Here is a 42,022-nt window from a genome sequence, read left to right as displayed (position 1 = left end):
GTTCAGCACGATCACCACCGTGAACTGGTCATAGCTCGGCGTCCCCAGCGCAAACTTGATCCGCATGTCGATGATCGGAACAATGATCCCCCGCAGGTTCACCACCCCCTTGATGTACTCCGGCGCGTTCGCGATCCGCGTCACCGCGTCGTATCCCCGCAGCTCCTGTACCTTCTGGATGTCGATCCCGTACTCCTCGTCGCCCAGGGTGAAGGTGACCACCTCCAGGCGGTTTGCGTTCGCGTTCGCGAGGGCCGCTGCGGCAGCGCCGGCCGCACGGGATTGAAGGCTCGTGATCTCTGCCATGGGATTCCTTTGGATGGGGTGTGAGGGGTTGTTCAAAGAGTGGAAAAACGGCCGAACGACCGCCGGTCAGCCGAACTTCTGCATGATGCGAACCAGTTTCTGGCCGTACTGCGGGTCGGTCGCGTAGCCCGCTCGCTGCAGGCCATGCGCGGCTTCGGTCGGGTCGTCGGTCGCCAGCACGTTGGCATAGCGCGGATTGCGCGTCATGAAGCGTGCGTAGTCGGTGAAGGCCTCCTCGTAGGACCCGTAGGCCCTGAACTTGGCGCGGACGCGCTGCGGCTCCCCATCGACGTACTCGGTCGTGGTGGTCTCGACCACCGGCCCCTGCCAACCGCGGTCGGCCTTGATGCCGAACAGGTTGAAGCTCTGCGTGCCGTCGTCGGCGCGGATCTCGCGCTTTCCCCAGCCGGATTCGAGTGCGGCCTGCGCCAGGATCAGCGGCGCCGGCACGCCGCTGGCGGCGCTGGCGGCCTGGGCCGAAGCGCCCATGCGGTTGACGAAGCTGTCGACCTGGCCCTGCAGGGAAGCGACCGCGCCCGCAGCGCCGCCCGAGCGATCGTTGTTGACCTGGTAGGCGCTCAGGTCGACGCGGCCCGCCGATGCGGCCTGCGACGGCGCCGAGCCCAGCGGGATGCCGGCCTGCGGCGGCAGCGGCAGGCCGCCGCGCGGCGCCAGCGACGTGCGCGCAGGATTCGGCTCGCCGTCGTCCACGCCCGATGCCGCGGCCCTCTGCAGCTGCGCCAGCATGGCCTCGGCCAGCCCCAGGCCGCGACCCGAGAGGTTCTGCGACAGCTGCTGGTCCAGCATGGAGGTGTAGATCTTCTGGTTCTGGCCGTCGAGCAGGCCGCTGGAGGGCGTCGCCTCGCGCATGCTCTTGAGCACCATGTTCATGAACATCGCCTCGAACTGCCGCGAGACCTGCTTGAGGCCTTCCTCGGGCGAGGTGCGCACGGTGCGCCGCAATGCATCGACGCCCTGGACGTCGAGGGCGAAGCGCTGGTCGAGCGCACCGGCCCGGCTGGCCGCGTCGCCCCCTGTCCATGTGTTGGCTGCAGAAATCGCCATGCCCGGCCTCAGATGATCTCGAGCTCGGCGCGCAGTGCGCCGGCCGACTTCATGGCCTGCAGGATGGAGACCAGATCCTGCGGATTGGCGCCCAGGGTGTTGAGGCCCTTGACCACGTCGGCCAGCGAGGCGCCGCCGCGGATCATCTGCAGTGCGCCGCCAGGCTGGTTGATCGAGATCTCCGAGCTCGCCGAGGTCACCGTCCGGCCGTTCGAGAACGGGCCCGGCTGGCTCACCAGCGGCTCAGTATTGATGACCACCGACAGGCTGCCATGCGCCACCGCGCAGTCGTTCACGCGGACCGCCTGGTTCATCACCACCGAACCGGTGCGCGCATTGATCACGACCTTCGCCACCGCCTGGGTCGGCGTGACTTCCAGGCCCTCGAGCCGCGCCAGGAAGCCGACCCGGTCCTGCGGCGACACGGGGGCTCGCACCCGGATCACGCGGGCGTCTACGGCTTCGGCCATGCCGCTGCCGAACTGCCGGTTGATCGCCTCGACCGCCCGCTCGGCGGTGCCGAAATCCGAGCGCATGAGTTCGAGCGTGAAGGCGCCGTCGCCGCCGACCGAGGCCTCGACCACGCGCTCGACCGTGGCGCCGCCCGGGATGCGTCCCGCGTTGAGCTGGTTGATCTGCACCTTGCTGCCGTTGGCCGAGGCACCGACGCCGCCGACCACCATGTTGCCCTGCGCGATCGCATAGACCGCGCCGTCGACCCCCTTGAGCGGCGTCATCAGCAGCGTGCCGCCGCGCAGGCTCTTGGCGTTGCCCATCGACGACACGGTGACATCGATGATCTGTCCCGGCCGCGTGAACGACGGCAGCTGCGCCGTGACCATCACGGCCGCGACGTTCTTCAGCTGCATGTTGACGCCCTGCGGCACCGTGATGCCGAGCTGCTGCAGCATGTTGTTCAGGCTCTGCGTCGTGAACGGCGTCTGCATGGTCTGGTCGCCGGTGCCGTCCAGGCCCACCATCAGGCCATAGCCGATCAGCGAGTTGTCGCGCATGCCCTGGATGCTGGCGAGTTCCTTCAGGCGCTCGGCCTTGGCCGGCAGGCAGGCCGCGAACGCGCACAGCGCCAGGAGTACCAGGCCGGCATGGCGCATGCGCGCGGGGAGGAATTGAGCGAGGTGGGTCATGGTCAGAACGGCATCACATTCAGGAATATTCTTTGCATCCAGCCCATCGTCTGCGCTTCGTCGATGTAGCCCTTGGCCGTGTATTCGATGCGCGCGTCGGCCACCTGGGTCGACAGCACGCTGTTGTTGCCGCTGACGGTGCGCGGGTTGACCACGCCCGAGAAACGGATGAACTCGGTCCCCTGGTTGATCCCCATCTGCTTTTCGCCGCTGACCAGCAGGTTGCCGTTGCCGAGCACGTCGACCACCGTCACCGTGATCACGCCAGTGAAGGTGTTGGCGGCGTTGGCGCCGCCCTTGGCGGTCAGCGCGTTGGTGCCGTTCATCTTGGCGTCCTGGCCGGTCAGCAGGCCACTGAGAAACTTCGGGATGGCGGCGAAGGCGATGCTGGCGCTGCCGTCGCGGCTTGCGTTGGCCCCCGAGTTCTTGGTCGCGTTGAGCTTCTCGCTGATGACGATGGTCAGGATGTCGCCGACATTGCGCGGCCGGCGGTCCTCGAACAGCGCGACGCTGCGATTGGTCTCCTGGAAGATCGAGCCGCTGGCGGCACGCACCGGCGAGATCGGCTGCGGCTCGGCACGCGCCGTCATCGGCTGGTGCACCAGCGGGTCGCGCGGGATCTGCGCGCAGCCCGTGGCCAGCAGCACCGCACCCATCGCAAGCAGCGGTCCCCTTCCAGGAACACCGCGGAACCGGCTTTGCCGGGCCGCTGGTGTTGCCCCCGGCGAAGGGGTGGGCGGCCACACGAAGTGGGCAAGCCTGGGGGTGATCACAGCTGGGCCAGCCTTTGCAGCATCTGGTCGGAGCTCTGGACCGCCTTGCTGTTGATCTCGTAGGCGCGCTGCGTCGCGATCATGTTGACCAGTTCCTCGACCACGTTGACGTTCGAGGCCTCGGTGTAGCCCTGGCTCAGGATGCCGGCGCCGTCGAGGCCCGGGTTCACGAGATTCGGCGCACCGGACGAATCGGTTTCGTTGTAGAGGTTCTCGCCCTTGCTCTCGAGGCCGGCCGGATTCAGGAAGGTGGCCAATTGCAATTGACCGACCTGCACCGTGGCCGTGCTGCCGGCCTGGGTGACCGTGACGATACCGTCGCGGCCGACGGTCATGCTGGTTGCGTTCTGCGGGATCGTGATCGCCGGCTGGATCGTGAAGCCGCTGGCGGTCACCAGCTGGCCGTCGCGGTCGGTCTGGAACGAGCCGTCGCGGGTGTAGGAGGTGGTGCCGTCGGGCATCAGCACCTGGAAGAAGCCGGAGCCGTTGATCGCGACGTCCTTCGGGTTGTCGGTCTTGGTCATGTTGCCCTGCGCATGGATGCGTTCGGTCGCGACCACGTGCACGCCGGTGCCGACCTGCAGGCCGGAGGGCAGACGCGTCTGGTCGGAGGTCTGGCCGCCGACCTGGCGCAGGTTCTGGTACATCAGGTCCTCGAACACCGCGCGGCTGCGCTTGAAGCCGGTGGTGCCGACGTTGGCCAGGTTGTTGGACACGACATCGAGCTGCGTCTGCTGGGCTTCGAGGCCGGTCTTGGCCACGTAGAGGGAACGAATCATTGAATTACTCCTGCGAGGGGGTTTGCGGCTCAGCCGTAGGCCAGCAGCTTGTTGGCCGACTGCGCGTTGGTGTCGGCGGTCTGGATCGACTTCATCTGCATCTCGAAGCTGCGGCCGTTGGCGATCATGGCCACCATGGCCTCGACCGGATTGACGTTGCTGCCTTCGACCATGCCGGCGGCGACGACGACGCTGTCGTCGGCCTGGGCCGGCGGCAGCCCATCGCGCATGCGGAACAGGCCGTCGTCGCCGCGCACCAGGTCGGCGTTGCGCGGGTTGACCAGCTTCAGGCGGCCGACCTCGGGCACGCCCGTTGCGGGGTCGCCGGGGCCGCGGGCCGCGATCGAGCCGTCGGAGGCGATCGTCACGGTCGAGCCGGGCGGGATCACCAGCGGCCCGCCGTCGCCGACCACCGGCCGTGCGCCCATCGTCATCACCTGGCCATCGGCACCGACCTGCAGATTGCCGACCCGGGTGTAGGCCTCGCCGCCGCCCGGTGCCTGCACCACCAGCCAGCCCTCGCCGCGCACCGCGACGTCGAGGTCGCGGCCGGTCTCGGTCAAGGGGCCGTGGCTGAAGTCGGCGCCCGGCGTGGTCGCGGCGACGAAGGCGCGCGTCGGCGCCTCCTCGCCGACCACCGGCACCGCGCGGAAGGTGTTGATCTGCGCCCGGAAGCCCGGGGTCGAGACGTTCGCCATGTTGTTGGCGACCGAGGCCTGCTGCTCCATGGCCTGCTTGGCGCCGCTCAGGGCGACATACAACATTCGATCCACTGTGTGCTCCTGCTGTTGAGGGACTGCGACGGTTCGGAACTCCGCCTCAGCGGATGTTCATCAGCGTCTGCATGACCTGGTCCTGGGTCTTGACGGTCTGCGCATTGGCTTGGTAGTTGCGCTGCGCGACGATCAGGTTGACCAGCTCCGCGGTCAGGTCGACGTTGGAGGCTTCGAGCGCGCCCGCGGCCAGCGAGCCCTGCTTGGTGCCTTCGCCCGGCGTGCTGGTCAGGGCCGCGCCCGAGGCCTGCGTCTCGGCATACATGTTGTCGCCCTTCGGCTCGAGCCCGTTCGGGTTCGCGAAGGACGACAGCACGACCTGGCCCATCAGCTTGGACTGTTCGTTGGAGAACTTGCCGGTGATGGTGCCGTCCGGGTTGATCGAGAACGAGGTCAGCACGCCGGAGGTGTAGCCGTCCTGGCTCAGCTTGCTCATGCCGTTGGCGGTGCCGAACTGCGTCGTGCCGCTGAGGTCGACATTGATGTTGACCGGCGACGAGCCGTTGGCGAAATTCAGCGCCGGCAGCGTGATCGCGCCGCCCGCGGGCGCCGTGAGGTTGCCGTTGGTGTCGAAGGTCATGGCGGACAACGCGGCACCGCCGTTGATCGGCGCGCCGTCGGCCGTGCCGTAGACGCTCCAGGCATTGGCGCCGGTCTTCACGAAGTAGACCGACAGGTCATGCGCATTGCCCAGCGAGTCGTAGATCGGGCCGGCGGCGTTGGAATAGTTGAAGGTGGCCGAATCGGTGGGGTCGAACGGCGTCGTGGTCGGCACCGTGTTGCGCGCATCGAGATTGAACTCGGCGTCGACGCTGGTGGTCGCATTCGGCGTCATGGCCTGGGTCGGGATCTGGATCGCCGACGGCGTGCCGCCGTTGATGCCGCCGCTGGCATTCACGCCGTAGCCGGTCAGGCGCAGGCCGCCGGAATTGACGATGTAGCCGTCCTTGTCCTTGGTGAACTGGCCGTTGCGCGAGTACATGACTTCGCCGCTGGTGCTGGTCATGCGGAAGAAGCCGTCGCCGCTGAGGATCGCGACGTCCAAGGGTCGGCTGCTGGTCTGCGTCACGCCCTGCGTGAAGTTCTGCACCACGCCGGACACCGAGGCACCGAGCCCGATGCGCGAGCCCGCATAGATGTCCTGGAAGGTCGCGGCCGCCGACTTGAAGCCGATGGTGCCCGAATTGGCGATGTTGTTGCCGATCACATCGAGGTTCGCGGCGGCCACGCCGAGCCCGCTGACGCCCTGGGAGAAGCTCATGATGAATCCTTGGTTCGAAGCATTGAAGAGAAGGCCTGCAGCCGGAAAGCCGCCGCCGGATGAAAGCGCGCGACGCTCCTCAGAGGAACATCCGCACGTCGGACAGCGCGATGCTCTGGCCCGATGCCAGTTCGAGCGTGACGCCGCCGGTGCCCTGCTTGACCGCCGCGACCTGCGCGAAGGTCAGTGCCGTGGCTTCCACGGCGGTGCCGCTGTTGCTCGCAGCCACCGTGAACTTGTAGCTGCCCGCGGGCACCGCGTTGCCGGCGTCGTCCTTGCCGTCCCAGGTGACGGCGTTCACGCCTTCGGTCATGGCGCCGGCCTCGATCGTGCGCACGGTCTTGCCCGAGGCGTCGACGATCTTGATCTCGACGTCGGCGGCCGTGCCCGGCAGCTGCACGGCGAAGGCCTGCGCCGCGGGGTCCTTGCCCGCCTCCGGATCCTTGGTGGCCAGCGTGTTGCCGGGCGACAGCACGTTGTAGCCGATCAGCGAGGCCGCCTGCAGCACCTGGTTGGAGCCGGTCTGGCTCACCAGGCCCGACAGCGTGCTGTTGAGCTTCTCGATGCCGCTCACCGTGCTCATCTGTGCCAGCTGCGAAGTCAGCTCGGCGTTCTCCATCGGATTGAGCGGGTCCTGGTTGTTGAGCTGCGTCACCAGCAGCTTCAGGAAGCGCTGCTCGCTGTCGGCATTGGCGACGCTGGCGGTGCTGGCCGCTGCGCTGGCCGCGTTGGCGCCGGTAATGGAGGAGGTGTCGGTGATGGCCATATGCGCTTTCTCGGGTGTTGTTACTGGCCGATGGTCAGTGTCTTGACCATCAGCGTCTTGGCGGTGTTGAGGACCTCGACATTGGCCTGGTAGCTGCGCGAGGCCGAGATCATGTTGGTCATCTCCTCGACCACATTGACGTTGGGCATCGCGACATAGCCATCGGCATTGGCGTGCGGATTCTTGGGGTCGAAGACCAGCTTGGCGGGCGCGGAGTCCTCGATCACACCGGCGACCCTGACGCCGCCGATGTCCTGCTGGCCCGAGGCCGCGACCTCGAACACCACCTGCCTGGCGCGGTAGGGCTGGCCATCGGGGCCGGCCATGCTTTCGGCATTGGCGAGGTTGCTCGCGGTCACGTTCATGCGCTGGGACTGCGCGGCCATGGCGGAACCCGCCACGTTGAAGATGTTCATCGAAGCACTGGGAAGCGGCATGGCGTTCTTTCTTGTTCCTGCCGCTTACTGCTGGACAGCCGACAGCAGCGACTTGATCTTGGCGTTGATCACCGTCAGGTTCGACTCGTAGCGCAGCGCGTTGTCGGCGAAGTTGATGCGCTCGGCATCCATCTCGACCGTGTTGCCGTCGATGCTCGACTGGCTCGGCACGCGATAGAGCAGGTCCTGGTCGGGCATCGTCTTCGACTCGCCGGCCAGGTGGCGCGACGAGGTCGTCGCCAGCGCGAAGGACTGCGACTGCCGGCCCTGTTCCATCGCCTGAGTCAACCGGCTGGCGAAATCGAAGTCACGCGCCTTGTAGTTCGGCGTGTCGGCGTGGGCAATGTTGGCCGCCAGCACTTCCTGGCGCTGGGCCCGGAGATTGAGGGCTTCGCGGTTGAAGGCAAGTGCCGCATCGAGCTTGTCGATCATGGGGTTCCATCGGTTGGCGTCGCGTCCGCACAAGACGGCATGGCGACAGATGGAAAGCGAGTCTATGCATGCATCGCGTTTGCAATGGGCGGAACAAAGAGGGTTTTCGCCAGCACTTCGCCGCTTCGCGCCGAGGGGTCCGTTCCTAGAATGACCCGGCGCCGGTGCGTTTCCCCTTCTGTATCCCACCCGCGCTTCCCGAGGCACTCCCATGCAACACCGTCCCTCCCGGACCCGCTTCCTGCGCTTCGCGCTGCCCGGCCTGATGGCCCTGGCGGGCGCCTCCTCCATCGCGGCGGCGCCGCTGCCCGAGGGCGCACGGACGGCGATCGAAGACTTGCTGCAGAAGCAGACCGCCGGACTGCCCGGCAAGTTCAGCTTCAGCACCCAGGCCGCCGGCACGCTGCCGCCCTGCGACGACTTCGAGGCCTTCCTGCCTCACGGCACCGCACCGCGTGGCCGCATCTCCATCGGCCTGCGCTGCCGCGGCGACAAACCCTGGACCCGCTTCGTGCCGGCCCAGGTCGCGGTCGAAGGCCGCTATTTCGTCGCCGCGCGTGCGATCGAGGCCGGACAAGCCCTGGGCGCCGCCGACGTGACCGAGCGCAACGGCGACCTCGGCGACCTGCCGCGCTCGGTGGTCACCGAGGCCTCGGCGCTGCAGGGCGTGGTGGCCGCCCACCGGATCGCCGCCGGCGCCCCGTTGCGCAAGGAGTCGATGCGCGGCGTGGTCGTGATCCTGCAGGGCCAGACCGTGCAGTTGGTGGCCCAGGGCGCCGGATTCGCGATCAGCACCGAAGGCAAGGCGATGACCCGCGCGGAGGTCGGCGCCAGCGTGCAGGCCCGGACCCGCGACGGCCGATTGCTCACCGGCGTGGCGACCGAAGACGGCCAGGTCCGACTCGCCCAATAGATGGCCCCCACGCTCCGTCACTGCGTGTACTCGCTGCCCCCCGAGGGGGCCGCAGGCCGCCTTGGGGCGGCCCGGCGCCGGCCTGGATTGCCCCCACGCTCCGTCACTGCCTGTACTCGCTGCCCTCCGAGGGGGCCGCAGGCCGCCTTGGGGCGGCCCGGCGCCGGCCTGGCTGGCCTGGTTTTCCACCTTCGCCGCGCCTCGAAATTTGTGCAAACTTCGGCCTAAAGTTCTTGCTGCGTCCGCCGATATACGGGTCAGCCCTTTGAGGAATCATCTTGAAAATCGATCCACCCGGCCCCTCGGCCACGCCCCCCAGCCGCCCGACCAAGGCGGGAGCTGCCGCGACCCGCGGCGTCGATGGCGCTGCGGCGCCCGCCACGGACGGAGCGCAAGCCATGGGACAAGTGCGAACCATGCCCAGCGCGCCCGGTGGCAGCGACTTCGACGCTGCGCGCGTCGCGGCGATCCGCGAGGACATTCGCGCGGGTCGCTATCAGGTTCACCCCGAGCGCATCGCCAGCGGCCTGCTGGCCAGCGTGCGCGACCTGCTCGATACGGAACCGAAGCCATGAACACCATGCTGCTCTATCTGCACGCGGAAAAGACCTGCGTCGAGGAGTTCCTGTCGGTGCTCGACCAGGAAGAACAGGCCATGACGGATGCCCGCTTCGGCGAACTGGGGTCGATCACCGAACAGAAGGTCGCGCTGCTGGATCGCATGGCGACGCTCGACCGCCAGCGCGAGACGGCGCAGGTGGCGCTGGGATTCGAGCCCGGCCCGGCCGGCGCCGATGCCGCGGCGGCAGCCGCCGGCGAGGCGACGCGCCAGGCCTGGACGTCCCTGCTGGAACTGGCCGAAAAGGCCAAGGCGCGCAACTTGCGCAATGGCTCGATGGTCCACACGCACCTCGATTTCACGCAGCGCGCGCTGCACTTCCTGCAATCGAGCGTGCAGCTGTTCTACGGCCCGGACGGCACCCGCAGGACGGCGGGCGGCGGCAACCGCTTGGCCCTGGGCTGAATATTGCCCCCACGCTCCCCCACTKCGTGYGGGTCGCTGCCCCCCGAGGGGGCCGCAGGCCGCCTTGGGGCGGCCCGGCGCCGGCCTGGATTGCCCCCACGCTCCCCCACTKCGTGYGGGTCGCTGCCCCCCGAGGGGGCCGCAACTATTTGTTGGGGTTGAGCAGGGCTTTTTCGCCGGTCGCGTGGCGGGAATAGACCGCGATCCGGTCCAGGCTCAGCGCCTCGACCAGCGACAGCTCTGCGGTGTAGCGGCTCGCAAAGGTGGTCTTCAGCTCGGCCGCCACCCGTGCCTTGAGCTTCGCCGCACCTTCCGGCCCGATCTTCTGCAGAAACGGGAACAGCAGCCAGCCCCCCATGCCCCAGGTCATGCCGAAACCGCGCATGAACTCGGTCGGCCCGCGGTCGAGACCGCCGTAGATGTAGACCTGCTTGTGGGTGCTGGAGCCGTAGCGGCTGTATTCGGTGGCGGTCTTGTTCAGCGCCGCTTCCATGCAGGTCAGGATCTGGCCCGCCAGCTTGCCGCCGCCGATGGCGTCGAAGGCCAGGGTGGCGCCGGTGGCGACCAGCGCATCGGTGAGATCCTGCATGAAGGTGGGCGACTCCGTGTTGCAGACGTACCTCGCGCCGAGGCCGCGCAGCAGGTCTTCCTGCTCCTTCTTGCGCACGATGTTCACCAGATCGATGCCGTCCTTGAGGCAGATCCGGTTCAGCATCTGGCCCAGGTTCGACGCCGCGGCGGTGTGCACCAGCGCCTTGTGGCCCTCGCGCCGCATGGTTTCGACCATGCCGAGCGCGGTCAGCGGGTTGACGAAGGCCGAAGCGCCTTCGGCCGCCGTCGTGCCCTCGGGCAGCGCCATGCACTGGGCGGCGGCGATGCAGCGGTACTGCGTGTACATCGCGCCGCCGAGCGCCGCCACGGTCTTGCCGAGCAAGGCCTGCGCCTCGGGCCCGGCGCCGGCCGCCACGACCACGCCGGCACCTTCGTTGCCGACCTGCATCGACTGGTCCAGGCGCCCGGTCATGCTCTTCATCGCGGCTTCCGGAATGCCGGCGCTAACGACCGGCCTCGACGCCGTTCCCGATGCCTTGGCGGTGCGCAGGTCGGCGGCGCCGAACAGCAGACCGAGGTCCGACGGATTCATCGGCGCGGCCTCGACCCGCACGATCACTTCATGGGCGGCCGGCTGGGGGATCGCCTCCTCGGCCAGCGACAGGGTCAGTTCGCCCTTGCTGCTGACGAGCGAGCGAATTTGCAGGGTGGTGGCGGGCAGTGTCATGGGGGGTCTCCGGGTCTGGGCCGGCCAGTATAGGAGCTGCGATTCAGGCCTGCTCGGCACGCTGCTTCAGCAGCCGCCGAGAAGACTCTCGAACGATTCGAGGCTCAAGGCGCCAGGTCGGCGGCCCCCGCGTCCGGATAGGCCAGCACGCGATCGATCCGCTTGCCCTCGAGCGCCGCCACCTCGAAGCACCAGCCCGCGCAGTCGATGCGCTCGCCGACTTCGGTCAGGCGGCCCGAGACGAACATCAGCAGCCCGGCCACGGTGTTGTAGCGCCCACGCTCCTCGTCGGGCAGCTCGCGGATACCCAGGCGCGCGCGCAGTTCCGAGACCGGCATCAGGCCGTCGAGCTCCCAGACGCCATCGGGCCGCTCGCGCGCCCAGGCTTCGGCATGCGTCGCCACCTGCAGTTCGCCGGTGATCGCCTCCAGCAGGTCGCGCGGGGTCATCAGGCCCTGCACCACGCCGTATTCGTCGACCACGAAGACCAGCCGGCCGGCGTGCGAGCGGAACTGCTCGAGCAGTTCCATGCCGGTCAGCGTCTCGGGCACGAAGACCGCCGGCTGGGCCGACGGCTCGACGGGGCCTTCATGCGCGGGGCCGAGCCTCAGCAGGTGCGCCACGCTGATCACGCCGACCACGTCATCGAGCGAGTTCCGGCACACCGGGTACCAGGAATGCACCAGGTTGAGCGCACCGGCCGCGGACACCTTCTGCAGGCACTCGGCCACGGTCCACGAGGCCTCGAGCCACTCGATGTCGGCACGGGGGATCATCAGCGAAGACAGCCGCCGGTCGTCGAGGTGGAACACGTTGCGCACCATCTGGTGCTCGTGCATCTCGATCACACCCGCATCGACGCCCTCTTCGAGGCTGGCGGAGATTTCTTCTTCCGTCACGACCCGGGCCGCGTTCGAATCGATGCGCAGCAGTTTCAGCGTGGCGGCCGTGGCACCCGACAGCAGCAGCACGAAGGGCTTGGCCCCGGTGGCCAGGCCGCGCATCGGCCGGGCCACGAAGCGGGCCACCGGTTCGGGATAGAGCTGGCCGATCCGCTTGGGCACCAGCTCGCCGAAGAGGATCGTGAAGAAGGTGATGCAGCTCACCACCACCGCGGTCGAAGCGATGCTGGCCGTGCCGGCGCCCATCCCCAGCGCGCGCATCCACACCGCCAGCGGTTCGGCGAAGGCGGCCTCGCCCACGATGCCGCTGAGCATGCCGATCGAGGTGATGCCGATCTGCACGCTGGACAGGAACTGCGTCGGATCCGCCATCAGCTTGAGCGCCGCGGCGGCGCCCATATCACCGGCCTCGGCCAGCGCCGCGAGGCGGGCTCGGCGGCTGGTGGACAGGGCCATTTCGGACATCGCGAACAACGCATTGAGCGTGGTCAGCAAGGCCAGGAGAAGAACATCCATGAACGCGGGAGAGAATGGGGACCATGGCACTTTACTTGATCGGTGACGTGCAGGGCTGCGACGATCCCCTGCGGCGCCTGCTGGACGACATCGCTTTTTCTCCCAGCCGCGACACGCTGGTGCTGCTCGGCGACCTGGTCAATCGCGGGCCGTCATCGGTCGACGTGCTGCGGCGCGTACAGCGCTACGGCGCAGCGGCGCAGAGCCTGCTCGGCAACCACGACCTGCACCTGCTGGGCGTCGCCCATGGCGCGCGCAAGGCGGGCCGCAAGGACACGCTGCAAGGCGTGCTCGAGGCCCCCGACCGCGCCGCACTGCTCGACTGGCTGCGCCACCGGCCGCTGGCGCTGCATCGGCGCGTCGGCGACGGCGATCTGCTGATGGTGCATGCCGGCGTGCTGCCGCAATGGAGCGTCCAGGACACCCTGGCGGTCGCGGCCGAACTCGAATCGGTGCTCCGCGGGCCGTCGCTGGCCGACTTCCTGCAGACCATGTACGGCAACGAGCCCGTGCAATGGAGCGATGCCCTCTCGGGCAGTGCGCGGCTGCGCGTGATCGTCAACGCGCTGACGCGGATGCGCTTCTGCACGCCCGACGGCGAGATGGAGTTCGACAGCAAGGATGGCGCGGCGGCCGCACCGGCGGGCTTCATGCCCTGGTTCGAGGTGCCCGGCCGGCGGACGGCGACCGCGACCGTGGCCTTCGGCCACTGGTCGACACTGGGCTGGCTGTCGCAGCCCGACCTGCTGTCGACCGACACCGGCTGCGTCTGGGGCCGCTGCCTCAGCGCGGTGCGCATCGGCCCCACGCTGCAGGATCGGGAGCTGATCCAGGTCCGCTGCCCGCAAGCCCGGAAGCCGGCTGATCAGCGGATCAACTGGTTTCAGTAGCCTTGAACAGCGCAGGCACCTTGCGCTTGGTCTTGATGTTGGCCGAGATGCCGCGCGCGGGGGCGGCCTTGGCGGCGGCCTCCCAGGCCGGAGCGGCCTCGCGCTCGGCCGGCGCCTCGTAGGGCTGCTCGAAGAAGGGATCGCGCGGCGCCGAGGGTGCCCGGTGCGGACGCGTGCTGCGCACGGGCCGGCTGTCGCTGCGCTCGCGCGGACGCTCCAGGGTGTCGAGCACGTCGCGCGCGTCGCCGGCCTCGCCCTCTTCGCGCCAGTGGCGGCGGCCGTCGTTGATGCGGCCGCGCGGACGGTCTTCCTCGAACTCGACCGGCTCGAGCTCGATCTTCTTCTTGATCAGCTTCTCGATGTCGGCCACCAGCCGGACGTCGTTGCCGCCGCTGGCGAAGCTCACCGCCAGGCCCGAGGCGCCGGCGCGGCCGGTGCGACCGATGCGGTGCACGTAGTCTTCGGCGTTGAACGGGATGTCGAAGTTGAACACCGCCGGCACGTCCTTGATGTCCAGGCCGCGGGCGGCGACGTCGGTCGCCACCAGCAGGTCAACCTCGCCGGCCTTGAAGGCGGCCAGCGCCTTCAGGCGCTCGTCCTGGCTCTTGTCGCCGTGCAGGGCGGTGGTCTTGAGGCCCTCGCGCTCGAGCGAACGCGCCAGGCGCGCACAGCCCAGCTTGCTATTGACGAAGACGAAGGCCTGCGTCAGGCCGCGCTGGCGGATGATCTGCTTCAGGGCGCGGCGCTTGTCGTCGTCGCTGACGCTGTAGAAGCGCTGCTCGACGGTGGAGGCGGTCTCGTTCGGCCGCGCCACTTCGATCGTGACCGGGTTCTGCAGGTAGCTGCCGGCCAGGCGCTTGATTTCGGGCGAGAAAGTGGCCGAGAACAGCAGGGTCGTGCGCTGCTTGGGCAGGTACGACAGGATCCGCTGCAGATCGGGCAGGAAGCCGATGTCGAGCATGCGGTCGGCCTCGTCGAGCACCACGTACTCGACCTGGTTGAGTACCGCGTTCTTGGCTTCGATATGGTCGAGCAGCCGCCCGGGCGTGGCGACCAGCACCTCGACGCCCTTCTTGAGTTCGAGGGTCTGAGGCTTCATGTCGATGCCGCCGAACACCACGGTGCTGCGCAGGCTGGTGTACTTGGCATAGAGCTTGACCTGCTGCGCCACCTGGTCGGCCAGTTCCCGCGTCGGCAGCAGCACCAGCGCCCGCACCGGATGGCGGGCCGGCGAGGTCGAGCTGTTCTCGTGCTTGAGCATGCGCTGCAGCAGCGGCAGCGTGAAAGCCGCCGTCTTGCCGGTGCCGGTTTGCGCCGCACCCATCACGTCCTGACCCGACAGAACCACCGGAATGGCCTGTTCCTGGATCGGCGTCATGGTTTCGTAGCCCATATCGGCTACGGCGCGCGCGAGGGGTTCAGCCAGGGAAAGATTGGAGAAGGAGCTTGTCATGAAGCCTTCTATTGTCGCACTGCCGCAAAAAACAAGCTTGACAAGCCTCCGGAGGCTTCGTAACAGGTTGCAGAAAAGCCCCTTGCTAAAGGGATTTGGACGCGAAAGTGTCGCAATCCTGCATGTTTCCGGACTTGTAGCCGGCGCCGAACCAGCGCTGGCGCTGGGCGCTGGTGCCATGGGTGAAGCTGTCGGGCACGATGGCGCGGCCGGCCGAGCGCTGGAGGGCGTCGTCGCCGATCTTCTGGGCGGCGTTCATGGCGGCCTCGATGTCGCCCGGGTCGAGCCACTGCTTGGACTGCTGCGAGTGGTGGGCCCAGACGCCCGCCAGGCAGTCGGCCTGGAGCTCGACGCGCACGCTCAGGGCATTGTTCTGCGCCTGGCTGAGCCGTCCGCGCATCTGGTCGACCTTGCCGGTGATGCCGAGTTCGTCCTGCACGTGGTGGCCGATCTCGTGCGCGATCACGTAGGCCTTGGCGAACACGCCGGGCGCGCCGAGCTGGTTCTGCAGGGTGTCGAAGAAGCCCAGGTCGATGTAGACCTTCTGGTCGCCGGGGCAATAGAAGGGCCCCATGGCCGACTGGCCGGTGCCGCAGGCGGTCGGCGTCGCCCCACGGAACAGCACCAGCCGCGACGGCGTGTAGCTGCCGCCGTTGCGGCGGAAGATGTCGCTCCAGACCACCTCGGTGTTCTTCAGCACGGTCGAGACGAAGGCCGCTTCGCGGTCTCCGGGCGGCGGCTTGTGCGCCGGCCCCTGCTGCTGCACCTGCGGTGCCGGCTCGCCGCCCCCGGCCAGCATCCCGAGCATCGTCAGCGGGTTGATGCCGAAGATCCAGCCCGCGATCAACGCCACCGCCACGGTGCCGATGCCCACACTGCGTCCGCCGATGGGCAGGCCGCCGAAGCCGCCGCCACCGCCGTCGCGGCGATCCTCGATGTTGTCCGACTGCTCGTTGCCTTCCCATCTCATGACACGCTCCTCGCCGTCCCCGGGACGGCCGTCGCGGAATGGTACGCGCTCACCGCGACGCCACGTCGCCGACGTTCAGGACATACCGGAAAGGCGCCATGGAAGAAGCCGCCCTCTCAGGCTTTCGGCAGGGTGACGCCGCGCTGCCCCTGGTACTTGCCGCCGCGGTCCTTGTAGCTCACCTCGCAGACTTCGTCGCTTTCGAAGAACAGCACCTGGGCGCAGCCCTCGCCGGCGTAGATCTTCGCCGGCAGCGGCGTGGTGTTGCTGAACTCGAGCGTGACATAGCCCTCCCATTCGGGCTCGAAGGGCGTGACGTTGACGATGATGCCGCAGCGCGCATAGGTGCTCTTGCCCAGGCAGATGGTCAGCACGTTGCGCGGGATGCGGAAATATTCGACCGTGCGCGCCAGCGCGAAGCTGTTGGGCGGGATGATGCAGCTGTCGCCGTGGAAGTCGACGAAGCTCTTCTCGTCGAAATTCTTCGGGTCGACCACGGTGCTGTGGATGTTGGTGAAGACCTTGAACTCGGGCGCGCAGCGGATGTCGTAGCCGTAGCTCGAGGTGCCGTAGCTGATGATCTTGTGGCCGTCCTGCTCGCGGATCTGGCCCGGCTCGAAGGGCTCGATCATGCCGTTCTTCTCGGCCATGCGCCGGATCCACTTGTCGCTCTTGATGCTCATGTCGGGGTCCTTCCTCGGGGCCGCTATTCTAAGGAGGCGAAAGAGACGCCCAGGCCGGCGCCGGGCCGCCCCAAGGCGGCCTGCRGCCCCCTCGGGGGGCAGCGACCACACGAAGTGAGGGAGCGTGGGGGCCAGGCCGGCGCCGGGCCGCCCCAAGGCGGCCTGCRRCCCCCTCGGGGGGCAGCGACCACACGAAGTGAGGGAGCGTGGGGGCCAGGCCGCCGCCGGGCCGCCCCAAGGCGGCCTGCGACCCCCTCGGGGGGCAGCGACCACACGAAGTGAGGGAGCGTGGGGGCCTACTCCCCCGCCTGCGAGATCACGGTGCGCTCGATCAAGCGGTCGTCGCCCAGCACGATCAGCGAGAACAGCAGTTCCTCGAGGTTGTTCGCCAGCGCGGTCCTGCGCGCCAGCAGGGGCGTGGCCTTCGGGTCGATCACCAGGAAGTCGGCCTCGCAGCCCGGCTGCAGGTTGCCGATGACACCGTCGAGCCCGAGCGCCCTTGCTGCGCCGCCCGTGTGGCGCCACCACAGCTGCGACGGCGGAATGCTGACGCCGGGCTTGGTCTGGCCCTCGCGGCCGACGTAATAGGCCGCCATCATGGTCGCGAAGGGGCTGAAGCTGGTGCCGCCGCCGACGTCGCTGGCCAGCCCGTAGCGGTAGCCGATGCGGTCGGCGCCCTCGAAGTCGAAGAAGCCGCTGCCGAGGAACAGGTTGCTGGTGGGGCTGACGGCCGAAGCGGTGCCGGTGTCGCGCATCAGGCGCCGGTCGTCGTCGTCGAAATGGATGCAGTGGGCATAGACGGCCCGCTCGCGCATCAAGCCGAAGCCGGCATAGACGTCGAGGTAGGAACGGGCCCGCGGAAACAGCTCGCGCGCCCACTTCACCTCGTCCTTGTTCTCGGCGACGTGCGAGTGGATCCAGGTATCAGGGTACTGCGCCGCCAGTTCACCCGCGCCCCGCAGCTGCGCATCGGTGCTGGTGGGGGCGAAGCGCGGGGTGATGGCATAGCCCAGGCGATCCCGGTTGTGCCATTGCCGGATCAGCGCCTCGGTATCGATCAGGCTTTGTTCAGTTTCATCGCGTACACCCTCGGGCGAATGCCGATCCTGCAAGACCTTCCCCGTGATCATGCGCAGCTGCCGCCGTTGCGCCGCCTCGAAGAAGGCCTGCACCGACTGCGGATGGGAGGTGGCGAAGGTCAGGGAGGTGGTGACACCGTTGCGCAGCAGCTCGTCGAGGAACACCTGCGCCACCTCGGCCGCATGGGCCGGGTCGCAGAAGCGGCTCTCGGCCGGAAAGGTGTAGTTCTCGAGCCAGGGCAGCAATCCGTCGGACGGCGAGCCGATGATGTCGGTCTGCGGAAAGTGGATGTGCATGTCGACGAAGCCGGGCGCCAGGATCCGGCCCGGCCAGTGCGTGACCGCCGTGCCGGGATGTCGGGCCGCGACCTCGTCGAAAGCGCCCGCATCCTGCACCCGCTGCCGCCCCTGGGCATCGGGGCCCACCACCAGCAGGCCATCGGTGTCGAAAACCGGCTGGCCGGCGGCGTCGAATCGCAGAAGAGAGGCTCGGTAGGCGTACATGGCCCGGAGATTAAGCCAGCCGCGCCGGTATGCAATGTGCTTGCGCATATGAAGGCTATATGTCACGAACGAACCGACCGCCGCGCGAGTTCCTGTGTCGCCAGCGCCGCCGCTCGAACATAATCCGGCGCACCCCCCCACTTCCGTTGCACGATGACCTCTCGCGACCCCAGGTACGCCAGCCGCCGATGAAAGTGCTTCTCGTCGCGAACTACGAGCCCGACGCCCAGACCAGCATGCTCGCCTTCCGGCGGGTGCTCGAGCGCGAACTGCCGCGCCTCGGCTGCGAGGTCCGCGTGATCGCTCCGCTTCCGCGCATGCAGCGCTTCGCAAGCTCATGGCGCTGGCGCAAGTGGTTCGGCTACGTGGACAAGTTCGTCCTCTTCATCCCTTCGCTGATGCGCCACGCGCGCTGGGCCGACGTGGTGCATGTCACCGACCATTCCAACGCGATGTACATCCCGTGGGTCGACGGCAGGCCCAATGTGGTCGCCTGCCATGACGTGATCGCGGTGCAGGCGGCCCTGGGGATGGTCGAGGGCTGGAAGGTCGGCTGGAGCGGCCGCCTGTTCCAGCGCCTCATCGTGCGCGGGCTGGCGCGCGCCGACGTGATCGCCTGTGCCTCCGACCTGACCCGGCGCGAGCTGCAGGCCCTGGACGTCGCCGAGACCTCGAAGGTGACGATCGCGCGCCACGGGCTCAACGACGACTTCGCGCCCCTGTCGCCCGAGGAGGCGCAGGGCCTGCTGGCGAAACTCGGGCTCTCCGCGCAAGAACCCTACCTGCTGCATGTCGGCCTCGAGTTGCCGCGCAAGAACCGGCGACGGGTGCTCGAGACCTTCATCGCGCTGCGCGAACGGGCCGCCGCGGCCTCCCGGCCGGCCCTGGTCGACCGGCTGGTGTTCATCGGCCCCGGGCTCGGCCCGGAACTGGAGCAACTGGCGCAGAGCCACGGCCTCGCGGATCGCGTCACGACGCTGCAGGGGCTCTCTCACGCCGAGATCCGTGCGGCCTACGCCGGCGCGACGGCCCTGCTCTTCCCTTCGCTGCAGGAAGGCTTCGGCTGGCCGGTCATCGAGGCGCAGGCCTGCGGCTGCCCGGTCTTCGCCTCCGACCTGGCGCCGATGAACGAGATCGGCGGCGATGGCGCGGTCTATGTCGACCCCAAGGATCCCGTGGCGATGGCCGAGGCCATCGAGCGGGCGGCGCCGCACCTGGACGAACTCCGTCGCAAGGGGATCGCCAATGCCGCGCTCTACACGCCGGGCCAGATGGCGGCGGCGAACGTGGCGGCCTACCGGCTGGCGCTCGAGAAGCGGAAGGCGACCCCATGAAGCGGCTGGCGGCGCTCGCGGTCATGTTCCTCCCCTGGGCGCTGAAGCGCCGGGTGCTGCGCCGCTTCTGGGGCTACCAGCTCGCGGACGACGCCCGTATCGGCCTGTCCTACATCTTTCCGGGCCACCTGGTGATGGGGGAAGGCGCCGAAATCGGCCACCTGAACGTCGCCATCCACCTGGAACGGATGGAATGCGGCGCGCATTCGATCATCGGGCGCTCCAACTGGATCACCGGCCACGGCCTGGGGGGCGGGCACTTCGAGCATCGGAACGGGCGCGACCCGGCGCTGCTGCTCGGCGAGCACGCCTCGATCACCAAGTCGCACATCATCGACTGCACCGACAAGGTCGAGATCGGCGCCTTCACCACCATCGCGGGCTATCACTCGCAGTTGATCACGCACGGGATCAACGTGCTCGAAAATCGGCAGGACTGCAAGCCGATCCGCATCGGCGCCTACTGCCTCGTGGGCACGCGCGTCACGGTGCTGGGCGGCGCGGCGCTGCCGGACCGCTCGGTGCTCGGCGCGGGTTCGGTCCTCATCAAGGCCCATACCGAGGAGCACGCGGTGTACGCGGGGCAGCCCGCGGCCAAGGTGAAGAACCTCGACCCCGAGGCGGCCTACTTCCATCGCGAGAGCGGCTTCGTGCACTGAGCCTTTTCGGTCCTCTGGCAGCGACTCGAGGGGCCCCGACACGAAGTGCGGGGCAAGCTGGGGGCGAGCTACTTCCGCACGCCCTCGACCAGCCAGTTCATCTTGAGGATCTGCTCGTCGCTCAGGCTCTGGCCCTTGGCGATGACGACGCGGCCCTCGTTGTCGCGCACATCGGCGGCAACGGCCTGGAACGGCTTCAGCTTGCCGGCGGCGATGTCCTGCTGGCGGGCCATCACCTCGTCCTGCACGGCCCTGGGCACCTTCGAGCCGAAATCGCCGACGCGGACCATGCCTTCCTTGACGCCGCCCCAGACGTTGCCGCTCTTCCAGCTGCCGTCGAGCACGGCGCGGGCGCGCTGCGTGTAGTAGTCGCCCCACTGGTGCGTGACCGCGACGACCTGGGCGTCGGGCGCGACCTTGCGCATGTCGGAGTGATAGGCGATCGCCAGCTTGCCGCGCTCCTGCGCGGCGGCCATCACGGCGGTCGATCCGGTATGGAAGGCGATCACGTCGACGTCCTGGTTGAACAGGGCCATCGCCGCCTCGCGCTCCTTCGGCGGGTCGAACCAGACGTCGAGCCACACCACCAAGACCTGCGCCTTCGGGTTGACCGAACGCATGCCCAGCGCGAACGCGTTGATGCCCTGCAGCACCTCGGGAATCGGAAAGCCCGCCACGTAGCCGGCGACGTTGGTCTTCGTCATCCGGCCGGCCGCGATGCCCGCGAGGTAGCGGCCTTCGTAGTAGCGCGCGTTGGCGGTGGCGACGTTGGGCGTGGTCTTGTAGCCGGTGATCGATTCGAACTTCACGTCGGGAAAATCGCGCGCGACCTTCAGCGTCGGCTCCATGTAGCCGAAGCTCGACGTGAAGATCAGCTTGTTGCCCTGCTGCGCGAGGTCGCGGATCACGCGCTCGGCATCGGCGCCTTCGGCCACGTTCTCGACGTAGGTGGTCTTGACCTTGCTGCCCAGCACGGCCTCGACGGTCTTGCGTCCGTTTTCATGCTGGCGCACCCAGCCGGCATCGGTGACGGGCGCGACGTAGACAAAGCCGATCTTCAGCGGATCGGCCTTCGGCGCGGGTTGGGAGAAAGCTGGGAGAAAGCAACAAGCGGCCGCAAGTGCGGCTGCGAGGTTTTTGTACATGGTAGTCCTCTACATGGCCCCGGAACGAAAAAACGGCGCTGCGGGGCAGCAGCGCCGATGCGTGATTTTACCGGGGCTGCAGTGCCGCGCTGGTGGCGATGCCAATTTCAGGCAAAGGTGTCGAACACGGCGTTGAGCCGGTCGACATAGGCTCGCTTGGCCGCCGCGTCGACGAAACTGCCCTCGAAGCTGTTCGCCGCGAGCTGCCACGCATGCTGCGCCGTGAGGCCGGTGGCTGCGAAGGTCTCGACGAAGTTCTGGTTCATGTAGCCGCCGAAATACGCCGGGTCGTCCGAATTGACGGTGGCGACCAGGCCGGCATCGAGCAGTTCGCGCAGGTTGTGCTGGCGCAGGTCGGGGAACACGCAGAGCTTGAGGTTCGACAGCGGACACACGGTCAGCGGAATGCGGTCCTGCGCCAGCCGCTTCATCAGCGCGGCATCCTTGGTGCTTTGCACGCCGTGGTCGACGCGCTCGACCTTGAGCACGTCGAGCGCGCTCCAGACATAGGCCGGCGGACCTTCCTCGCCCGCATGCGCGACCCGATGGAAGCCCAGTTCGCGGCAGCGCGCGAACACGCGCGCGAACTTCTCGGGCGGATGGCCGAGTTCGCTCGAATCCAGGCCGACGCCGATGAAGCGGTCCCGGAAGGGCAAAGCCTGTTCGAGCGTGGCGAAGGCGGACTCCTCGCTCAGGTGGCGCAGGAAGCACAGGATCAGGGCCGCGTCGACGCCCAGCTTCGCCTTGGCATCGACGCAGGCGCGATGCAGGCCGTCGATCACCGTCTGCATCGCGACGCCGCGCTCGGTGTGCGTCTGCGGGTCGAAGAACATCTCGGTGCGCACGACGTTGTCGGCCGCCGCGCGTTCCAGGTAGGCCCAGGCCATGTCGTAGAAGTCCTGCTCCTTCAGCAACACGCTGGCGCCGGCGTAGTAGATGTCGAGAAAGCTCTGCAGGTTGGTGAAGGCGTAGGCGGCACGCAGTTCTTCCACGCTGGCATAGGGAATGGCGACGCCGTTGCGCTGCGCCAGCGCGAAGATCAGCTCGGGCTCGAGCGACCCTTCGATGTGGATGTGCAGTTCGGCCTTGGGCATGGCGCGCAGCAGCGCGGGCAGGCGGTCGGCGGGGACGTCGCGGACGGTGCGTGGGGGAATGGTCATCAGCAGACTCCGAAGGTGATGCCGCTCATTTTGAGGTGGCGGCGGTAGAGGGACGAGGCCTTGTCGGCCACGGTATGAAGCTCGGCCCGGAGATCGAGCGGCAGCCGCTTGGGGCTTTGCGATTCGAGCACCGGCTTGTCCTGCAGGAAGATTTGGTCCTGGAAGGCGCGCACCGACGCCTCGTCGCGCTCGAAGTCGGAGGTCGCGAAGCGGAACCAGACGCGGCAGCGCTCGGCGTCGATCGGGCAGATGTGGAGCGCGATCGACTCCCGGTAGCCGTCGATGCCGACGCTCGCGGCTTCGGGCACCTTGGTGAGCACCGCCGCATAGGGCGCCGTGACCTCGTAGCTGTATTCGACCTGCGCCGGCGCAGTCGAGTTGACCGTCGACTGCGGCTGCCATGCCTTGCAGCCGGTCGCGCGCAGGCCGTCGGGCGTGGCCTCGACGCGGTAGTCGTCGATCGCGGCCATGTCGCGCGCGCCCAGCCAGCCCTCGTGCACGAAGCCGAAATGCGCCATGTCGAGGAAGTTCTCGACCAGGCGGGGGGCGCTGGTCTCGACGTCGTAGGGGCCGCAGCTGATCTTGCGCATGCGCGGGTCATCCTCGGCCGCGAAGGCGGGCAAGGGCGCATCGCCCTCCCCGTCGAGCCGGACCCACACCAGCCCCTGGGCCTCGACGGCGGCATGCACCGCGGCCCGATGCGTGGCCGGCGGCACGAACCCAGGCAGCGCCGGCACCTGGGTGCAGCGGCCGCCGGCCTCGAAGCGCCAGCCGTGGTAGGGGCATGCCAGCGCCGTTCGGCCCTCGCAGCGGACCAGGCGTCCGAGCGAGAGCTGCGCGCCGCGATGCGGACAACGGTCGGCCCAGGCATGGACGGCGGCGGCATCGTCGCGCCACAACACCAGGTTCGCGCCGAGCAGGCGCACCGCCAGCGGCGCGGCTGCAAGGTCGGCGGCCAGCGCCACCGGATGCCAGAGTTGTCTTTCGATCATCATCGTCAGAGCCGAAATGAAAAAGGGTTGCCCGAGGACAACCCTTCGCACCGGAAATCCGGTTCGTTGCCTTACTTCTTGTCGCCGCCCGGCACCTTGCCTTCGACGCCCTTGACGTAGAAGTTGACGCCGCTCAGGAACTTGTCGTCGGCCACCGCGCCGGCGGCCACCAATTCCTTGCCGTCCTGGTCGACGATCGGGCCCTTCCAGATCGAGAAGCTGCCGTCCTTCAGGCCCTTCTTGACTTCATCGATCTTGGCCTTGGCCTCGGCCGGCACGTCCTCGGCGATCGACACCAGGTCGATGGCGCCTTCCTTCACGCCCCACCAGGTCTGGCCGGTGGTCCACTTGCCGTCCAGCATGTCCTGGGTGGCCTTGGTGTAGTACGGCGTCCAGTTGATGATGGCCGAGGCCAGGTGGGCCTTCGGGCCGTAGGCGGTCATGTCCGAATCCCAGCCGAAGGCGCGCTTGCCCTTTTCCTGGGCGGTCTTCAGCACCGCCGGCGAGTCGGTGTTCTGGAACAGAACGTCGGCGCCGCCGTTGATCAGCGCGGTGGCGGCCTCGGTTTCCTTAGGCGGGCTGAACCATTCGTTGACCCACACCACCTTGGTCGAGATCTTCGGGTTGACCGACTGTGCGCCCAGCGTGAAGCTGTTGATGTTGCGCAGCACTTCGGGGATCGGCACCGAGCCGACCACGCCCAGCGTGTTGCTCTTGGTCATCGAGCCCGCGATGACGCCGGCCATGTAGGCGCCTTCGTAGGTGCGGCTGTCGTAGGTGCGCATGTTCTCGGCCGTCTTGTAGCCGGTGGCATGCTCGAACTTGACGTCCTTGTTGTCGGCCGCGACCTTGAGCATCGGCTCCATGTAGCCGAAGGTGGTGCCGAAGATCAGCTTGTTGCCCTGGCTCACCATGTCGCGGAACACGCGCTCGGCGTCGGCGCTCTCGGGCACGCTCTCGACGAAGGTGGTCTTGATCTTGTCGCCGAATTCCTTCTCGATCGCCTTGCGGGCGTTGTCGTGCGCGAAGGTCCAGCCGCCGTCGCCGACCGGGCCGACATAGGCGAAGGCGATGTTCAGCGGTGCCGCGGGTGCGGGTGCAGCGGCGCTCGGGGCCGCGGGCGCGGCGGCCGGTGCAGCGGCTTCTTCCTTCTTGCCGCAGCCGATGAGGGCGGCCGAAGCGACCGCGGTCAGGGCAGCCAGCTTGAGCAGGGAACGCTTGTTCAGGTCATTCATTGTTCGAATCCTCGAAGGAAGGGTTGGCGGAGAAACAAAAGGAAACTCGATTATGAGCCGGGGTAGAAGGGTTTCCCAATCGAGGCCGGCATGTTGACACGGATAAACGCCGGGTTGCGCGAGATCAGGGCCAGCACCACGATCGGCGCGATGTAGGTCAGCATGCTCAGGAACTGGCTCGGGATGTTGACCCCCGTGCTCTGCAGGTGGAAGCCCAGCATCGAGACGCCGCCGAACAGGTAGGCGCCGAGCAGCACCCGCACCGGCCGCCAGGTCGCGAAGGTGGTCAGCGCGAGCGCGATCCAGCCCCGGCCGGCGACCATGCCCTCGACCCACAGCGGCGTGTAGACCGTCGACAGGTAGGCGCCCGCCAGCCCGCACAAGGCACCGCCGACGATCACCGCCAGGAAGCGGATGCGGCGCACCGGGTAGCCCAGCGCATGCGAGGACTCGGGCGATTCGCCGACCGAGCGCAGCACCAGCCCGGCGCGCGTGCGATAGAGGAACCAGATCAGGCCGATGGTCAGCAACACGGCGAAATACACCATCGGATGGTGGCGGAACAGGGCCGGGCCCACCAGCGGGATGTCGCCCAGTACCGGCAGCGCGTAGGACACGCTCTCGGGCAGCTTGGCCTGCACGAAGTTGATGCCCGCGAAGGCCGAGAAGCCGACCCCGAACAGGCTCAGCGCCAGCCCGGTCGCGTACTGGTTGGTGTTGAGCCAGATCACCAGCACGCCGAAGAAGGCCGACAGCAGCGCCCCGGCTGCCATTCCGGCCAGGAAGCCCAACCAGGTGTTGTGTGTGACCACCACCGTGGCGAAGCCGGCGATGGCGGCGCACAACATGATGCCCTCGGCGCCGAGGTTCACGATGCCGGCCTTCTCGTTGATCAGCAGGCCCAGCGCGGCGATGGCCAGGACCGTGCCCGCGCTGAGCGTGGAGCCGAGCAGGAGTGCGTAGCTTTCCATCATGCGGCTCCTTCGGTGGGGCGAGCCACCGGTGCGGTCAAGGGTGTGCTGGCTTGCAGCGATCCCGTCCCCTCGGTCGAGGCGACGGGCCTGACCGTCGACTTGCGCTTGATCCGGTAGGCGATCAGCGTGTCGCAGGCCAGCAGCGTGAACAGCAGCAGGCCCTGGAACACGCCGGTCAGCGATTTCGGCAGCCCGAGGCGCGACTGGGCGAGTTCGCCGCCGATGTAGAACATGCTCATGAGAATGGCGGAGAAGATCATGCCGACCGGATGCAGCCGGCCGACGAAGGCCACGATGATCGCCGCGAAGCCGTAGCCCGCCGGCACATAGGGCGTGAGTTGGCCGATCGGGCCGGCCACTTCGAGCGCGCCCGCCAGGCCGGCTGCGCCGCCCGAGGTGAGCAGCGCGATCCAGACCGCGCGCCGGGCCGAGAAGCCGGCATAGCGCGCCGCCGCCGGCGCCAGCCCGCCGACCTGCTGCGCGAAGCCAGCCCGGGTGCGGAACAGGAACACCCACAGCGCAGCCGAGCCGGCCAGCGCGATCAAGAGGCCGATGCTCACGCGCGAGCCCTTCATGAGGCGCGGGATCTGGGTCACCGCGTCGAAGGTCTTGGTCTGCGGGAAGTTGTAGCCCTGCGGGTCCTTCCAGGGCCCGTAGACCATGTAGCCCAGCAGCAGCACTGCCACGTAGACCAGCATCAGGCTCACGAGAATCTCGCTGGCGTTGAACTTGTCGCGCAGGAAGGCCACGATGGCGGCCCAGAACATGCCGCCCAGGATGCCCGCGACCAGGATCGGGACCACGATCCAGCCGCCGGTGGATTTGTCCGCCAGCAAGGCGACCCCGCCGGCCGCGAGAGCGCCGAACACGAATTGTCCTTCGGCGCCGATGTTCCAGACGTTGGAGCGGAAGCACACCGCGAGGCCGAGCGCGATGATCAGCAGCGGCGTCGCCTTGACCATCAGCTCGCCCAGCGCATAGCTGCTCTTGATCGGCTCCCAGAAGAAGACCGCCAGGCCCTTGACCGGGTCCTTGCCGAGCAGGGCGAACAGCACCATGCCGATCAGCACGGTGACCAGCAAGGCAAGGATCGGCGAGCCATAGCTCCAGAAGCGGGAGAGCTGCGGGCGGGGTTCGAGCTTAAGCATGGGCCACCTCCGAGGATGACTTCGCGGCGTGTTGCGGGGCGTCCCAGAGGCCGCTCATCCACTCGCCGATCTGCGGCACCGTGGCGGCGGCGCGATCGATCGAGGGCGACAGGCGGCCCTTGGCGATGACGTGCAGGCGGTCGCAGATCTCGAACAGTTCGTCGAGTTCCTCACTGACCACCAGCACGGCGCAACCGGCGTCGCGCAGCGCCAGGATCTCGCCGCGGATCAGGGCCGCGGCGCCGACGTCGACGCCCCAGGTCGGCTGCGAGACGATGAAGATCTTCGGGTCGGCGTCGATCTCGCGGCCGACGATGAACTTCTGCAGGTTGCCGCCCGAGAGCGAGCGCGCCGCCGCGTTCGGCCCGCCGGCCTTGACGTTGAAGCGGTTGATGATGGCGCTCGCGTGCTGCTGCAGCGCGCCGGTGCGGATCCAGCCGCCGCGGCCGACCGCGTTGCTGCGCGTCAGCAGCATGTTCTGCGCCAGTCCCAGCGTGGGCACCGCACCGCGGCCCAGCCGCTCCTCGGGCACGAAATGCAGCCCCAGCGCGCGCCGCCGGCGCGGCCTGAAATGGGCCGCGGGCTGGCCGAAGACCTCGATCATGCGGGCCTCGGCCCGGGTGTCCTCGCCCGACAAGGCGTAGAGCAGTTCCTTCTGGCCGTTGCCCGAGACACCGGCGATGCCGACCACCTCGCCGGCCCGCACGTCGAGCGAGATGCCGTCGAGGTCGACCCCGAACTGGTCCTCGCGCGCCAGGCTCAGGCCCTTGACCCGCAAGGCCACGCCGCCGACCTTCACCGGACGGTGCTGCAGCGGCGGCGGCTCGGCGCCGATCATCAGCCGCGACAGCGATTCGTTGGATTCATTCTGCGGGTTGCAGACACCCGTGACCTTGCCGCCGCGCAGCACGGTGCAGGCGGTGCACAGCTCGCGGATCTCATGCAGCTTGTGGCTGATGTAGAGGATGCTGCAGCCCTCGGATGCCAGCTTCTTGAGCACCACGAACAGCTTCTGGACCGCCTGCGGCGTCAGCACCGAGGTCGGTTCGTCGAGGATCAGCAGCTTGGGGTCGGTCAGCAGCGCGCGGATGATCTCGACCCGCTGCATCTCGCCGACCGACAGCGTGTGGACCGGCCGCGCGGGGTCGATGTCCAGCCCGTATTCGGCCGCCTTGGACTCGACCCGGCGCGCCACCTCGGCCAGCGCCAGGCTCTTTTCGAGCCCGAGCCAGACGTTCTCGGCCACGGTCAGGGTGTCGAACAGGCTGAAGTGCTGGAACACCATGCTGATGCCGAGCGCCCGCGCCTCCTGCGGGTTGCGCACGTTGGCAGGCTGGCCGTTGAACATGACGCTGCCTTCATCGGGCTTCACGGAGCCGTAGATGATCTTCATGAGCGTCGATTTACCGGCGCCGTTCTCGCCGAGGACCGCGTGGGTCTCGCCGGGTTCGACCGTCAGCGAGACGTCGCTGTTGGCGACCACCGCGGGATAGCGCTTCGTGATGTGCGCGAGCTGGAGTCTGTGGATCGTCATGCCTGTGCCTGGCCTTTGGGTTTTAGCGACGCATTGTCGTCAGTGTCCGCCGATATAGATGAACTTGAACAGGAAAACGCCGCCGATCAGCCACACCATCCAGTGCACCTGCCGTGCCTGGCCGGTGAACAGCTTCAGCACCGCGTAGGTGATGAAGCCGAAGGCCAGGCCGTTGGCGATCGAATAGGTGAAGGGCATGGCCAGCGCCGTGACCGCCGCCGGGATCACCTCGGTCGTCTCGTCCCAATCGAGTTCGGTCAGTTCCCTAAGCATCAAACAGGCCACGAAGAAGAGCGCGGGCGCCGTGGCATAGGCCGGCACCGCGCCGGCCAGCGGCGAGATCACCAGGGCCGCCAGGAACAGGACCGCCACCGTCAGCGCCGTGAGGCCGGTGCGCCCGCCCGCCTGCACCCCGGCCGCGCTTTCCACATAGGCGGTGGTGCTGGAGGTGCCGAGCAGCGAGCCCGCGAAGATCGCGCCGCTGTCGGCCAGCAGCGCCTTGTTGAGCCGGTCCATCTTGGCCGGTACCAGCAGGCCGGCGCGGCGCGCCACGCCCATGAGGGTGCCGGTGGCGTCGAACAGCTCGACCAGGAAGAACACCAGGATCACGTTGAGGATGCCGCCCGAGAGCGCGGACTTGATGTCCAGCTGCAGGAAGGTCGGCGCGATCGACGGCGGCGGCGCGAAGACGCCATGGAACACGTTGCCGCCGAAGAAGAAGGACAGCACGGTCACCGCGATGATGCCGATCAGGATCGCGCCCGGCACCTTCAGCCGGTCGAGCACCACGATCAGGAAGAAGCCCAGCGTCGCCAGCACCACCTGGGGCGTGTGCAGGTCGCCGAGCGTGATGTAGGTGGCCTTCGAGGGCGCCACGATGCCGGCGCTCTTGAGCGCGATGATCGCCAGGAACAGCCCGATGCCGACCGTGATCGCGATCCGGATCGAATGCGGGATGCCCCGGATGATCAGCTCGCGCAGCTTGAACACCGTGACCAGCAGGAACAGGCAGCCCGAGACGAACACCGCGCCCAGCGCCGCCTGCCAGGTGAAGCCCATCTGGCCGACCACCACGTAGGCGAAGTAGGCGTTCAGGCCCATGCCCGGCGCCAGCGCGATCGGGTAGTTGGCGTACAGCGCCATGATGCCGGTGCCCAGGGCGGCGATCAGGCACGTGGCGACGAACACGGCGTCCTTCGGCATGCCCGCGTCGCCGAGGATCGACGGGTTGACGAAGATGATGTAGGCCATCGTCAGGAAGGTGGTGAGGCCCGCCACCAGCTCGGTGCGCACCGTGGTGCCGTGCTCGCTGAGCTTGAATATCCGCTCGGCCCAGCCGCCCGCGGCAGGCCGCGGCATGAGGGCGCGCTCATCGAGCTCGAGCACTTGTTCTGTCCGGTTCATCGCTGTTGTCTCCATCTCGTTTCTTGGGGTCCGTGGCGTTCCTGTCCGTGTCGCGACGCCGGCGCGAAATCTCGAATCGGTCTATTCGGGCGCCGGCGCGCCGGGGGGCGGCCGCAGCGACGCCGCCACCGCCTTGGTCCGCTCGCGCAGCCAGCGCGCCGAGCTCGACGAATGGGTGCGCTCGTGCCACAGCTGGTAGTACATGAGGCGCGGCAGCGGCACCGGGCAGTCGAGGATCGCGACCGGCAGCCGGTTGACGAAGCGCTCGCAGTACTGGCGGCCCGTGGTGAGCACCAGCAGGCTCGACGCGACCATGTCGGGGATCAGCCCGAAGTGGGCGCAGCGCGCCATGATGTTGCGCTGCCGGCCCATCTCGTCGAGCATCTGGTCGATGATCCCGCGCGCGCCCGGATGCAGCGGCGTCGGCGCGATGTGCTCGGCCGCGAGCCAGCTCTCGAGGTCCCAGCCGCGGCGCACCGCCGGATGGTCCTTGCTGACCAGGGAGACGATCTCGTCGCCGAAGAGGCGTGCCATGTGCAGGTCTTCCGGCGGCTTGAGCCAGTTGCCGATCACCAGGTCGACCTGCCCGAGCGACAGGTGCGCGTGGTAGTCCGTGTCGGAGGACAGCGGATGGATCTCGATGTGGCACAGCGGCGCCTGGCTCTTGATCTGCGCCACCAGCATCGGCAGGAACTGCGGGTCCATGTAGTCGCTGGCGGCGATCCGGAAGGTGGTGGCCGCGGTCTGCGGATCGAAGCCGCGGGCGTCGCTGAACAGGACCTCGGCCGAGCGCAGGATGGCGGCCGCCGGCTCGATCATGCGCAGCCCGGCATCGGTCGGCACCATGCCCGAGCCCGAGCGCACCAGCAGCGGATCGCCCGAGAGCTCTCGCAGCCGCTTCAGGGCGGCCGAGACGGCGGGCTGGTACATCCCCAATCGGATGGCGGCTCGCGAGACGCTGCGGTCGGTCAGCACGGTGTGAAGAACCCTGATGAGATGAAGATCGATCTTGTCGAGAAGCGCCTGGTCTCTCATGTCTGCCCGCCATGGTCTGGAATGTGCGGGCAGTTATACAGCGCGGCAATCACATGAAAAGGCCCTCAGGCGCCGGCCTGCACCGCGGTGATCGCGTTCAGGATCGCCTCGCTGGTGGCCGGCGCCCGCAGCGGCGGGTCGACCTTGTGGTCGCCGGCCGCCGACACCGCGTCGCGGATCGCGAAGAAGACCGAGAACGGCAGCAAGAGCGGCGGCTCGCCGACCGCCTTGCTGCGGTGGATCGAGTCCTCGACGTTCTGGCCCTCGAACAGCCGCACGTTGAACACCGGCGGGCAGTCGTTGGCGGTCGGGATCTTGTAGGTGCTGGGCGCATGCGTGGTCAGCAGGCCGGTCTTGGGGTGCCAGACCAGCTCTTCGGTGGTGAGCCAGCCCATGCCCTGGATGAAGGCGCCCTCGACCTGGCCGATGTCGACCGCCGGGTTCAGCGACTTGCCGGCATCGTGCAGGATGTCGGCGCGCAGCAGCTTCCACTCGCCGGTCAGCGTGTCGACGACCACCTCGCTCACGGCCGCGCCGTAGGCGAAGTAATAGAACGGCCGGCCGAACATCCGGTCCTTGTCCCAGGAAAGGCCCGGCGTGGCATAGAAGCCGTCGGACCAGAGCTGCACGCGGTCGAGGTAGGCCTCGCCGACCACCGTGCCGAAGGGCAGCGTGCGGCCGTTGACCTCGACCTTGTCGTTGGCGAAGCGCACCTGCGAAGCGTCGCCGCCGTGGCGCGCCGCGGCGCAGGCGGCCAGCCGCTCGCGAATCTGGCGCGCCGCGTCCTGCGCCGCCTTGCCGTTGAGGTCGGCGCCGGTCGAGGCGGCGGTGGCCGAGGTGTTGGCCACCTTCTGGGTGTCGGTGGCCGTGACCCGCACGCTCTCGAAGCTGACGCCGAGCTCGTGCGCCACCACCTGCGCCACCTTGGTGTTGAGGCCCTGCCCCATCTCGGTGCCGCCGTGGTTCACGAGGATCGAGCCGTCGGTGTAGACATGGACCAGCGCGCCGGCCTGGTTGAAGTGCTTGACGTTGAACGAGATGCCGAACTTGAGCGGGGCCAGCGCGATGCCGCGCTTGAGCACCGGGCTCCTCGCATTGAAGGCCGCGATCTCCCCGCGCCGCGCGCGGTAGCCGCTGCTGGCCTCCAGATCGGCCACCAGCTCATGGATGATGTTGTCGCTGACCGTCTGGCCGTAGGGCGTGACGTTGTTCTCGCCCTTGCCGTAGAAGTTGATGCGCCGGACGTCGAGCGGGTCGCGGCCGAGTTCGCGCGCCACGCTGTCGAGGATGTTCTCGATCGCGATCGCGCCCTGGGGCCCGCCGAAGCCGCGGAAGGCGGTGTTGCTCTGCGTGTGGGTCTTGCCCGAGTAGCCGTGCATGGCGACGTCGGGCAGCCAGTAGGCATTGTCGAAATGGCACAGCGCGCGCGTCATCACGGGGCCGGACAGGTCGGCCGAGTGGCCGGCGCGCGAGACCATCGAGATCTCGGCGCCGAGGATGCGGCCCTCGTCGTCGTAGCCGACCTCGTATTCGTACCAGAAGCAGTGGCGCCGGCCGGTGATCATGAAGTCGTCGTCGCGGTCCAGCCGCAGCTTGACCGGGCGCTGCAGCCTCGCTGCAGCGATCGACGCCACGCAGGCGAACAGCGCCGACTGCGATTCCTTGCCGCCGAAGCCGCCGCCCATGCGCCGGCACTCGACGTGCACCTCGTTCGCCTGCAGGTGCAGGGCATGCGCCACCAGGTGCTGCATCTCGCTCGGATGCTGGGTCGAGCAATGGACATGCAGCGCGCCGCCCTCCTTCGGGATCGCGTAGCTGATCTGGCCTTCGAGGTAGAACTGCTCCTGGCCGCCGACATCCAGCTCCGCCTTCAGGCGATGCGGCGCCTTGGCGATCGCGGCCTGGGCGCCGCCCTCGTTCGTGCTGCGCACTAGGTGCATCGGCGGCACGACGTACTGGCCCCTGGCGTGCGCGTCCTGCGGGGTCAGCACCGGCGGCTCGGCCTCGATGTCGAGCGCGTCCCTGGCGCCGGCCGCGGCACGGCGGGCGGCGTCGCGCGTCTCGGCGATCACCGCGAACACCGGCTGGCCCAGGTAGCGGATGTCGCCGCTGCAGAGGATCGGGTCGTCGTGGACGATCGAGCCGCAGTCGTTGCTGCCCGGGATATCGGCCGCCGTGAGCACGGCGACCACGCCCGGCATCGCGCGGATCGCGTCCAGCCGGAGGCCCTTGAGCCGGCCATTGGCCACCGGCGACAGGCCCAGCGCGCAGTGCAGCGTGCCGGCGAGCTCGGGAATGTCGTCGATGTAGGTGGCTTCGCCGGCCACGTGCAACGCGGCCGACTCGTGCGGCCGGCTGATGCCGACGCGGGCGCCGCCGTCGTGCGCCTCGGCCTCGGCCTTGGCGTCGATGCGCGCGGCGGCATTGGTGAGGTAGTCGGCGAAGGCCTCGGCCGACTGGAACAGGCTGGGATCAAGAGGTTTGTTCATGTCAATGCTCCACTACGCGATCGCGTGACCCGCGACGCATGAAACCGGCGCAGCCGAATACCAGGGATACCGCGGAACCGGCTATGCCGGGCCGCCGGTATCGCCCCCCTTGAGGGGGGAGGCGCCGCAGGCGCTTCGGGGGGTGTTTCATTTCAGGCTCCTTGCACGGTGTCGAGGGCGGCATGGGGCATCACGCTCCAGACGCTGGTGGCTGCCACCGGCAGCGGGTCCTGGGTGCGTGTTTCCAGCCACAGGCGCTGCAACAGGTTCTGCGCCACCTGCAACCGATAGTCGGCGCTGGCGCGCATGTCGGTCAGCGGCGTGAAATCCTGCGCCAGCGCGCGCTTGGCGGCATTGACGCTGCCCTGGGTCCAGGGTTTGCCGGCCAGGGCGGCCTCGGCCTGGGCCGCGCGCTTCACGGTCGCGGCCATGCCGCCGAAGGCCAGGCGGATCTCTTTCACCACCTCGCCGTCGAGCGCGATCGAGAAGCAACCGCACAGGGCCGAGATATCGCAGTCGAAGCGCTTGCTGATCTTGTAGGCGCGCACCTGGCGCCGGAGCGCGGCGAGCGGCACCGCGAGGCCCTGCACGAACTCGCCGGGTTCGAGGCGGTTCTTCATGTAGTCGAGGTAGAACTCGGGCAGCGGCATGCGCCGCACGCGCTCGCCGCGGCGCAGTTCGATCTCGGCATCGAGCGCCATCAGCACCGGCGGCGAATCGCCGATCGGCGAGCCGTTGGCGACATTGCCGCCCATGGTGCCGGCATTGCGGATCGGCGGTGAGGCGAAACGCAGCCAGACATCGGTCAGGCTGGGCAGGCGTTGCGCCAGCGCTCGGAAGGCGTTCTCGAGCGAGGCGCCGGCACCGATGTAGAGCTCGGCCGTCGTGCCGCTGCCGCGCTCCTCGACCACCTTCATCCCGGCGACGTCGCCGACCGAGATGATGTCGCCGAGGTCGCGGAACTGCTTGTTGACCCACAGGCCGACGTCGGTCGAGCCGGCGAGCAGCTGGGCGGCCGGCTTGGCCTCGCGCAGCGCGGCGAGCTCGGCCAGCGTGGTCGGCGCGTGGAAGTGGTCGATGCGCTGGCCCAGGGGGGCGGCGTAGTCGAAGGTGCTGTCGTGCTTCAGGCTGGCGAGCGCCGCCACCACGGGGGCGGTGTCGAGCCGGACGCCGGGCAGGTCGAACATGCGCTGGCCGGCGTCGAGGATCGGCCGGTAGCCGGTGCAGCGGCAGAGGTTGCCCGACAGCTCGTCGGCCAGCTGCTGGCGGGTCGGCTGGGTGCCGCCTTCCTGGTGGTGCTCGTAGGTCGCCCACAGCGACATCACGAAGCCGGGGGTGCAGAAACCGCACTGCGAGCCATGGCAGTCGACCATCGCCTGCTGCACCGGATGCAGGCGCTGGACCGAATGCTTCTCGTGACGGGTGGCGTCGTGTCCGTGGCCGCACTGCGCCTTCAGGTCCTCGACCGTGAACAGGGCCTTGCCGTGCAGCGTCGGCAGGAACTGGATGCAGGCATTGACCGTCGCGAGGCGCAGGCCGCCGACCGCGCCCTGCTCGCCCGGCTCGGCCAGCTCGCCGATCACCACCGTGCATGCACCGCAATCGCCCTCGTTGCAGCCCTCTTTGGTGCCGGTGCAGCGGGCGTCCTCGCGCAGCCAGTCGAGCACCGAGCGGGTCGGGTGGACGCCGCTGACATCGACGATGCGGCCGCGATGGAAGAAACGGATCGGTTGGGTGCTCGGGGTCATGCTGGTTTCTCGTGGGGCTGCGCTGCTGACGATCAAAAAACGGGCCAACTGGAAGTTAGTCCCTGGCGACGCCGGATGCATACGGCCGGCACCATAGCGCCTATGTGGACGCTGGTATGTGACGCTGGGGAAAACCCTGGGGTCGGAGCCTATTGTGAGCCTGGGCGGTGCCGGTATCCAGGCCTGTATCCGTGGTCCGTTCGACGTTCCGGGGGCGTGCGCCCAACAAGCGAAGGCGCTGTTGGGGGTCAACAGGTGTTGACCTGAGCAGCTCACGGTTCACGCGCCATGCCTGAACGGGAGGCATGTGGCATTCTTGAGCCGGGCCGTTGTCGCACCAGTGGACCTCGCTCGTCGTGGAGATGGCACAGCCATCGTCCATGCCTCAGCGCCCAACCCTCGGAGTCGCCCCATGAGAAAGCTCATCGCATCCACCTTCGTCTCACTCGACGGCGTCATGCAGGCGCCGGGCGGCCCCGAGGAAGATCCTGGCGGCGGTTTCGCCTTCGGCGGCTGGACGTTCAACCACTGGGACGAGGCCATGGGCCGCTCCATGAACGGCTTCGACGGCAAGGACCGCGAGCTGGTGCTCGGCCGCAGGACCTACGAGATCTTCGAGGCGTACTGGCCGTATCAGCCGGCCGACAACCCGATCGCGCAGACGCTCAACGCGGCCAAGAAGCACGTGGCCTCGCGCACGCTGAAGAAGCTGCATTGGAACAACTCGACGCTCCTGCGCGGAAACGTCATCGCGGCGGTCGCGGCGCTCAAGTCAGAGGCGGGACAAGACCTGCAGATCATCGGCAGCGGCAACCTGATCCAGACGCTGCAGGCCGCATCGCTGATCGACGAGTACAACGTGTGGACCTTCCCCGTCGTGCTCGGACGCGGCAAGCGGCTGTTCGAAGCCGCAGCGAAGCCCGGCGCGCTGCGGCTCGTCGCTTCGCAAGCCTCGGCCACCGGTGTCGTGATGAGCACCTACGTGCCGGCCGGCGACGTCCCGCTCGGATCGTTTGTGCAGGCCGAGCCGAGCGCGAAGGAAGTCGAAAGGCGCGCGAAGCTGGCGCGCGAGGTGAGCTGAACGCTTCGGTGCCAGGCACTTCCCGACCGGCTGCTGTCGGGCCAGCCAGGAATTCAGACTTTTAACCCATGAAGCGGAGCCCGCCCCCTCACCGCTCCGTGAACAGCTCCCGGATCACCTGCCGCAGCCAGCGGTTCGCCGCATCGGCCTCGAAGCGCTTGCTCCAGTGCAACGACACACTGAAGTCGCGCAGCGGAAAGGCCGGCTCGACGATCGCGTAGCCGCCCTCTGCCGCAAAGCCGCGGGCGATGTTGCGCGGCATCACCACCGCCAGGTCGGTGGCCCGGACGATCGCCGGCAGCACCATGAAATGCTCGGTCGTCAGCCGGACCCGGTCCTCGAGGTTGAGCAACTGCAGGATCCGCAGCGTTTCGGCATGGGTGCGCACGGCGACGTACTCGAGGGTCTGCAGCGCATCGAGCAGCGCTCGGCCGCCGCGTCGCCGGCGCGTGAACGGATGCCCCTCCCGCAGCAGCACGATGTAGCGGTCCTTGAGCAGCAGGGCGCGCTGGGTGTCGCGCACCTTCGGCAGGAAGCCGAAGGCGAAGTCGACGCGGCCGTTGTCGAGCGCCGGTGCGATGTCGGCAGGCTGCAGGGGCAGCGTCTCCAGCCGCACCCCCGGCGCCAACTCGCCCAGCCTGGCCATCAGCACCGGCAGGAAGCGGCCCTCGCCGATGTCGCTCATGTGGATGCGGAAAGTCTTGTGCGAAGCCGAGGGCTCGAAGCGGTCGGGCTCGTTGAGCGCCTCCTCCAGCGTGCCGAGCGCCGCCTGCACCGCCACCGCCAGCCGGTCGGCGCGCGGCGTCGGCGCCACGCCGCCCGGCGCCCGCACGAAGAGCGCGTCCTTGAGCAGCAGCCGCAGCCGGCCCAGCCCATGGCTGGCGGCCGGCTGGGTCAGGCCCAGCGACTCGGCGGCCCGGCTCACGCTGCGCGCCCGGTAGACGGCGTCGAACAGCCGCAGCAGGTTCAGGTCGATCGAATCGATATGCATGGCGTTCATGTTGCTTAGTCCGAATATTTTATTGATCGCAGGTCGCCTCCCCGCGACACTGGCGGCCGGCCTCGCAGCCGACCCACAAAGAGAAGGAGACACACCATGCGCACGATCCGTCAACGAACGGCATTCGCCGTTCCGTCTTGCGCCGCACCATCCGGCCAATAGGAGCCCCTTCTCATGGAAGTCTCATTCAGCAAGGAAATCGAGGCGCTGCGCCTCGGTGCCGGCGACACCTTTCACGGCGAGGGCATCCTCGCGATCACCAAGGGGCTGCTGCAGTCCGGCGTGGCCTACGTCGGCGGCTACCAAGGCGCACCCGTGTCGCACCTGCTCGACGTCATGGTGCAGGCCAAGCCCTACATGGACGAGCTCGGCGTCCACGTCGAGGCCTGCTCGAACGAGGCGTCGGCGGCGGCGATGCTGGGCGCGTCGATCCACTACCCGCTGCGCGGCGCCGTCACCTGGAAATCGATAGTCGGCACCAACGTGGCGGCCGACGCACTGTCCAACCTGTCGTCGCCGGGCGTCAAGGGCGGCGTGCTGATCGTGGTCGGCGAAGACTACGGCGAAGGCGCCTCGGTGATCCAGGAGCGCACCCATGCCTACGCGCTGAAGTCCAGCATGTGCCTGCTCGACCCGCGGCCCGATCTCGGCGTGATGGTGAACATGGTCGAGCACGGCTTCCGCCTGTCCGAGTTCTCCAACATGCCCTGCATGATGGAGCTGCGCATCCGCACCTGCCATGTGCGCGGCAGCTTCGAATGCAAGGACAACCTGCCGCCGGCGATCTCGACACGCGCACTCATGGAAGAGCCGGCCGGCTTCGACTACATGCGGCTCGCACACCCGCCGGTCACCTTCCGGCACGAGAAGCTCAAGGGCGAGGAGCGGCTGCCGGCCGCCCGCCGCTACATCGCGCAACACAAGCTCAACGAGCTGATCCCGGGCACCCATGCCGACCTCGGCATCGTGGTGCAGGGCGGGCTGTACAACGCGCTGATCCGCAGCCTGCAGCAGCTCGGCCTGGCGGATGCCTTCGGCGCCACCGACATTCCGCTGCTCGTGCTCAACGTCGCCTACCCGCTGGTGCCCGAGGAAGTCGCGGATTTCTGCATCGGCAAACGCGCAGTGCTGGTGGTGGAAGAAGGCCAACCCGAGTACATCGAGCAGGAGATCGCGACGCTGCTGCGCAGGCGCGACATCCAGACGCCGCTGCACGGCTGCGACATGCTGCCGGCCGCGGGCGAATACGGCGTCGAGGTGCTGGCGACCGGCCTCGGCCGCTTCGCGCAACGCTACCTTCCCGACCATTCGCACGACTCGGCCAGGTCATGGCTGGCCGGCAACAACGACCGCCGCGCCGCGGTGGCGGCGAAGCTCGATGCGCCGCTGCCCAACCGGCCGCCGAGCTTCTGCATCGGCTGCCCCGAACGGCCGGTGTTCGCCGCGCTCAAGCTGGCGCAGCAGGACAGCGGCCCGGTGCACATCGCGGCCGACATCGGCTGCCACGCCTTCGGCACCTTCGAGCCCTTCTCGATGGGGCATTCGATCCTCGGCTACGGCATGAGCCTGGCGAGCCGCGCCGGCGTGTCGCCGATGATGCAGCGGCGCGCGTTGTCGATCATGGGCGACGGCGGCTTCTGGCACAACGGCCTGCTCACCGGCGTGCAGAGCGCGCTCTTCAACGGCGACGACGCGGTGCTTCTGATCTTCAAGAACGGCTACACCTCGGCCACCGGCACGCAGGACATCATCTCGACGCCCGACGAGGAGGTGAAGGCGCGCGCGGTCGACAAGCAGCAGAGCCTGGTCGACAAGAACCAGACCATCGAGGCGACGCTGAAGGGGCTGGGCGTGCAATGGCTGCGCACGGTCCACACCTACGACGTCGACAAGATGCGCAAGACGCTCAACGACGCCTTCACGAGCGACTTCAACGGCCTCAAGGTGATCATCGCCGAGGGCGAATGCCAGCTCGAGCGCCAACGCCGGATCAAGCCGTGGATCGCCAGCCTGCTTCAGCGCGGCGAGCGCGTGGTGCGCGTGAAGTACGGCGTCGACGAGGACGTCTGCAACGGCGACCACGCCTGCATCCGGCTGTCGGGCTGCCCCACGCTGACGATCAAGGACAACCCCGATCCGCTCAAGGTCGACCCGGTGGCCGTCGTGATCGACGGCTGCGTCGGCTGCGGCCTGTGCGGCGCCAATGCGCATGCGGCCACGCTGTGCCCGAGCTTCTACAGGGCCGAGGTGGTGCAGAACCCCAAGTGGCACGAAAGACTTCTGCACAGCCTGCGCGGTGCCGTGGTGCGCGCCCTCCAACCCGCATGACGACCCCATGAACCGAACCCAACCGATCACCCTCCTGATCTGCGCCCTCGGCGGCGAAGGCGGCGGCGTGCTGACCGAATGGCTGGTCGACACCGCGCGCCACGCCGGCTACGCCGCGCAGAGCACCTCGATCCCCGGCGTGGCGCAGCGCACCGGCGCCACCACCTACTACGTCGAGGTCTTCCCGGTGCCGCTGGCCGAGCTCGGCGGCCGGCGGCCGGTGTTCAGCCTGAGCCCGGTGCCGGGCGCGCTCGACGCCATCGTCTCGTCCGAGCTGCTCGAGACCACCCGCCAGATCGGCAACGGCATGAGCGCGCCGGAACGCACCGTCGTCATCAGCTCGTCGGCCCGCACGCTGACCACCGCCGAACGCATGCAGCCCGGCGACGGCCGCGCCGATGCCGGGCGCCTGCTCGAGGTCGTCAAGGCCTTCAGCCGCGAGCACCACGTGTTCGACATGGGCGCGGCGGCGCGCGAGGCCGGCACCGTGGTCAGCGCCGTGATGCTCGGCGCGATCGCCGGCAGCGCGCTGTTCCCGTTTCCGCGTGAAGCGTACGAGCGCGTGGTGCGCGGCGGCGACATCCGCGCACCGGAGAAGCTCGGCAAGATGGCTGCTGCCAGCCTGCGCGGCTTCGCGGCGGCCTTCGACGCCGTGAACACGCCGCGCGAGCAGGCCGCGATGGTCAGCCGCCTGCTGGACACCCCGCGTGGCGAGGGCGCGCTTGCGCAGACGTTGCCGTCGGCGGTGGCCGCCCAGTTTCCGACGCCGGTGCACGACCTGCTCGCGCTCGGCCATGCCCGCGTGCTCGACTACCAGGACGCCGGCTACGCCGCGCGCTATGTGGAACGGCTGGCCCGGGTGCTGGCGGCCGAACGGGCGGCCGACCCCGCGGCAGCCCACGGCTTCGCGACCACCCGCGAGATGGCGCGCTGGCTCGCGCTGTGGATGGCCTTCGACGACATCGTGCGGGTGGCCGAACTCAAGAGCCGGGCCAGCCGGGCCCAGCGGGTGCGCAGCGAGGTGAAGGCCGGCGAGGACGACATCCTCAAGGTCTACGACCACTTCAAGCCCGGCGCGCCGGAGTTCGCGGCGCTGCTGCCGGCCGCGCTCGCCCACCGCGTGACGGCCTGGGACCGGCGCCGCGCGACACCCTGGGCGATGCCGCTCAAGATCGGCAGCCATTCGGTGGCCGGCATGGCGGCGCTGCGCCTGCTGGCTTCGCTGCGCTGGCTGCGCAAGCGCGGCAGCCGCTTCGCCGAAGAACAGGTGCTGATCGATCGCTGGCTCGACGCCGTCGTCGCCGGCACCCGCAGCGACTGGCGGCTGGGCCACGAGATCGCGCTCTGCGGCCGCCTCATCAAGGGTTACGGCAGCACCAACGAGCGCGGCAAGAACAACCTGCTGCACGTGATCGGCCACCTGGCAACGGCCCCGCTGGCCGATGGCTCGCCGTCCGCGCGCGCCACGGCGATCGCCGCCGCCCGCGAGGCCGCGCTGGCCGACGACGCCGGCAACGCGCTCGATGCCGCGCTGGTGCGCCATGGCGCACCGCCGCGGCCGGTGAAGGCGCAGCCGATCCGCTGGATGAAGCGGCCGCCGCAGTCGGCGGCGGGCCATCGCCACTGAACGCCCGCGAACGCCGGCGCTGCCGGCGTCGGTCCTGAAATCAAGAAAGAGGAGACTCCCCATGGACGAACGAGCAACCCGCTTCCGCCGACGCACCCTGTCCGCCTGCACCGCCCTTGCCCTGGCGCTCGCGGCCTCCGGCACCGCGCTGGCGCAATCCTGGCCGAGCAAGCCGGTGAAGATCCTGGTCGGCTTTCCGCCCGGCGGCGTGGCCGACATCATGGCGCGCTCGATCGCGCCGCTGATGTCCGAGACGCTCGGCCAGCCGGTGGTGGTCGAGAGCCGTGCCGGCGCCAACGGCAACGTGGCCGCCGATGCGGTGGCCAAGGCCCCGGCCGACGGCTACACGCTGGCGCTGACCAGCACGGGCATCGAGTCGGTCAATCCCTTCCTGTTCGGCAAGATGCCCTTCGATCCCGACAAGGACCTGGTGCCGGTGGCCGCCACCGGCCGCATCCAGCTCTTCCTCACGACCCGGCCGGGGCTGGCCGCCAACGACGTCGACGCTTTCGTTCGCTACGCCAGGGCCAATCCGGGCAAGCTGTCCTTCGGCTCCGCCGGGTCCGGCAGCACGCCGCACCTGGTCGGCGAACTGTTCAAGCAGAGCGCCGGGATCTATGCCGTGCACGTGCCCTATCGCGGCGCCGCGCCGGCGCTGCAGGACCTGCTGGCGAGCCAGATCGACTTCTTCTTCGACCCGGGCATCTCGTTCGCGAACGTGCGCGCCGGCAAGCTGAAGATGCTGGCGGTCGCGAGCGGCCAGCGTTCAACGCTGTTCCCCGAGGTGCCCACCTTGGCCGAGCGCGGCTACAAGAACATGGACTACGACACCTGGTTCGGCCTGTTCGCGCCGGCCGCCACGCCGCCCGAGGTGCGGCTGCGGCTCAACGCCGCGGTGAACAAGGCGCTGGCCAACGAGGCCGTGCGCAACCGCTTGCGCGACGTCGGCGGCGAAGCGACGCCGATGACGCCCGAGGCCTTCAAGTCCGTGGCGCGCAAGGAGACCGTGGTGTTCAGCCAGCTCATCAAGGACCGCAACATCCAGGCGGACTGAGCCGCTCCCCAAGGTAAACGCGAATAGCCGGGTCCGGACGATTCTTATAGAAGATAACCGGTTCCGACGGCCTCTCGCCATCGATCACGCAAGGAGACATCCAATGAAGCCATCGCGCATCCAGA

39 protein-coding genes (1 of these 39 running past the window's edge) are annotated in these 42,022 nt (G+C 68.5%); 11 read left to right on the top strand and 28 right to left on the bottom strand.

Annotated features, from left to right (window positions below; translation table 11 throughout):
* From AC1DYD_RS22435 to flgB, 10 genes are all read right to left on the bottom strand, one after another.
* On the bottom strand, window positions 1–306 hold a 306-nt coding region (locus AC1DYD_RS22435; protein ID WP_478174958.1), incomplete at its 3' end, for a chemotaxis protein CheW.
* 66 nt (window positions 307–372) lie between these two features.
* Entirely contained in the window at window positions 373–1,371 is a 999-nt protein-coding gene (gene flgJ, locus AC1DYD_RS22430) for a flagellar assembly peptidoglycan hydrolase FlgJ (protein WP_478174957.1), read from the bottom strand.
* Between the two features lie 8 nt (window positions 1,372–1,379).
* Complete coding sequence (locus AC1DYD_RS22425) at window positions 1,380–2,516, bottom strand: flagellar basal body P-ring protein FlgI (protein ID WP_478174956.1); 1,137 nt, start codon at window positions 2,514–2,516, stop codon at window positions 1,380–1,382.
* A gap of 2 nt (window positions 2,517–2,518) precedes the next feature.
* Window positions 2,519–3,172, bottom strand: a complete 654-nt coding sequence (locus tag AC1DYD_RS22420) for a flagellar basal body L-ring protein FlgH (RefSeq protein WP_478174955.1) — start codon at window positions 3,170–3,172, stop codon at window positions 2,519–2,521.
* 113 nt (window positions 3,173–3,285) lie between these two features.
* A complete protein-coding gene (flgG, locus tag AC1DYD_RS22415) occupies window positions 3,286–4,068 on the bottom strand; it encodes a flagellar basal-body rod protein FlgG (protein WP_478113739.1) in 783 nt (260 codons plus the stop codon).
* A 29-nt stretch (window positions 4,069–4,097) separates the two neighbouring features.
* Window positions 4,098–4,841, bottom strand: coding sequence for a flagellar basal-body rod protein FlgF (gene flgF / locus AC1DYD_RS22410; protein ID WP_478174954.1), 744 nt, complete (start codon window positions 4,839–4,841; stop codon window positions 4,098–4,100).
* 46 nt (window positions 4,842–4,887) lie between these two features.
* Window positions 4,888–6,102, bottom strand: coding sequence for a flagellar hook protein FlgE (gene flgE, locus AC1DYD_RS22405; RefSeq protein WP_478174953.1), 1,215 nt, complete (start codon window positions 6,100–6,102; stop codon window positions 4,888–4,890).
* 79 nt (window positions 6,103–6,181) lie between these two features.
* On the bottom strand, window positions 6,182–6,868 hold the full coding sequence (locus AC1DYD_RS22400; protein WP_478174952.1) for a flagellar hook assembly protein FlgD: 687 nt from the start codon (window positions 6,866–6,868) through the stop codon (window positions 6,182–6,184).
* Window positions 6,869–6,888: 20 nt separating this feature from the next.
* Complete coding sequence (gene flgC, locus AC1DYD_RS22395) at window positions 6,889–7,284, bottom strand: flagellar basal body rod protein FlgC (RefSeq protein WP_478174962.1); 396 nt, start codon at window positions 7,282–7,284, stop codon at window positions 6,889–6,891.
* Between the two features lie 45 nt (window positions 7,285–7,329).
* On the bottom strand, window positions 7,330–7,737 hold the full coding sequence (gene flgB / locus AC1DYD_RS22390) for a flagellar basal body rod protein FlgB (protein ID WP_478174951.1): 408 nt from the start codon (window positions 7,735–7,737) through the stop codon (window positions 7,330–7,332).
* A gap of 211 nt (window positions 7,738–7,948) precedes the next feature.
* On the opposite strand from flgB, the gene flgA reads away from it, so the two are divergent.
* From flgA to AC1DYD_RS22375, 3 genes are all read left to right on the top strand, one after another.
* Complete coding sequence (gene flgA / locus AC1DYD_RS22385) at window positions 7,949–8,650, top strand: flagellar basal body P-ring formation chaperone FlgA (protein ID WP_478174950.1); 702 nt, start codon at window positions 7,949–7,951, stop codon at window positions 8,648–8,650.
* 278 nt (window positions 8,651–8,928) lie between these two features.
* Window positions 8,929–9,225 (top strand): flagellar biosynthesis anti-sigma factor FlgM, encoded by a 297-nt coding sequence (gene flgM, locus AC1DYD_RS22380; RefSeq protein WP_478174949.1) that lies wholly within the window; start codon window positions 8,929–8,931, stop codon window positions 9,223–9,225.
* Window positions 9,222–9,674, top strand: a complete 453-nt coding sequence (locus tag AC1DYD_RS22375) for a flagella synthesis protein FlgN (RefSeq protein ID WP_478174948.1) — start codon at window positions 9,222–9,224, stop codon at window positions 9,672–9,674. The genes flgM and AC1DYD_RS22375 overlap by 4 nt, the downstream gene beginning before the upstream one ends.
* 145 nt (window positions 9,675–9,819) lie before the next feature.
* On the opposite strand, the gene AC1DYD_RS22370 is transcribed toward AC1DYD_RS22375, so the two are convergent.
* Both AC1DYD_RS22370 and AC1DYD_RS22365 read right to left on the bottom strand, forming a co-directional pair.
* On the bottom strand, window positions 9,820–10,953 hold the full coding sequence (locus tag AC1DYD_RS22370; RefSeq protein WP_478174947.1) for a zinc-binding dehydrogenase: 1,134 nt from the start codon (window positions 10,951–10,953) through the stop codon (window positions 9,820–9,822).
* Window positions 10,954–11,057: 104 nt separating this feature from the next.
* Window positions 11,058–12,371, bottom strand: a complete 1,314-nt coding sequence (locus tag AC1DYD_RS22365; RefSeq protein WP_478174946.1) for a hemolysin family protein — start codon at window positions 12,369–12,371, stop codon at window positions 11,058–11,060.
* A gap of 23 nt (window positions 12,372–12,394) precedes the next feature.
* Here AC1DYD_RS22365 and AC1DYD_RS22360 point away from each other — a divergent pair, with 23 nt between their 5' ends.
* Window positions 12,395–13,261 (top strand): symmetrical bis(5'-nucleosyl)-tetraphosphatase, encoded by an 867-nt coding sequence (locus tag AC1DYD_RS22360; RefSeq protein WP_478174945.1) that lies wholly within the window; start codon window positions 12,395–12,397, stop codon window positions 13,259–13,261.
* Here the strand turns inward: AC1DYD_RS22360 and AC1DYD_RS22355 are convergent.
* The 4 genes from AC1DYD_RS22355 to guaD all read right to left on the bottom strand — a co-directional run bounded on the left by AC1DYD_RS22355 (window position 13,245) and on the right by guaD (window position 17,950).
* Window positions 13,245–14,714: a DEAD/DEAH box helicase gene (locus tag AC1DYD_RS22355; RefSeq protein WP_478174944.1), complete on the bottom strand. Its 1,470-nt coding sequence runs from the start codon at window positions 14,712–14,714 to the stop codon at window positions 13,245–13,247. The two genes, AC1DYD_RS22360 and AC1DYD_RS22355, sit on opposite strands and share 17 nt — an antisense overlap.
* An 85-nt stretch (window positions 14,715–14,799) precedes the next feature.
* Window positions 14,800–15,684, bottom strand: a complete 885-nt coding sequence (gene ypfJ / locus AC1DYD_RS22350; protein ID WP_478174943.1) for a KPN_02809 family neutral zinc metallopeptidase — start codon at window positions 15,682–15,684, stop codon at window positions 14,800–14,802.
* Between the two features lie 116 nt (window positions 15,685–15,800).
* Complete coding sequence (dcd, locus tag AC1DYD_RS22345) at window positions 15,801–16,367, bottom strand: dCTP deaminase (protein ID WP_286371529.1); 567 nt, start codon at window positions 16,365–16,367, stop codon at window positions 15,801–15,803.
* Window positions 16,368–16,663: 296 nt separating this feature from the next.
* Window positions 16,664–17,950: a guanine deaminase gene (gene guaD, locus AC1DYD_RS22340; RefSeq protein ID WP_478174942.1), complete on the bottom strand. Its 1,287-nt coding sequence runs from the start codon at window positions 17,948–17,950 to the stop codon at window positions 16,664–16,666.
* 188 nt (window positions 17,951–18,138) lie between these two features.
* Here guaD and AC1DYD_RS22335 point away from each other — a divergent pair, with 188 nt between their 5' ends.
* Both AC1DYD_RS22335 and AC1DYD_RS22330 read left to right on the top strand, forming a co-directional pair.
* Window positions 18,139–19,284 carry a glycosyltransferase family 4 protein gene (locus AC1DYD_RS22335; RefSeq protein WP_478174941.1) on the top strand — a complete coding sequence of 382 codons (1,146 nt, stop codon included), beginning with the start codon at window positions 18,139–18,141 and terminating at the stop codon, window positions 19,282–19,284.
* A complete protein-coding gene (locus AC1DYD_RS22330) occupies window positions 19,281–19,943 on the top strand; it encodes an acyltransferase (protein ID WP_478174940.1) in 663 nt (220 codons plus the stop codon). The genes AC1DYD_RS22335 and AC1DYD_RS22330 overlap by 4 nt, the downstream gene beginning before the upstream one ends.
* Before the next feature lie 68 nt (window positions 19,944–20,011).
* Here the strand turns inward: AC1DYD_RS22330 and AC1DYD_RS22325 are convergent, their stop codons facing one another.
* From AC1DYD_RS22325 to xdhA, 11 genes are all read right to left on the bottom strand, one after another.
* Window positions 20,012–21,088 carry a BMP family ABC transporter substrate-binding protein gene (locus AC1DYD_RS22325; protein WP_478174939.1) on the bottom strand — a complete coding sequence of 359 codons (1,077 nt, stop codon included), beginning with the start codon at window positions 21,086–21,088 and terminating at the stop codon, window positions 20,012–20,014.
* A gap of 107 nt (window positions 21,089–21,195) precedes the next feature.
* Window positions 21,196–22,248 carry an adenosine deaminase gene (locus AC1DYD_RS22320; protein WP_478174938.1) on the bottom strand — a complete coding sequence of 351 codons (1,053 nt, stop codon included), beginning with the start codon at window positions 22,246–22,248 and terminating at the stop codon, window positions 21,196–21,198.
* Window positions 22,248–23,240, bottom strand: a complete 993-nt coding sequence (locus AC1DYD_RS22315; protein WP_478174961.1) for a Rieske 2Fe-2S domain-containing protein — start codon at window positions 23,238–23,240, stop codon at window positions 22,248–22,250. The genes AC1DYD_RS22320 and AC1DYD_RS22315 overlap by 1 nt, the downstream gene beginning before the upstream one ends.
* A 71-nt stretch (window positions 23,241–23,311) precedes the next feature.
* Complete coding sequence (locus AC1DYD_RS22310) at window positions 23,312–24,475, bottom strand: BMP family ABC transporter substrate-binding protein (protein ID WP_478174937.1); 1,164 nt, start codon at window positions 24,473–24,475, stop codon at window positions 23,312–23,314.
* A gap of 50 nt (window positions 24,476–24,525) precedes the next feature.
* Window positions 24,526–25,446, bottom strand: coding sequence for an ABC transporter permease (locus tag AC1DYD_RS22305; protein WP_478174960.1), 921 nt, complete (start codon window positions 25,444–25,446; stop codon window positions 24,526–24,528).
* The gene (locus tag AC1DYD_RS22300) at window positions 25,446–26,597 is read right to left on the bottom strand and encodes an ABC transporter permease (RefSeq protein ID WP_478174936.1); all 1,152 of its coding nucleotides are present in this window, start codon (window positions 26,595–26,597) and stop codon (window positions 25,446–25,448) included. Before AC1DYD_RS22300 ends, AC1DYD_RS22305 begins: the two co-directional genes overlap by 1 nt.
* Window positions 26,590–28,131, bottom strand: coding sequence for an ABC transporter ATP-binding protein (locus tag AC1DYD_RS22295; protein ID WP_478174935.1), 1,542 nt, complete (start codon window positions 28,129–28,131; stop codon window positions 26,590–26,592). The genes AC1DYD_RS22300 and AC1DYD_RS22295 overlap by 8 nt, the downstream gene beginning before the upstream one ends.
* 39 nt (window positions 28,132–28,170) lie before the next feature.
* The gene (locus AC1DYD_RS22290) at window positions 28,171–29,490 is read right to left on the bottom strand and encodes an NCS2 family permease (RefSeq protein ID WP_478174959.1); all 1,320 of its coding nucleotides are present in this window, start codon (window positions 29,488–29,490) and stop codon (window positions 28,171–28,173) included.
* A 126-nt stretch (window positions 29,491–29,616) separates the two neighbouring features.
* The gene (locus tag AC1DYD_RS22285; RefSeq protein ID WP_478174934.1) at window positions 29,617–30,570 is read right to left on the bottom strand and encodes a LysR family transcriptional regulator; all 954 of its coding nucleotides are present in this window, start codon (window positions 30,568–30,570) and stop codon (window positions 29,617–29,619) included.
* A gap of 65 nt (window positions 30,571–30,635) precedes the next feature.
* Window positions 30,636–33,059: a xanthine dehydrogenase molybdopterin binding subunit gene (gene xdhB, locus AC1DYD_RS22280; RefSeq protein WP_478174933.1), complete on the bottom strand. Its 2,424-nt coding sequence runs from the start codon at window positions 33,057–33,059 to the stop codon at window positions 30,636–30,638.
* Between the two features lie 152 nt (window positions 33,060–33,211).
* Entirely contained in the window at window positions 33,212–34,807 is a 1,596-nt protein-coding gene (xdhA, locus tag AC1DYD_RS22275; RefSeq protein WP_478174932.1) for a xanthine dehydrogenase small subunit, read from the bottom strand.
* Window positions 34,808–35,219: 412 nt separating this feature from the next.
* On the opposite strand from xdhA, the gene AC1DYD_RS22270 reads away from it, so the two are divergent.
* Window positions 35,220–35,888: a dihydrofolate reductase family protein gene (locus AC1DYD_RS22270; RefSeq protein ID WP_478174931.1), complete on the top strand. Its 669-nt coding sequence runs from the start codon at window positions 35,220–35,222 to the stop codon at window positions 35,886–35,888.
* An 88-nt stretch (window positions 35,889–35,976) separates the two neighbouring features.
* On the opposite strand, the gene AC1DYD_RS22265 is transcribed toward AC1DYD_RS22270, so the two are convergent.
* Entirely contained in the window at window positions 35,977–36,888 is a 912-nt protein-coding gene (locus tag AC1DYD_RS22265) for a LysR substrate-binding domain-containing protein (protein ID WP_478174930.1), read from the bottom strand.
* A 174-nt stretch (window positions 36,889–37,062) separates the two neighbouring features.
* On the opposite strand from AC1DYD_RS22265, the gene AC1DYD_RS22260 reads away from it, so the two are divergent.
* The 4 genes from AC1DYD_RS22260 to AC1DYD_RS22245 form a co-directional block, all read left to right on the top strand.
* Window positions 37,063–39,216 (top strand): thiamine pyrophosphate-dependent enzyme, encoded by a 2,154-nt coding sequence (locus AC1DYD_RS22260; RefSeq protein ID WP_478174929.1) that lies wholly within the window; start codon window positions 37,063–37,065, stop codon window positions 39,214–39,216.
* Between the two features lie 7 nt (window positions 39,217–39,223).
* The gene (locus tag AC1DYD_RS22255; protein ID WP_478174928.1) at window positions 39,224–40,843 is read left to right on the top strand and encodes an indolepyruvate oxidoreductase subunit beta family protein; all 1,620 of its coding nucleotides are present in this window, start codon (window positions 39,224–39,226) and stop codon (window positions 40,841–40,843) included.
* A 61-nt stretch (window positions 40,844–40,904) separates the two neighbouring features.
* A complete protein-coding gene (locus AC1DYD_RS22250; protein ID WP_478174927.1) occupies window positions 40,905–41,897 on the top strand; it encodes a Bug family tripartite tricarboxylate transporter substrate binding protein in 993 nt (330 codons plus the stop codon).
* Window positions 41,898–42,000: 103 nt separating this feature from the next.
* On the top strand, window positions 42,001–42,022 hold the 5' end (the start) of the coding sequence (locus AC1DYD_RS22245; RefSeq protein WP_478174926.1) for a TRAP transporter substrate-binding protein. The gene runs 1,007 nt beyond the window's last position; only the first 22 of its 1,029 coding nucleotides appear in the window; the start codon lies at window positions 42,001–42,003; its stop codon lies beyond the right edge, outside the window.

Source organism: Variovorax sp. P4_B11, from assembly GCF_056402355.1.
Note: the sequence above shows the minus strand (reverse complement) of the source record. Positions and strands in the feature narration are given on the sequence as shown.

Bases quoted from the DNA above. Each gene is read 5' to 3' on its own strand.
- flgJ (WP_478174957.1), bottom strand. From the start codon at position 1,371: ATGGCGATTTCTGCAGCCAACACATGGACAGGGGGCGACGCGGCCAGC.
- AC1DYD_RS22425 (WP_478174956.1), bottom strand. From the start codon at position 2,516: ATGACCCACCTCGCTCAATTCCTCCCCGCGCGCATGCGCCATGCCGGC.
- AC1DYD_RS22420 (WP_478174955.1), bottom strand. From the start codon at position 3,172: ATGGGTGCGGTGCTGCTGGCCACGGGCTGCGCGCAGATCCCGCGCGAC.
- flgG (WP_478113739.1), bottom strand. From the start codon at position 4,068: ATGATTCGTTCCCTCTACGTGGCCAAGACCGGCCTCGAAGCCCAGCAG.
- flgE (WP_478174953.1), bottom strand. From the start codon at position 6,102: ATGAGCTTCTCCCAGGGCGTCAGCGGGCTCGGCGTGGCCGCCGCGAAC.
- AC1DYD_RS22400 (WP_478174952.1), bottom strand. From the start codon at position 6,868: ATGGCCATCACCGACACCTCCTCCATTACCGGCGCCAACGCGGCCAGC.
- flgC (WP_478174962.1), bottom strand. From the start codon at position 7,284: ATGAACATCTTCAACGTGGCGGGTTCCGCCATGGCCGCGCAGTCCCAG.
- flgB (WP_478174951.1), bottom strand. From the start codon at position 7,737: ATGATCGACAAGCTCGATGCGGCACTTGCCTTCAACCGCGAAGCCCTC.
- flgA (WP_478174950.1), top strand. From the start codon at position 7,949: ATGCAACACCGTCCCTCCCGGACCCGCTTCCTGCGCTTCGCGCTGCCC.
- AC1DYD_RS22375 (WP_478174948.1), top strand. From the start codon at position 9,222: ATGAACACCATGCTGCTCTATCTGCACGCGGAAAAGACCTGCGTCGAG.
- AC1DYD_RS22370 (WP_478174947.1), bottom strand. From the start codon at position 10,953: ATGACACTGCCCGCCACCACCCTGCAAATTCGCTCGCTCGTCAGCAGC.
- AC1DYD_RS22365 (WP_478174946.1), bottom strand. From the start codon at position 12,371: ATGGATGTTCTTCTCCTGGCCTTGCTGACCACGCTCAATGCGTTGTTC.
- AC1DYD_RS22360 (WP_478174945.1), top strand. From the start codon at position 12,395: ATGGCACTTTACTTGATCGGTGACGTGCAGGGCTGCGACGATCCCCTG.
- AC1DYD_RS22355 (WP_478174944.1), bottom strand. From the start codon at position 14,714: ATGACAAGCTCCTTCTCCAATCTTTCCCTGGCTGAACCCCTCGCGCGC.
- ypfJ (WP_478174943.1), bottom strand. From the start codon at position 15,684: ATGAGATGGGAAGGCAACGAGCAGTCGGACAACATCGAGGATCGCCGC.
- dcd (WP_286371529.1), bottom strand. From the start codon at position 16,367: ATGAGCATCAAGAGCGACAAGTGGATCCGGCGCATGGCCGAGAAGAAC.
- guaD (WP_478174942.1), bottom strand. From the start codon at position 17,950: ATGTACGCCTACCGAGCCTCTCTTCTGCGATTCGACGCCGCCGGCCAG.
- AC1DYD_RS22335 (WP_478174941.1), top strand. From the start codon at position 18,139: ATGAAAGTGCTTCTCGTCGCGAACTACGAGCCCGACGCCCAGACCAGC.
- AC1DYD_RS22330 (WP_478174940.1), top strand. From the start codon at position 19,281: ATGAAGCGGCTGGCGGCGCTCGCGGTCATGTTCCTCCCCTGGGCGCTG.
- AC1DYD_RS22325 (WP_478174939.1), bottom strand. From the start codon at position 21,088: ATGTACAAAAACCTCGCAGCCGCACTTGCGGCCGCTTGTTGCTTTCTC.
- AC1DYD_RS22320 (WP_478174938.1), bottom strand. From the start codon at position 22,248: ATGACCATTCCCCCACGCACCGTCCGCGACGTCCCCGCCGACCGCCTG.
- AC1DYD_RS22315 (WP_478174961.1), bottom strand. From the start codon at position 23,240: ATGATCGAAAGACAACTCTGGCATCCGGTGGCGCTGGCCGCCGACCTT.
- AC1DYD_RS22310 (WP_478174937.1), bottom strand. From the start codon at position 24,475: ATGAATGACCTGAACAAGCGTTCCCTGCTCAAGCTGGCTGCCCTGACC.
- AC1DYD_RS22305 (WP_478174960.1), bottom strand. From the start codon at position 25,446: ATGGAAAGCTACGCACTCCTGCTCGGCTCCACGCTCAGCGCGGGCACG.
- AC1DYD_RS22300 (WP_478174936.1), bottom strand. From the start codon at position 26,597: ATGCTTAAGCTCGAACCCCGCCCGCAGCTCTCCCGCTTCTGGAGCTAT.
- AC1DYD_RS22295 (WP_478174935.1), bottom strand. From the start codon at position 28,131: ATGACGATCCACAGACTCCAGCTCGCGCACATCACGAAGCGCTATCCC.
- AC1DYD_RS22290 (WP_478174959.1), bottom strand. From the start codon at position 29,490: ATGCCGCGGCCTGCCGCGGGCGGCTGGGCCGAGCGGATATTCAAGCTC.
- AC1DYD_RS22285 (WP_478174934.1), bottom strand. From the start codon at position 30,570: ATGAGAGACCAGGCGCTTCTCGACAAGATCGATCTTCATCTCATCAGG.
- xdhB (WP_478174933.1), bottom strand. From the start codon at position 33,059: ATGAACAAACCTCTTGATCCCAGCCTGTTCCAGTCGGCCGAGGCCTTC.
- xdhA (WP_478174932.1), bottom strand. From the start codon at position 34,807: ATGACCCCGAGCACCCAACCGATCCGTTTCTTCCATCGCGGCCGCATC.
- AC1DYD_RS22270 (WP_478174931.1), top strand. From the start codon at position 35,220: ATGAGAAAGCTCATCGCATCCACCTTCGTCTCACTCGACGGCGTCATG.
- AC1DYD_RS22265 (WP_478174930.1), bottom strand. From the start codon at position 36,888: ATGAACGCCATGCATATCGATTCGATCGACCTGAACCTGCTGCGGCTG.
- AC1DYD_RS22260 (WP_478174929.1), top strand. From the start codon at position 37,063: ATGGAAGTCTCATTCAGCAAGGAAATCGAGGCGCTGCGCCTCGGTGCC.
- AC1DYD_RS22255 (WP_478174928.1), top strand. From the start codon at position 39,224: ATGAACCGAACCCAACCGATCACCCTCCTGATCTGCGCCCTCGGCGGC.
- AC1DYD_RS22250 (WP_478174927.1), top strand. From the start codon at position 40,905: ATGGACGAACGAGCAACCCGCTTCCGCCGACGCACCCTGTCCGCCTGC.